This window comes from Pseudomonas sp. MD195_PC81_125 (genome assembly GCF_014060985.1).
In the GTDB taxonomy this organism is placed as follows: Bacteria; Pseudomonadota; Gammaproteobacteria; order Pseudomonadales; family Pseudomonadaceae; genus Aquipseudomonas; species Aquipseudomonas parakoreensis.
The window spans coordinates 1-41032 of record NZ_JABULD010000097.1; the positions used below are offsets into that span (position 1 = coordinate 1).

At 61.6% G+C, this 41032-nt stretch carries 30 protein-coding genes, 3 pseudogenes and 1 riboswitch; of the genes and pseudogenes, 17 read left to right on the top strand and 16 right to left on the bottom strand.

The features are described from left to right. The 3 genes and pseudogenes from HT737_RS32570 to HT737_RS04120 all read right to left on the bottom strand — a co-directional run. A pseudogene (locus tag HT737_RS32570) lies at positions 1-9230 on the bottom strand (filamentous hemagglutinin N-terminal domain-containing protein); the annotation flags it as partial. A 24-nt stretch (positions 9231-9254) separates the two neighbouring features. Then, positions 9255-10961 (bottom strand): ShlB/FhaC/HecB family hemolysin secretion/activation protein, encoded by a 1707-nt coding sequence (locus HT737_RS04115; protein WP_182401536.1) that lies wholly within the window; start codon positions 10959-10961, stop codon positions 9255-9257. A gap of 154 nt (positions 10962-11115) precedes the next feature. Continuing rightward, positions 11116-11565 carry a helix-turn-helix domain-containing protein gene (locus HT737_RS04120; protein ID WP_121184992.1) on the bottom strand — a complete coding sequence of 150 codons (450 nt, stop codon included), beginning with the start codon at positions 11563-11565 and terminating at the stop codon, positions 11116-11118. A gap of 171 nt (positions 11566-11736) precedes the next feature. Between HT737_RS04120 and HT737_RS04125 the strand changes: the two genes are divergently transcribed. Next, positions 11737-12555 carry an alpha/beta fold hydrolase gene (locus tag HT737_RS04125; protein WP_182401538.1) on the top strand — a complete coding sequence of 273 codons (819 nt, stop codon included), beginning with the start codon at positions 11737-11739 and terminating at the stop codon, positions 12553-12555. A 28-nt stretch (positions 12556-12583) separates the two neighbouring features. On the opposite strand, the gene HT737_RS04130 is transcribed toward HT737_RS04125, so the two are convergent. From HT737_RS04130 to HT737_RS04150, 5 genes are read right to left on the bottom strand one after another with little or no spacing between them, the layout of a single operon-like run. Continuing rightward, a complete protein-coding gene (locus HT737_RS04130) occupies positions 12584-14611 on the bottom strand; it encodes an LTA synthase family protein (protein WP_182401540.1) in 2028 nt (675 codons plus the stop codon). Between the two features lie 22 nt (positions 14612-14633). Beyond that, the gene (locus tag HT737_RS04135) at positions 14634-15245 is read right to left on the bottom strand and encodes a hypothetical protein (RefSeq protein WP_182401542.1); all 612 of its coding nucleotides are present in this window, start codon (positions 15243-15245) and stop codon (positions 14634-14636) included. Next, positions 15245-16540 carry a sialidase family protein gene (locus HT737_RS04140; protein WP_182401544.1) on the bottom strand — a complete coding sequence of 432 codons (1296 nt, stop codon included), beginning with the start codon at positions 16538-16540 and terminating at the stop codon, positions 15245-15247. Before HT737_RS04140 ends, HT737_RS04135 begins: the two co-directional genes overlap by 1 nt. A gap of 51 nt (positions 16541-16591) precedes the next feature. Further along, entirely contained in the window at positions 16592-17137 is a 546-nt protein-coding gene (locus HT737_RS04145) for a cytochrome b/b6 domain-containing protein (RefSeq protein ID WP_182401546.1), read from the bottom strand. Next, positions 17137-17403, bottom strand: coding sequence for a PepSY domain-containing protein (locus HT737_RS04150; RefSeq protein WP_007960465.1), 267 nt, complete (start codon positions 17401-17403; stop codon positions 17137-17139). Before HT737_RS04150 ends, HT737_RS04145 begins: the two co-directional genes overlap by 1 nt. Before the next feature lie 170 nt (positions 17404-17573). On the opposite strand from HT737_RS04150, the gene HT737_RS04155 reads away from it, so the two are divergent. The 3 genes and pseudogenes from HT737_RS04155 to mntP all read left to right on the top strand — a co-directional run bounded on the left by HT737_RS04155 (position 17574) and on the right by mntP (position 20438). Next, entirely contained in the window at positions 17574-18236 is a 663-nt protein-coding gene (locus HT737_RS04155) for a response regulator (protein ID WP_182401548.1), read from the top strand. After that, positions 18233-19609, top strand: a complete 1377-nt coding sequence (locus HT737_RS04160) for an ATP-binding protein (RefSeq protein WP_182401550.1) — start codon at positions 18233-18235, stop codon at positions 19607-19609. The genes HT737_RS04155 and HT737_RS04160 overlap by 4 nt, the downstream gene beginning before the upstream one ends. A gap of 85 nt (positions 19610-19694) precedes the next feature. Beyond that, a riboswitch (yybP-ykoY riboswitch) is annotated at positions 19695-19867 on the top strand. A gap of 6 nt (positions 19868-19873) precedes the next feature. After that, positions 19874-20438: pseudogene (gene mntP / locus HT737_RS04165) on the top strand (manganese efflux pump MntP). A 1-nt stretch (position 20439) separates the two neighbouring features. Here mntP and HT737_RS04170 read toward each other — a convergent pair. The 3 genes and pseudogenes from HT737_RS04170 to HT737_RS04180 all read right to left on the bottom strand — a co-directional run bounded on the left by HT737_RS04170 (position 20440) and on the right by HT737_RS04180 (position 24419). Next, positions 20440-21153, bottom strand: coding sequence for a DUF72 domain-containing protein (locus tag HT737_RS04170; protein WP_182401552.1), 714 nt, complete (start codon positions 21151-21153; stop codon positions 20440-20442). A gap of 347 nt (positions 21154-21500) precedes the next feature. Beyond that, positions 21501-23290, bottom strand: a pseudogene (locus tag HT737_RS04175) (thiamine pyrophosphate-requiring protein). Between the two features lie 235 nt (positions 23291-23525). Then, positions 23526-24419 carry a LysR substrate-binding domain-containing protein gene (locus tag HT737_RS04180; RefSeq protein ID WP_182401554.1) on the bottom strand — a complete coding sequence of 298 codons (894 nt, stop codon included), beginning with the start codon at positions 24417-24419 and terminating at the stop codon, positions 23526-23528. 177 nt (positions 24420-24596) lie between these two features. On the opposite strand from HT737_RS04180, the gene HT737_RS04185 reads away from it, so the two are divergent. The 5 genes from HT737_RS04185 to HT737_RS04205 all read left to right on the top strand — a co-directional run bounded on the left by HT737_RS04185 (position 24597) and on the right by HT737_RS04205 (position 28079). After that, positions 24597-25217 carry a LysE family translocator gene (locus HT737_RS04185; protein WP_182401556.1) on the top strand — a complete coding sequence of 207 codons (621 nt, stop codon included), beginning with the start codon at positions 24597-24599 and terminating at the stop codon, positions 25215-25217. A 73-nt stretch (positions 25218-25290) separates the two neighbouring features. After that, a complete protein-coding gene (gene yghU, locus HT737_RS04190; protein WP_121184980.1) occupies positions 25291-26130 on the top strand; it encodes a glutathione-dependent disulfide-bond oxidoreductase in 840 nt (279 codons plus the stop codon). A gap of 231 nt (positions 26131-26361) precedes the next feature. Continuing rightward, positions 26362-26730, top strand: coding sequence for a hypothetical protein (locus HT737_RS04195; protein ID WP_182401558.1), 369 nt, complete (start codon positions 26362-26364; stop codon positions 26728-26730). A gap of 66 nt (positions 26731-26796) precedes the next feature. Further along, positions 26797-27648: an AraC family transcriptional regulator gene (locus HT737_RS04200; protein ID WP_131670230.1), complete on the top strand. Its 852-nt coding sequence runs from the start codon at positions 26797-26799 to the stop codon at positions 27646-27648. A gap of 44 nt (positions 27649-27692) precedes the next feature. Beyond that, complete coding sequence (locus HT737_RS04205; RefSeq protein ID WP_182401560.1) at positions 27693-28079, top strand: cupin domain-containing protein; 387 nt, start codon at positions 27693-27695, stop codon at positions 28077-28079. 49 nt (positions 28080-28128) lie between these two features. Here HT737_RS04205 and HT737_RS04210 read toward each other — a convergent pair whose 3' ends face one another. Next, positions 28129-28857, bottom strand: a complete 729-nt coding sequence (locus tag HT737_RS04210; RefSeq protein WP_182401562.1) for a type 1 glutamine amidotransferase — start codon at positions 28855-28857, stop codon at positions 28129-28131. A gap of 121 nt (positions 28858-28978) precedes the next feature. Further along, a complete protein-coding gene (locus HT737_RS04215) occupies positions 28979-30175 on the bottom strand; it encodes an MFS transporter (RefSeq protein ID WP_182401564.1) in 1197 nt (398 codons plus the stop codon). Between the two features lie 242 nt (positions 30176-30417). Between HT737_RS04215 and HT737_RS04220 the strand changes: the two genes are divergently transcribed. The 5 genes from HT737_RS04220 (at position 30418) to HT737_RS04240 (ending at position 36531) form a co-directional block, all read left to right on the top strand. Beyond that, a complete protein-coding gene (locus tag HT737_RS04220) occupies positions 30418-31350 on the top strand; it encodes an AraC family transcriptional regulator (protein ID WP_182401566.1) in 933 nt (310 codons plus the stop codon). A gap of 87 nt (positions 31351-31437) precedes the next feature. Then, positions 31438-31893, top strand: a complete 456-nt coding sequence (locus HT737_RS04225) for a (2Fe-2S)-binding protein (RefSeq protein ID WP_027613020.1) — start codon at positions 31438-31440, stop codon at positions 31891-31893. Further along, positions 31893-34145: a xanthine dehydrogenase family protein molybdopterin-binding subunit gene (locus HT737_RS04230; RefSeq protein ID WP_182401568.1), complete on the top strand. Its 2253-nt coding sequence runs from the start codon at positions 31893-31895 to the stop codon at positions 34143-34145. The genes HT737_RS04225 and HT737_RS04230 overlap by 1 nt, the downstream gene beginning before the upstream one ends. Before the next feature lie 17 nt (positions 34146-34162). After that, positions 34163-35515 (top strand): cytochrome c, encoded by a 1353-nt coding sequence (locus tag HT737_RS04235; protein WP_095666837.1) that lies wholly within the window; start codon positions 34163-34165, stop codon positions 35513-35515. Positions 35516-35526: 11 nt separating this feature from the next. Further along, complete coding sequence (locus HT737_RS04240; protein ID WP_182401570.1) at positions 35527-36531, top strand: XdhC family protein; 1005 nt, start codon at positions 35527-35529, stop codon at positions 36529-36531. A 45-nt stretch (positions 36532-36576) separates the two neighbouring features. Here the strand turns inward: HT737_RS04240 and HT737_RS04245 are convergent, their stop codons facing one another. The 3 genes from HT737_RS04245 to HT737_RS04255 all read right to left on the bottom strand — a co-directional run bounded on the left by HT737_RS04245 (position 36577) and on the right by HT737_RS04255 (position 38821). Further along, positions 36577-37530 (bottom strand): helix-turn-helix domain-containing GNAT family N-acetyltransferase, encoded by a 954-nt coding sequence (locus tag HT737_RS04245; protein WP_182401572.1) that lies wholly within the window; start codon positions 37528-37530, stop codon positions 36577-36579. Between the two features lie 217 nt (positions 37531-37747). After that, a complete protein-coding gene (locus tag HT737_RS04250) occupies positions 37748-38065 on the bottom strand; it encodes a hypothetical protein (RefSeq protein ID WP_182401578.1) in 318 nt (105 codons plus the stop codon). Between the two features lie 111 nt (positions 38066-38176). Further along, positions 38177-38821 (bottom strand): hypothetical protein, encoded by a 645-nt coding sequence (locus HT737_RS04255; protein WP_047294877.1) that lies wholly within the window; start codon positions 38819-38821, stop codon positions 38177-38179. A gap of 169 nt (positions 38822-38990) precedes the next feature. On the opposite strand from HT737_RS04255, the gene HT737_RS04260 reads away from it, so the two are divergent. From HT737_RS04260 to HT737_RS04270, 3 genes are all read left to right on the top strand, one after another. Then, positions 38991-39239: a hypothetical protein gene (locus HT737_RS04260; RefSeq protein ID WP_047294879.1), complete on the top strand. Its 249-nt coding sequence runs from the start codon at positions 38991-38993 to the stop codon at positions 39237-39239. Positions 39240-39343: 104 nt separating this feature from the next. Next, positions 39344-40501, top strand: a complete 1158-nt coding sequence (locus HT737_RS04265) for a GGDEF domain-containing protein (RefSeq protein WP_047294881.1) — start codon at positions 39344-39346, stop codon at positions 40499-40501. A gap of 8 nt (positions 40502-40509) precedes the next feature. Further along, entirely contained in the window at positions 40510-41004 is a 495-nt protein-coding gene (locus HT737_RS04270) for a PaaI family thioesterase (protein WP_182401574.1), read from the top strand. Positions 41005-41032 lie beyond the last annotated feature (28 nt).

A 41032-nucleotide genomic window follows, 5' to 3' on the forward strand; every position in this document is an offset into this window, starting at 1 on the left:
TCAGATCCCGTCCAACATCAATTGTTGCTCCGAGCTGGGTGATGGTTTCATTAGTATTGCGGTATTTGATATCTGAACTACGCTCTGCGACGGCCAATATGTTGATATCACGGGTGGCATCGATGTACATATCGCCTCCGCTTTTCAACACGCCTCCCGAGTTGGAGAAATCACGACCTGCCGATATTGTCAGTTCATTAGCAGACTCGATTCTTGCAGCTGAATCAGCAAAATCGCGATGTTTAGTATTTCCCTCGGTATCTATGCCCGTTACTGTGCGTTCGTTGATAACGTCCCCATCAATTGCAATCAGGTTCACATCGCGCCCGGTAATGATCCCGCCGGACTTGTTGACGATATTGTTGGTCGCCAACAGATCCAGTCGGTTGCCCGCCTCAATCACGCCGCTGTTGACCAGATCCTTGCCCGCCGTCGCCGACAGATTATTCGTCGCCTTCAACGTCCCGACGTTATCCAGATTCTCACCGGCAATCAGCGTCACATCATTACCGGCAATCAGCGCACCGGTCGGGCCGAGGCGACCATTGGCCTGCGCCAGATAAACCACCGGCACCAGCACTTTCTCACCGTTCACTTCGTGCTCTTCGAGCCAGACGATGTCGTGGGTCAGCGCGGCCACTTGCTGCGAGGTGAGGCCGACGCCTACCGACAGGTTGAGGGCGTCCTTGCTGGCGATGGCGTTGTTCATCAGGTACTTGAACATGCCCTCGTTGGAGGTCTGGCCGTCGATGAACGCCTGGCCGGTGCGGGCGGTGACGGCTTGCTGGATCAGGCGCTGTTCGTAGAGGCCGTCGCCGAGGCGCTTGGCGCTCTGGTCGGGGTCGTAGCCGAGTTTTTCCAGCAGGTAGTCGGAGCTCATGAACGACTTGAGGTCGGTCAGCACTGGGTTGGTTTCGATCAGGTATTTGTGCGCGTTGGACGGCGCCTTGGTGTCCGGCAGACCGGTGACGCGGGTCACCGGACGGGTGTCGATCGACTCCCTGGCGTCGTTGCCGCGGTCTTTCATGCCCGGGCCGGCGGGTTTCACCGGCACGTTGACGTCGACCGTGCTGGCCACGGCCTGCACGACACTCGGGGTGCGGTGGAACGTATCCACTGCGCGCGTACTGTCGGAGACTGCGGGCGGTGCATCAATGAAAAGATTGCGCGGGCCGCCGCTGCTTCCGGCTACTACGTGTGCTCGGTAGTGACGGTTTGCCCACCTACGGTCCAGGTTGGCGCCGGGCCGGTCGCGGCGACTGGCGCGGTATCAGCGGCGCCCTGCCCGCTCAAGCGGAACAGACCATTCTCCCCGGTTGGCAGGGAGAAGCCTGGTAGGGATAGCGGGTTGACCTGCTGTTGGGCGAGGTCCGGCGGCAGTTGGCTGTTGATCCGGATAACGGTGGTGCCGGTGTTGCCGACGTTGGTGTTGCCAACTTTATTGGTACCGCCGGTAGAGCCGTAATCCTCGTGGATCACGCTGTTCTGCAGTTCCTTGGTAGCGGTGATCGAGACATTGCCGCCGGCCTGAATGACCGCGTTGCGACCCGCGACTGGACTGGTGCCGTCAGTGGCGACTTCTTTGTCAGAGGTCAGTGTGAAGCCCTGCAGTCTGGTCGGCATGTCGACCAGGTTGTTCGGATCATATTGCGATTGCGGACTGGTGTTACCCCAGGCATAACCGGACAGGGTGAGGTCGCCCACCGACTTGTTTGTCACCGAGTCCTTGATCACGACCACCCGGGTCAGACCACCGTCGTGACCAGGTTCTCGACCCGATCCCGATGTGACGACACCCTGGGCAAAGTTCCCGGTTCCGTCGATGTAATAGACGTTCGGAAAATCAGGGTTATTGCGCTGGTTGTACGCCACCACCTCAGGCATGAAGACATTGAACGAGCCTGAGTCGATCGCGCCGGTACGGAAGATTCGGGTGCGTTCGATGCTGCCACTCACCGCACCGACGTTCCGCATATTGTTGGCGTTGATGGTGATGTTGCCAGAAGCGCTGAGCGTACTTTTGCTGTTGAGGAATTCACCGCCGTTGAAGATGAAATCGCCACCGGCTGTCAGCAATGACGATGCCGTGGTGTCATTGTCCTGCCCACCTTCGAAGACTTCGTGAGCAATCAGATTGACGTCGTAGGTGCCCCCTGAACAATCGCCGCACTGAACGCCGATGAAGCCGGAAACCAGCTTACGATTCAGGGCGAAGCTCTGCGTACCGTCGTCTCCCGAGGTGCGGTTGGCGAAGTTGGCTGCGTCAATCTTGAAGGTCTTGCCGCTCTCCATCGAACCCGACAGGTTCGACACCTGACTGGCCTGTGCGGTCCCGTAACCCTTGATGGTCACATTCCCCAACCCGTAGAAATCACCGTTCTGGTTGGTCAGATTGCCCACACTGAGCGTCATGTCGTTGCCGCTGAAAATCAGCCCGCGATCATTGAGCAACGAAGGCGTGTTGATGTTCAGGTTCTGCGCCGCCCCGAGGGTGCCGTAGTTGGTCACACTACCGGCATTGACGGTCAGGTCTTCACTGGAAGTGATGCGTCCGGCGTTGACGAGGGCCCCGCCCACACTGATGGTCGAGGTCGCACCCGCGGCGAAGCTGCCGTTCGCGCCGATGTTCATCTGTGCAGCAGAGAGGTAGGTCCCACGCTGGCTCGACAGTCGGCCATTGCCGCTGTAGCCGCCGCTCAACTGCATGTCGATCAAGCCATCACTGGCGATCAAGCCGTCGTTGGTCCAGTTGCCGCCTCGCACCTGCAACACATCCGAGGCCAGCAATTTGCCGTTGGCACTCTGGCTGAACTGCCGGACATTGACATTCAAGGTTCCGGCCTGAATCACGCTGGAGTTGTTCCAGGTATCGGCATTGAGTTCCAGCAGCCCACCAGTGGTGATGCTGCCACCCGCACCGATCACATTGGCCGTGGCGATTTCGAACTTGCCGCGGCCGACGTGGTTGAGTTGCCCGCCGTCATTGAGGAAGTTGCCAACGTTGAAGGTCATGTCGGTGTTTGCGGTTTCCAGCACGCCGTTGCGGTTGTCGAGTTGGCCGCCGATCTGCAAATCGGTCTTGCCCCAGTTGCCCAGCGAACGCAGACGACCATTCTGGTTGTTGACGCTGGCCGCTTTGACGGTGAGTTGCGTGTTGCTTTCAATGACACCCGCAACGTTGTTCAGTGCGCCGCTGAGGCCGAAGTCGATGCGCTCGCCGGCGATCTGCCCGGCGCCGTTGTCCAGGCTGGTGCCGCTGACGCTCACCAGACCTTTGGCATAAAGCACACCGATGTGGTTATCGAATCCCGCTGTGGTGATGTTCGCATCTGTCGCTTGCGCGGAGATGCGTCCGCCGTTGTTGTCCAGCCCCGCCAATGCCGTCAGCTTCAGACCTTGCGCCTGAATGATGCCGCCCTGGCGGTTGTTGTTGAGGTCGTAGCCATTACGCAGCACACCCACCGTCCGCGCTTCGAGTGCGCCTTTGATGCTGGACAGGATGCCGCCGCGGTTATCGATGTTGGCGGCGTTGACGCTCACATCACCGTTTTGCGCGATGACTTTGCCGCTCTGGTTGTCGAGATTGCCGCTGACATCGAGGGTCAGGGCGTTTGCACTTTGCAACGCGCCTTTGCCATTGTTCAGGCTCGCCGCCTTCAGTTGCAGAGCTGCGTTCTGACTGTAGATCAAGCCGTCAGCATTGTTGCGCACCGCGCCGCTGGCGGTGATTTGCAGCAGATCATTGGCGGCGATGGTGCCCTTGTTGCTGTTGTCCAGTGAGCCGGTCGATAGCTCCAGGTTCTTCTGGCTGGCGAGTTGACCGTTCTGGTTACTCAGGTCGGTCACGCCTTTGATCTGCACCGGGCCTGCACCGGCCAATCGGCCGCCGTTGTTGTCGAGGTCGCCGCTGAGGTTGAGGGTGATCGCGTCGTTACTGGCGATCTGGCCGCCACTGTTGTCCAGTCGCGAAACCGTGGCGTTGATCGCCTGCTGCGCATTGATCGCGCCGTCGACGTTGGTCAGCGCCATGCTCAGCAGATCCAGCGCACCGTCGCTGGCGATCAAGCCGCCCTGACTGTTATTGAGCGCGCCGTTCAGCGTCAGGCTCTGCCCTGCTCCGCTGCTCAGAATGCCTTTGTTGCTGTTATCGAGGCTGCCGGCCTTGACGGTCAGGCTGCCCTCGGCAACCAGTGCACCGGCGCCACTGTTGAGCAACGCGTCCTGGAGCTCGACCGCGACATCACCGAATTTGCTCGAGAGTGTGCCGCTGTCGCGGTTGTCGAGACTGTTGCCGCTGACGCTCAACCCTTTCCAGCCGGACAGCAAGCCCTTCTGGTTGGTCAGTGTGGTGCCGCGCAGCAAGAGTTTTTCGCCGCTGATCAACTTGCCGGCGTTGTTGTTCACGGCACGAGCGATGACGTCGAAACTCAGGTTGCTGGAGATCTCACCGCGCTGGTTGTTCAGGTCGCGCAGGCGCTTGAGGGTCAACGGACCCTTGGCGGTGAGCAGGCCGTTCTGGTTGTCGAGGTCGCCATTGGCCAGGTCCAGCGTGACGGCCTGGTCGCCCAACAGGCGGCCGCCGTTCTGGGTCAACGAAGCCAGGCTCAGATCGATGTCACCCGCGGCGGAGACTTCACCGCCATTGCTGGAGTCCAGACTGGTCGCGGTCAGTTTCAGATCGCCCTTGCTGTTAATCAAACCACTGTCACGGTTGTTCAGCGCCATCGCATTGAGCGTGACCGCGCTGACACCCAGTAGCGTGCCGCTCTGGTTGTTCAGATCGGCACTGCCGATGTTCAGCGCCTGCGCAGCACTGATCAGGCCGCTGGCATCGTTGCGCAACAGGCCATCGACCGTGAGTTCAAGATCGCCACGGCTGACCAGGCTGCCACCGCTGTTGTTCAGGCTGCCCGCCCGCACATCGATCGACGCCGCGCCGATCAGGCCTTTGACGTTGTCCAGCGCGTTGGCGATGCGCAGGGTCAGGCCCTGATTGCTCAAGAGTTTGCCGTTGCTGTTGTCCAGGCTCTGCGCGGTAAGGGCGAACGCTTCAGTGCTGGAGATCGTGCCGCCCTGGTTGTTGACACCGTTGAGTTGCTTGAGCAGCAGAGTGCCGGGGCGCGCTGATCACGCCGTTGATGTTGTTCAACTGGCCGTGGTTCAGGTCCAGGCTCAGGCGCGTGTTGCTGAGCAGCTTGCCGCCCTGTTGATCGAAGCCTGTCACCGACGCGGTCAGTGCGCCCTGGCTGCCGATACTGCCGGCATCGCTGTTGGTGATCTGGCCGGCGACGAGATCGAGCGTGTCGGCGCTGCTCAGCAAACCGCTGCTGTTATCGAAGTCACCGGTCGTGACCGTGACCGCGTCTTTGCCGCTGAGGGTGCCCTTCTGCCGGTTATCCAGACCGGTACTTTTGAGCACGAGGAGGCCATCGGTGACGATCCGCCCGCCTTGGTTATCGACCTTGCCAGTGCTGTCGAGGGTGAGATCTGCAGCGCTGGACAGGCTGCCGCCAGTGTTGCTCAGTTGCGCGGAAGTGAAGGTCAGCGCGCCTTCGCTGCTGACTTTACCGAGGTGATTGGTGAAGTCGCCGCTGAGGTTCAGCAGCGTGTCCTGCTGGCTGAGCAACTCACCGCCGCTGTTGTCCAGCGTATGGCCTTGGAGCTTCAGCAGCGTGCCCGTATCGATCAGGCCTTTGTTGCGGTTGAGCAACTGATCGACCGTAAGCGTCAGTGCCTTGCTGGTGAAAACCTTGCCGCCATCGCTGTTATCGAGTCTTTTACCGGTCAGCAGCAGATCGCTGTTGGTGGTGATTTCACCGCCACGGTTGTCCAGTTCATCGACCGTCAGGGTCATGGCCTTGGTCGAACCGAGCAAGCCACCGTGGCGATTGTCGAGGGTCTCGGCGCTGAGGTTGAGCACACCGGTGGCGATCAGTTGAGCGTCCTGGTTGTTCAGGCTTTTTACCTGAATGGACGCATCGGACTTGCCGGCAATGCTGCCCTGCTGGTTGACCAGCGTATCGGCGGTCAGCATCAGTTCACCATCGGCAATGAGAGTGCCGGACTGGTTGTTCAAGGTCTTGTTGGTGGTCAGCACCAGTGGGCCGCGACTGCTGATCAAGCCATCCTGGTTGTCGAGGCTCACGGAATGGCTATCGAGTGCCGCCGCAGAAATCACGCCTTTGAGGTTATTCAGCGCTGCCGCAATGCGCAGCGTCAGCCCTTGCTGGCTGATCAACTTGCCGTTGCTGTTGTCCAGGTCATTGGCCGCGAGGGTGAATGCTTGCTGGCTGGAGATTTCGCCGCTGTGGTTGTTCACGCCATTGAGGTTTTTCAGCAGCAGCGTGCCGGGCGCGTTGATCAAACCGTTCTGGTTGTTCAACTGACCGTTGTTCAGATCAAGGGTCAGGTCTGCCTTGCTGAACAGCTCGCCATCCTGCTGATCCAGCCCGGTGACCGATACGTTCAACGCTTGCTGGCTGGCAATCCGGCCAGTGGCGTTGTTGACCTGAGCGGCCTTGAGCGTCAGAGACGCTTCACTGGTGAGTTTGCCGCCCAGGCTGTTGTCGAAGTCGCCGGTATCGACATGACTGGCGCCTTTGGCACTGATCAAACCTTTCTGGCTGTTATCGAGACTGGCGCTGGTCAGGGTCAACGTGTTGTCGGTGCCGATCGAACCCGCCCGATTGAGTACCAGGCCACGGCTGGTTACCGACAAGACGCCGGCTGTGCTCAGGCTACCGGCACTGTTGTCGAATCGGCCGAGATTGGCCGTCAGCGTGCCCTCGCTGCTGATAGTGCCCTGCGCGTTGATCAGGGCATCGTCGAGGGTAATCACCAGGCCGTTGAGGCTGTTGAGGCGACCGCCGCTGTTATCCAGGCTGCTGCCAGTAAGCGTGGTTGCGCCCTTGGCGCTGATCAGGCCTTTATTCAGGTTGATCAGTTCCGCCACGGCGAGGCCCAGATCGGTGCCGGCCAGCAGCTTGCCGCTGTCGCTGTTGTCCAGGCGCTGGCCTTTGATGTTCAGCAGCAGACTGCTGGAGATTTCGCCGTTACGGTTGTCGATGTCGTCGACAGTCAGGGTCAGCACTTTTGTGGTGCCGACCAGACCGCCATTGCGGTTGTCGAGCGTCTTGCCGGTCAGGCTCAGATTGCCCTGAGCGACCAGCGCACCACCCTGCTGTTGCAGCAACCCGATGGCCGCAGTCAGATCGCCTTGGCTGGAGATCCGACCTGCGGCGTTTTGCACTTCGCCCGCGTTGAGGCTGACCGGACCGACCGCACTGATGAGTCCGCCGCTGTTGTCCAGACGTGTACCGGCGTAAGCGATACCGGACTTGCCGGTGATCTGGCCCTTGTCGCGGCTGTCCAGGCGATCGACGTTGAGCGTCAGTTGCTGATCAGCCTGGATCACGCCGGCACGGTTGTCCGCGGTATCGCTGCGCAGTGCCAGGGTGGTTTTACCGATGAGTTTGCCGTCGCGGTTGTCGAGGCTGCCGGCTTGCGCATCGATGGCGCCCTTGGCGGTGATCTCGCCTTTGTTGCGGTTGTCGAGTGCGCCGCGCAGACGCACGGTCAGGCTACCGTCGCTGACGAGCACACCGCCATCGCGGTTATCCAGGCTGGCCGCCTGCAGACTCACCCACTGGCCGGAGCCGAGCACGCCATCACGGTTGTCCAGCGCGCCGCTGAGGTCGATATTCAGCCCCAGATCGCCGAGGATCTGACCGCTGCGGTTGTTCACCGTTGCCGCGTTGAGCCGGGTGACGCCGCTGCTGGAAAACTCGCCGTTGCTGTTGTCCAGTTGACCGAAACTACCGGTCAGATTGCCCGAGCTATGGATCACCCCTTGAGTGTTGAATAGCTGATTGGCGGTGACGTTCAGCGTCGCATTACCGAGCACGCGGCCGCTGTTGCGGTTGTCCAGCGTGCCCGCCGTGATCGCCGTGGTTTGTCCGCTGAGCGTACCGCCCTGGTTGTTCAGGGTTTGCGCGGTGCTGACGGTGAGATTGCGGCTCGCCACCAGACTCTTGCCGCTGTTGTCGAGGTACTGCGCATTCAGGCTCAGATCACCGTTGGCGTTGCGACTGCCGTCGGCGTTGACCCCGGCCTCAATGACGCCGGCGTTGGTCAGTTGACCGCCGGCACTAAGGGCGATGCTGTCGCGGGCGGCGAGTGTCTGGCGGTTGATCAGGTTGCCCTGCGTCTGCACATTCAACGCGGTACCGGCATACACCGGCCCGCGCGCATCGAGACTGGCCGCCTTGACGTTGACCGCACCGGTCGCCGAGGTATCAACCAGGCTCAATTGACCATTGGCATCAAGCTGAATATCGCCACCGCTGGCGATCAGTTTGCCGTCGAGCTTCACCCCGACCCCGGCCTCGGTGCCGACCAGTTTGATCGCCCCGGCGTACATCCCGCCGAGTGCCGATGAGTCGATTGCCAGTTGCGGTTTGGCGCTGCCATCATCGGCGCGGGCCGTGGCGTTCAAGGTCTGCGCGTTGACGTCGTTGCGCCCGGCAACAATCGTCAGGTTCTGCGCCTGGATTTCGGCGTTGATCTTCGCGCTGCGGGTGATGATTTCGAAACGGTCGACGTTGTTGGCGTTGAGGCCGGCGCCTTCGATCGCTACAGCGCCTTGATCAACCTGAAAACGATCCAGCCGCCCCGCGCCATCCAGCACCGGTTTGCCGGTGCTCAGCGTCACGCGCGGTGCATTGATGAAGCCGCAACCGTTGCAAGTGATGCCATACGGATTGGCGACAATCACTCGCGCCGACTGCCCCGCCACTTCGGTGTAACCGCGCAACTGGCTCGGGTTGCCGCTGATGACTTCGTTGAGAATCGCTTGCGCCGAGCCACTGTTTTTTCAGGTTCGGGTTGCCGATGATGTGCCCGGCCAACTGGGTGTTCGAGGTCTGCGCCGAGCCGTTGTTGAGGATGACGCCCTGCGCACCGACGTTGTAATCGTGAAACTGGTTGTGCGACAGCCCGCTGCCGTTGGGCGTGGCAATGTTGATGATCGGCACGCCATTGCCGGCCCGATCCAGCGAGGTGTTCGGGTTGGCCACGACAATGCCGTCGGCCTGCGCCCACATCGGCTGCCAGAACATGACGTTCGCCAGCAGGAACGCCAGCCCGCGTTTGGGCATGCCTAGGAACAACTCACGGTTTTTTACGGCCGCAGAAGGCTGGCCTGCAAGGAAGGCGAACTGGCGAACATCCATGTCGATGGTCTCGAAGAATTTGAATTAGATGAAAAAGTCGAGGCGGAAATAAATCGGCGCTTCACGCTCGGTCAGCACATCCGGGCGTTCGAGGGAATGGGCAAAGGTCACGCTGGCAGCCACGTGTTGACCACGGGCGAACAGTTCCAGCGAGTTGCTCGACATGCGTCCGTGCTGATCGCCGTTGTAGCGGTCGCCGCGAATCACGCCCTGGTCGTAGCCGAGGCTGGTACCGTATTCAGCGAACACCGGGCGCAGCCACTCGGCGCTGACCGGACGGCTCCAGCGCAGGTCGTTGCGCCAGTAACCGCCGCTGTCGCCAGACAGCGACTGATCCTTGTAGCCACGGATCGACGACAGTCCACCGAGGCTGGTGCGCTGCGGACTGAACAGCACATCCTCGCTGCGCTGGCCGGTCATCAGGCTGCTGAAGCTGAAGGATTCGCCCCACAGCTTGAGCGGTTGCAGGTAGCTCAGGGTCGCGGTGTATTTGCGGTAGCGTGCGTCGGGCTCGCCGGGGCCTGGATCGTGGCTGCCCTGCGCATCGAACGCGCCGATGCCTTCCTGCATGCCGGCGTCGAAGTTGACGAAGGCGCTGCCGATGCGGCGACCGTGGTTGAAGCCGAACTGCGCTTCGCTGATGCGGTTGCTGCTCAGCTTGAGCTTGCTGTCTTCGATGAAGTTGTTGGTGCGCAGGTAGGACAGGCCGGCACTGAGCGAGGTCTTGCTCACCGAGTCGCGATGGATCACCCGCTCGGCGCGCAGCTGATGGTTTTCGCTGTCGCCGGTCTGCTTGAAGTTGTAGCCGTTGGCGGCGATCTGCGAGCGGTAGTCGCTCTGGCTGTAGGTGTAGCTGAAGTTCCACCAGCCCCACGGCAGGTTGTAATTGAGCATGGCGTTACTGGAGGTGTGCTGGTGGTCGGTCATCGCATCGTGACCGCCGCGCAGGCTCAACTGATCGGCCAGGCCCAGCGGGCTGTCCCAATCGAAGGTCGTGCCCCACTGCTGTTCGCCGGTGCTGCGCTGGCCGTCGTTGCTGCGCGACAGTCCGGCACGCCATGGCTTCTGCGGGTTATTGGTGACCAGCACTTCACTGCCGCCGACGTTCTTGCCCGGCGCCAGCTCCATCTTGGCCTGATTGGACGGCAGGCGATTGAGCTGATCGACCATCTGCTCGATCTCGCGCAGGTTGACCAGTTCGCCGGACTTGCCGGGAAAGGCCATCGCCAGTTCGCGCTGCGAAAGCTGGCTGTTCTCGGCGCCCTTCATGCCTTCGAGTTTGCCTTCGACCACCAGCACTTTCAGATGCCCGCCGGACAGATCCTGCTGCGGCAGGTAGGCGCGGCTGGTGACCAAGCCTTTCTCGATGTAATGGTCGGTGATGACTTTCAGCAGCTCGTTGAGCTGGGGTACACCAAGGCACTGGTCGATGTAGGGCTTGAGCAGACGGGTTTTGTCGCTGTCGGACAGACTGTCGGCGCCCTTGAGCTCGATGTCCTTGATCGGGAAACAACGGGTGTCGGTGGGCGCCGCTGGTTGCGCTGGACCTGCCTCTTTGCCGGGCAGATTTTTCAGGTCTTCAAGACGCCGCTGCTGCTCTTCGAGCAGGCGATTTTGGCGATCGCGGATCAGGTCGGTCTCACCGGGGGTCGGTGCAGCGAAAGCCATTTGAAGCGGAGACAGGCACAGCAAAGCTACGCACAACCTCGCCACGAGGGCGGGTGGATACATGTTCGATCCCTCGAGACGGAATGACATCAAAATAGTGGCGCGATATTAGATGGCCATCATTTTGACGTCAAACAAACATTTCGACCGTTTGTCGGGTTTGTAACGGGGATTGAACAATCGACGCGGCTGAGGTTTTCCGGGGGTAATCCCTGGTTCAGTGCGCAACGCCCAACTTCGTCGCCACGTCCTGAGGTGCCAGCAGGCGGCCATCCGCTGAACGCAATTCCAGCTTCCTGATCGGCTGCCGCTGCTGCGCGTCAACCATCACCGAACCCGCCTCCCCCGGCGCATACAGGTGTTCGCCGCCCCACTGCGACAGCGCAACGATCACCGTCTGCAAGGCCTTGCCGCGTTCGGTCAGCACGTATTCCTTATAGGCACCGCCATCGGCGGCCGGCACGGTTTGCAGGATCCCCTGCTCAACCAAGGCCTTGAGCCGGGCGCTGAGCATGTTCTTGGCGATGTCCAGATTCTTCTGAAAATCACTGAAGCGGCGGATGCCCTCCAGCGCATCGCGGATGATCAGCAGCGACCACCAGTCGCCGATCAGATCCAGCGTACGGGCGACCGGGCAGGCGTTGCCGTGCAGGCTTTTGCGCTTCACAGGGTGTTTCTCCGTCAAATCCAGCGTGTGGTTGCATTTTACAACTGTGTTCGCGGAAAAGAACCACGCCGCCAGCGCAGCACCTGCATACAAGTGGCCACGGTCGATTGCGCGGATAGTGAATCCTGCTTTACAGCCCCTCCCCAACGCGTACTCAAGCAAGGAGTTTCCATGAGCACATTCACTACCGATGACGGCACACAGATCTATTTCAAGGACTGGGGCAGCGGCAAGCCCGTGCTGTTCAGCCATGGCTGGCCGCTGGATGCCGACATGTGGGAATACCAGATGGAATACCTGAGCAGTCGCGGCTACCGCACGATTGCCTTTGACCGCCGTGGTTTCGGGCGCTCCGATCAACCGTGGAACGGCTATGACTACGACACCTTTGCCGACGACATCGCGCAACTGATCAAACACCTCGACCTGCGCGATGTGACGCTGGTCGGCTTCTCAATGGGTGGCGGCGACGTCAGTCGCTACATGGCCCGCCATGGCAGCGAGCGCGTTGCCGGGCTGGTGCTGCTCGGGGCGGTGACGCCGCTGTTCGGCAAGAAGGCCGATTACCCGCAGGGCGTCGACGCCTCGGTGTTCGACGGGATCAAGGCCGGCCTGCTCAAGGATCGCGCGCAGTTCATCGCGGACTTCGCCGCGCCATTCTACGGCACCAATCAGGGCCAGAAAGTCTCCGATGGCGTGCTCACGCAAACCCTGAACATCGCCCTGCTCGCCTCGCTCAAAGGCACCGTGGATTGCGTCACCGCGTTTTCGCAAACCGACTTCCGCCCGGACATGGCGAAGATCGACGTGCCGACCCTGGTGATCCACGGTGACGGCGATCAGATCGTGCCGTTCGAAACCACCGGCAAACAGGCCGCCGCGCAGATCAAGGGCGCCGAGTTGAAAGTCTACGCCGGCGCGCCCCATGGTTTTGCCGTGACCCACGCCCAGGCGCTGAACGAAGACCTGCTGAGCTTTCTGAACCGCTAAACGCCTCGCTGACCGGGCCCCCACCCGGTCAGCGCACGTTGCGATACAGCATCAGCCGCGCGCTCTCGTGTAGCCCCCGCGTCAGTTCCACCAGGCGCTGGAATTCCCCGGGATTTTGCCCGGCGACGTTGTCCAGCGGCGTGTTCGACGCCAGGTCATGCAGGGTCGGCGAGCTGCCGTCATGCTGCATCTGCAGGAGGAAATCCTTGGTCACCCCGCCAATCACCGGAAACGTGCCCTCGCGCAGTACCAGCGGCACCACGCGCTCACCTTCCGGCGCCGGTTGTTGGACATCGCGGCCCATCGCACCATTGCTGAACGGCACGCCAGCCATCCCCGCCACCGTCGGCAGCAGATCCGTCAGCCCTACGGCTTCCTCGATGACCTTTGGCGCCAGCAGCCCCGGCGCATGAATCAGCATCGGCACATGATTGCTTTCCAGGCCCAGTTGCTCGAACGCCGGCGGCATGTGCGGGATCTGGCTGATGCGCGTGTTGTGGTCGCCGAAGAACACAAAAATCGTGTTGTCGTAATAGCCGCCGGCCTTGGCCAGCTCCATCAACTTGCCGATATTGAAATCCAGCAGGCGCACCGCGTTGTACTGCTCGACGCTGCGCGAACCGGCGGCCTGCACCTGTTCCAGCGACAGGTTGCTGACCTGGAAGCCGTCGTTGTCCTTGGGAATGGTGAACGGCCGATGGTTACCCGAGGTTTGCACGTAAGCGAAGAACGGTCGGTCCTTCGGCAAGTCGCGCAGGATGCGGTCGCTCTCCTTGAACAGATCCAGATCGGAAATCCCCCACACGTCCACCAGCGGCGAACGCCAGTCACTTTCCTGATACAGGCGTACGCCGTCGAGGCTCTGCTGGATCAGCGCATTGATATTGGCCCAGCCGGCGTTGCCGCCGATCATGTAGAGCTTCTGGTAATCGGTGAACGCATTGATCAACGTGTGCTGGCGGGTGATCAGCGGATGGCGGGTGGCGGTCTCGCGGCGGGTCACGTCGGGAACGCCGGTGATGCTCGCCCACACGGTTTTCGCGGTGCCGGTGACCGGCACATAGAAGTGCTTGAAGAACCAGCTTTGGCTCGCCAGTTGATCGAGGTTTGGCGTCGGGTTCAACGGATTGCCGTAGGCGCCGACGGCGCTGGTGCCCAGCGATTCGAGCATGACGAACATCACGTTCGGCGTGCCCTGCAGCCGATACGGCTGCACGCCTTGCTGACGTTCGAACGTCAGGCTTTGCGGGTCCGGTCGATCCACGCCCAGATAGCGGGCAATCAGCGGATAGTGCTCGCGCACCTGCGCCTCATCGAATTGCGCCTGGCCGGTTTTCAGCGTGTCGTAGAGGAACAACACCGGGTTCAGACCGACTGCGGCGATCTGCGCGTTACCGGAAAAGAACGCATCACTCCAGCGCAGCGGCACCGGGTTTTCCAGGTTGAGATTGTCGACCCGACCGAGCAGCGCCAGCAGCACCACGACCACGCCCAGCCCGGTGCCGAATGCCAGCGACGGACGCCGGATAACCTTGGCTTCACGGGCCAGTGTCAGCCGTTCCAGCTTCAAAAGTCCGTAGAAGCAGACGCCCAGCACCGCCAGCCAGCCGAGCGCGATCCACAGCACCGGATAGGTTTCCCAAACCATCTGTTGCGAGATCTGCGCGTCGTCCAGATAACGCAGCACCGTGGCGTTGATCCGCACGCCAAGATAGGCGTAATGACCGAAATCGATGATGTACAACAGGCCGATCACGCCGAGCGCCAGCAGCCAGTAAACCCGTGCGACCCAGCGCAACCACGGCAACCGCGTGAGGTTCCAGCGCGGCAGCCAGGCCAGCAACGCCAGGGGCAGGATCAGCAACACGGCCAGGCGCAAGTCGAAGCGCAAACCGATACCGAGGGTTTCGCCCAGTGTCGGGTTATCGACGAACTCACTGGGCGCGATCCCGGAGAAACCCAGCACGAACACCAGCCTGAGCAGGGCAAACAACAAGAACGCCAAACCTGCCGCACCCACGCCGTAGCGCAGGCGTCGCGATTGCAACCAGCCCATCATTGACCTCAGTGTCGTTGGTTCAAATAGAAGATGTCGTGCTTGCCGGTGCGGCTCGCAGCAGACGCCAGACCTCGCGGATGCACAGCGCCGCAGCGGTGACCAGGCAATAACCCAGCAGCAGCGGATCGATCAGGTAGTCCCAATAGTTTTCCGAAGCCTTGAGACGCAAGGCGAACGCCAGCGTGCCCAGCGCGAGCATCGACACGGCCAGCGTATTGCGTAGCCACAACAGCGTCAGTGCCAGCAGGCCGATACAGACGATCATCGGCCGTGGGTTGAAGCCCCAGCGGTACGGATCGAAATAGGTCAGGCCCATCGTCGCCGGGTACAACAGCGCGGCCAGCACGGTAAACAACACCAGCACCTGCACCCGTGCCGACAACGTCTGCCGCTCGACCACGCCCAATCGGACCAGACTGGCCCAGCCGAGCAACACCAGCGTGGTAATCGCCAGATCATCGGTGACACTGCGCACGTACGCCGCTAACGGCAGATCGTTGACTGGCACAAAGCTGACCAGCGCCAGCAGCGGCAACAGCCACGGACGCCAGCGTCGCGTGCAGTGCAACGAGCCGAGCAGGACAAAACCCAGCAGGATGAATGTCAAATGGGCTTGCCAGAGCAACAGCATCACAGGCGCTCCTCGAGCCACGCTTCATTGAAGCTGACATGTTTGATGAAGGTGTTATTCCACGAATACACCAGGTGATAGAGGCCATCGCTGCCGCGACTGAAGTACGGATACTCGTACTCGAAATCACAGCCCTGCGGCTTGCACACCCGGTAATCCAGATTGCTCAGAAAGCGCTGTTCCAGCGGCAAGCGCCGGGCACCACTGGAAGCACGAAAACCTTCGCCGATGATCGCTTTGTAGGCTTCGGGGGCGAACGGCTGGCCGAGCGGATCGGGCGACTGATCGAGTTCGATCACGTTGCGCCAGTTGCTCAGGTTGGCATCGGTGCCGTAGAGGCTGAGCTTGAAGCGCCCGTCCTGCAGATCATTGAGCGCCACCAGCAAACCGTTGTCGTCGGTACCCACGGCCGCCAGCGATGAATTGGGGTTGGCCGGCTCCAGCGGATACGGCTCGCTCCAGGTCTGCCCGGCATCCTCGGTGCGGCTGGCCAGCACCCGATGATGGGTGTCGCCGGCATAACGCAGCATGGCCACGGCACGTTGTCCGTCCAGCGGCACAATGGTCGGCTGCAACGAATGCTTGCCACGGCTGATGCGGAATTTGTCGATCACCGCGCCGTCTGCGCTCAGGTACAGGTACTCGGCGAATTTGCCCATGAACTCGTGATACACCGGCAGGCCGATCGAACCGTCGGCATGGAACACCGGCGCAGCGCGCACCAGCGTGCTGATATTGAAGAACGGTGAAGTGATCAGCTGTCGCGGCGCCGACCAGTTGCGCCCGAAGTCATCCGAGACCATCACATTGATCGCACTGGTGGCCCAGCCGCCCACGGACACCGAGACATAGAACATCCACAACCGTTGATCCGGCGCGAGGGCGATCACCGGATTGCCCAGTTTGCGGATGTAGCGGCGGGTGCCGTCGCGGGTCGATTCGCGGGTGGCCAACACCTGCTCGGCGCCCCACTCCGCGGTGTTGGCGTCGTAACGGGCGGTACGGATCTGTACATCGGCAGCGCCCTCGCGGGAACCGGCGAACCACACCGCCATCAGGTCACCGCCCGGCAGCGCGGTCACCGACGACGAGTGCACGAAATCATTCAATTGCGAGGAGACGAAGCGGCTGCTGTACAGCGGCTCTGGTGCCTGCAGCGAAGCATCCACCGGCGGCGCGGCCACGGCAAATGGCGCCAGCACATGAGCCGGATGACTGCGCCAGGCGCCCCAGAAAACCAGGCTCACGGCCAGTCCGCCGAGAATAAATTTCAAGCGATCGGGAAGCGCACGCATAGTGGACTCACGGCAAAAACAGGATGGAGGGCAATCGGCAAAACATCCTTGTCAGCGCGGCGGATCGTCCGGCAAACGGCGACGGCGTCCGGTGAGCATCGACAACGGCAAGTTGTCGCGAACCAGAAAACTCTCGTACAACGCGGCGGCGATGTGCAGACACACCAGCACCAGCAAGGTGTCGGTGGCGAATTCGTGTACCTGCAACGGCCAGTCGGCGCCCCACAGGGCGTCGATCTCTTCCATGGCCCAGCCGCTCATACCGGCGGTGAACATCGCCAGCAACATCGACAGCATCACCAGTGCGCCAATCGGTGAATGCCCGAGGCGATGCTCGGGCCGTCCGGCAATCAGTGAGCGCGCATGAGCGATCAACCGCGTCGGTGTCGGCCAGAAATCCGCCCAACGCGCACTGTGCGGTCCGACGAATCCCCAGACCAGCCGCACCAGCAGCCAGCCCATGGCGTAATAGCCGAGCCAGATGTGCCAGGCGTCACCGGCTTCATTGAAGAAGTAATTGGCAACGAAGACGCCCGCGATGGACAGATGAAACAGCCGCACCACGGGATCCCACAGGCGCACGGACGCGCTCGGCATCAGCCCTTGATCTCGGTTTTCACCGCTTTGCCGCTGACCGGGTCGTGGTAGATCTCGACCTTGCGCTTGTCCTTGTCAAAGCCGTAGATCTCGTAGCAGTTGCCGTCGGTGACCTTGAACTTGCTGATCTCGTAGCCCTGAGCCTTGAGCTGCTCCTGAAAGGCTTTCTGGTCTTGCCATTGCGAGCGTTCGGCGGTGGTGCATTGCGGGCCGGCGACGGCCAACGGGCTGGCAACGATGAGGGACAACAGCAGAAGTTTGCGCATGGAAACACTCTCGCTCGATGAGGAAGGCCTCACTGTGCAAAAGCAACCTTAGTCGAAGCTTAGTTGGCAATGAGTCGTTACATCTTTCCCGTCGGGTCAGCTGCCACAGCCGCCTGCACAGCGGCATGATGCCGCCGGTCAATCGCCGTGTTTGCTCAAGAGAATCCGTTATGCGTCTATTGCTGGTCGAAGATGATCGCGCCCTCGGTCAAGGCATTCGCGTTGCCCTCGGCAGCGAAGGCTACACCCTCGACTGGTTGCAGGACGGGGTCAGCGCCCTGCACGCCCTGCGCAGTGAAAGTTTCGACTTGTTGTTGCTCGACCTCGGCCTGCCACGGCTCGACGGTCTGGCGCTGCTGCAACGCTTGCGTGGCGAACAACAGGACTTGCCGGTGCTGATCCTCACCGCCCGCGACGGCACTGCCGAACGCATTGCCGGACTGGATGCCGGCGCCGACGACTACCTGATCAAACCCTTCGACGTCGATGAATTGAAGGCGCGCATTCGCGCCCTGCTGCGCCGCAGTCAGGGCCGTGCGCAGCCGGTGCTTGAGCATGCGGGCGTGTGTCTCGATCCGGTCACGCAGCAGGTCAGCTGGCACGGCACTGACGTGGTGGTGACGCCGATGGAATATCAACTGCTGCATCAACTGATGGCTCGCCCGGGCAAGGTCGTCACCCGCGAACGCCTGTCGCGAGCGCTGTACGGCTGGCAGGACCGGGTCGAAAGCAACACCCTCGAAGTGCTGATCCACAACCTGCGCAAAAAACTCTCGAGCGAATTGATCCGCACCGTGCGCGGTGTCGGCTATGTGCTGGAGCTCAAACCATGATTTCCATCCGTGCGCGGATTCTGGTGCCGGTGCTGATTCTGGTATTGATCGGCGACCTGCTGATCAGTTGGCTGGTGCTGCGCGACAGTCACCATGAAATCGAAGAAGTCTACGATGCCCAGCTGGCACAAAGCGCGCGCCTTCTGCAAGGCGTGCTGGCCCAGCGCGCACCCGGCGACAACGACTGGAGCCGGCTCTATCAGGCCTTCGATGAAGCCATGAGCCGGGTCGGCGACGGCGAGGCCGCGCACCCTTACGAAACCCGTCTGACTTTTCAGGTCTGGCGCAGCGACGGGCAATTGCTGGTGCGCTCGGCCGAAGCGCCGGAACTTGCTGCACCGCCCACTACTCTCGGCTCGCATGACCTGATGGAGAATGGCCGCGACTGGTGCGCGTTTCTGCTCAAGGATTCACAACAAGGGCTGCTGATCTGGGTCGGCGAGCGCGACGACATCCGTCAGGACCTGATCGAGCGCATCGTCGGCCACACGTTATGGCCGAGTCTGATCGGCGTACCGCTGCTGGCCGCGCTGATCTGGCTGACCATCGGTTGGGGCCTGCAACCGCTGCGGGCGATGGCGCAGAGCATACGCGGACGAGATACCGAAACCCTGAAACCGCTGCACCTCAGCCCCCTGCCGCATGATCTGGAGCCGATGCAGACCGCGCTCAATCGCCTGTTGCAGCAGATCGACAATCTGCTGGCGCGGGAGCGACGCTTCATTGCCGACGCTGCCCATGAGCTGCGCACACCGCTGGCGATCCTGCGGATCCACGCGCAAAACGCGCAACTGGCGGCGACCCCGCAACAACGCGAAGAGGCACTGGAATATCTGGTCAGCGCAGTGGATCGGGCGACGCGCATCGCCAGTCAATTGCTGACCATGGCGCGCATCGAACCGCACCTGGCCAATCCCGACACCCGCACTGTGGATCTGACCGAACTGGTGCGCGAAGAGCTCGCCGAACTGGCACCGCTGGCCATGGAGAAGGACGTCGAACTGATCCTCGACAGCGACCACCACTGCCCGGTCGACACCGACCCGGTGGCCCTCGCCATTGCCTTGCAGAATCTGGTGACCAACGCGCTGAACTTCGCCCCGCCGGGCAGCGAGGTACGAGTCCAGGTGCAACCACAGGCGGGCGGCGCGGTGTACATCAGCGTCGAGGACGCCGGTCCCGGTATCAACGAGCAGGAATACGCACGACTGTTCGAGCGTTTCTACAGCCACGGCCACGGCAACGGCGCCGGGCTGGGGCTGGCGATCGTGCAGATGATCGTCAGCAAGATCGGCAGCACGTTGCAGCTGTACAACCGGCCGCAGGGCGGGTTGTGCGCGCAGTTGCGGATCAATGATTCCCCGAGCCAATAACATCACCCGGACCCGGCACGACCATTGCGTCAATCGATCGCCTCAATGCTTTTGACAAAATTTTCATGTTTGCCCCCATAAGATCCGCAGCCTCGTTGGGGAGTAGCCTGTTTCCGAGTCGCTCGGAAGCGTTCGTATCAACATTCTCGGCAACCTGCCGTGGTACGAACACCTTTTGGTTGGTGAGACCGACGACACATCCATGCCTGAAGTCGGGCGTGTGGTTGTGTCGTTGACTCATAGCCCGACTGGAAGTGTGCCCCCGTGAATCCTGTTTCCCTCATATTCCTTGCTTTGGCCATGTCCACGGATGCGTTCGCCGCAGCCATCGGCAAAGGCTCCAGCCTGCACAAACCACGTCTGACCGAAGCGCTGCGCACCGGCCTGATCTTCGGCGTGATCGAAGCCATCACCCCGATCATCGGCTGGCTGATCGGCCAGGCTGCCACCCGCTGGGTCGCCGAATGGGACCACTGGATCGCCTTCACCCTGCTGCTGATCCTCGGCCTGCACATGATCTACAACGGCCTGAAACACGAAGACGAGGAAGAAGAAAAAACCTGGTCAACATTCGTTCCTGATTCTCGCGGTCACCGCGTTTGCCACCAGCATTGACGCGCTCGCGGTCGGCGTCGGTCTGGCGTTTGTCGACGTGAATATCTGGGTGGCGGCAGCGGCCATCGGCCTGGCGACCATGACCATGGTGACTATCGGCGTGATGCTCGGCCGGGTGCTCGGTGCGGTCGTCGGCAAGCGTGCGGAAATGGTTGGTGGCGTGGTGCTGATGATCGTCGGCGCGACCATTCTGTATGAACACTTGTCAGCCTGATTCAAGCCCGGCTCAGCGCCGCCAGCGTCATCGCGTTGCCCAACGCGGCGCCGCTGGCGGTGTTGTCGAAGATGCACCAGACGCTGGCCCCATCAGCAGCGCAAAGCTGCATGTCCTGCGCAAATTGCTGCAGATAAGGCATCTCATAAGCACTGTGATAAATCCGTGGCGCGCCATGCAGGCGCCAATAGTGCACACCCGCCCAGCCCTGCGCCGAGCCATCGGTACTGATCCGCGACGGATCGACCATGGCCTGGGCAATCCGATACGCCTGCAACAGCGGCGCCGCCACCACCCATGACTCATGCCGTGGCTCAAGCACCACGGCACCGGCGAAGCGTTGGCGCAACGCCACGAAAAACGCCTCTGCGCTTGTCGGTTCAAAGGCCAGCGACGGTGGCAGTTGCACCAGCAAGCATCCCAGCCGATCGGCCAGACCCTCGCACTGCCCGAGAAACTCGTCCAGCGCTTGATCACAGTCCCGCAGACGCCATTCATGAGTGATCTGCTTTGGCACTTTCACTGAAAAGCGAAAGCCCGGCGGCACCGAATCCGCCCAGCGCGCATAGGTCTGACGCCGATGCGGACGATAAAACGAGCTGTTGATTTCCACGCAGTCAAACCGCGCCGCGTAACGCTGCAGATGCGTACCCTCGGCCGGAAACTGCGGCCAATACTCGCGCCCCAGACTCCAGCCCGCGCAACCGATGAACATCAAAAAAGCACCTTCGCTGCTTCACCCATGAAAATCTCCACGGTCCTCGTTCACAGATTTCAGGCACAACGAAATACCTGTGGGAGCTGGCTTGCCAGCGAAGGCGTCGACACCTCCACAATCGCTGCACCTGACACAACGCTTTCGCGAGCAAGCTCGCTCCCACAGGGTTCTGCGGCGCTCACAGATTTGGGACACGACGAAATACCTGTGGGAGCTGGCTTGCCAGCGAAGGCGTCGACACCTCCACAATCGCTGCACCTGACACAACGCTTTCGCGAGCAAGCTCGCTCCCACAGGGTTCTGCGGCGCTCACAGATTTGGGACACGACGAAGCGCCTGCACGATTATTTTTTGCCGGGGAGGACGCTGGCCAGCACCTGCTTGGCGGCTTGCACGATCACGCCCGCCTCGTCCGGGTCGCCCTTGAGCAGGGTCGTGGCAAATTTCTTCGCCTGTTCGAGTTTGATGTGCGGCGGCAATGGCGGCACGTTGGGGTCGGTCTTGAACTCGATCAGCACCGGCACGTCCGAGGCCAGTGCCTGCTCCCAGGCAGCGGCGACGTCTTCTTCGCGGTCGACGAAAATCCCTTTCAGGCCGATGGAAATGGCGAACAGGTGATACGGCACATCGGGAATGCTCTGCGAGGCTTCGAACTTAGGATCGCCCTCCATCACCCGCTGCTCCCAGGTGACCTGATTCAGATCCTCGTTGTTGAACACCGCGCAGATCCATTTCGGGCTGCTCCATTGGCGCCAGTATTTGGCAACGGTGATCAGTTCGGCCATGTTGTTCATCTGCATCGCACCGTCACCCACCAGCGCAATCACCGCGCGCTCGGGGTGCGCGAACTTGGCCGCGATCGCATACGGCACGGCAGCGCCCATCGAGGCCAGGCCACCGGACAGCGAACACTGCATGCCGCGGCGAATCTTCAGGTCACGCGCGTACCAGTTGGCGCAGGAGCCCGAGTCGCTGGTGATGATCGCCTGCTCCGGCAGGCGCGGTGACAGTTCATACACCACCCGCTGCGGATTGATCGGATCAGCTTTGGCCATCGCACGCTTTTCCAGGGTTTTCTCCCAACTGCCGCGCCAGCCCTCGATCTTTTTGCGCCACTTGTGCGAGGTCTTCTGTTCGAGCAACGGCAGCAGCGCGCCAAGGGTTTCGGCGGAGTCACCGACCAGATTGACCTCCATCGGATAACGCAGGCTGAGCATGTCTGGCTGCAGGTCAATCTGCACGCCGCGCGCCTGACCTTCCTTGGGCAGAAATTCGGCATAGGGAAAACCCGAGCCGATCATCAACAAGGTGTCGCATTCACTCATCATCTTGTAGCTCGGCTCGGTGCCCAGCAGGCCGATACTGCCGGTGACCCACGGCAAGTCGTCCGGCAGCGCGGCCTTGCCGAGTAACGCCTTGGCGACGCCAGCACCGAGTTTTTTCCGCGATGGCGATCACTTCATCCGTCGCTTGCAACGCGCCAGCGCCGACCAGAATCGCGACTTTTTTCACCGCTGTTCAAAACGTCGGCGGCGCGCTGCAGATCCGCCTCGTAGGGCAGCACTTTCGGCTTGGTGTATCCGACGCCGGAATGCGCAGTGCCGTGTGCCCGCGCCGGTGGCTCGTACGCAAGATCCTGCAAATCATTGGGCAGAATGATCGCCGTCACCCGCCGCTCGCCAACCGCCGTACGCACGGCACGATCGAGCAGATGACGCACCTGCGACGGCGCCGAGGCCTGCTGCACAAAGGCCCCGGCCACGTCCTTGAACATCGAGACCAGATCCAGCTCCTGCTGGTAATGACTGCCGAGCGCCGTCCGCGCCTGCTGACCGACTATCGCCAGCACCGGCTGGTGATCCATGCGCGCGTCGTACAGACCGGTGATCAGGTGCGAAGCGCCGGGCCCCGACGTGGCGATGCACACACCCAGTTCGCCAGTGAATTTAGCGTGGGCCGACGCCATGAACGCGGCCATTTCTTCGTGTCGGGCCTGAACGAATTCGATCTTGCCATTGGCTCGGGCGAGCGCGCCGAATACGCCATTGATGCCGTCTCCCGGATAACCAAAAATCCGCGTGACGCCCCATTGGCTGAGCCGCTCAACCAGAAAATCGCCCACTGTCGTCGTCATTTCGTTCCTCGCCTGTCACCGATGCATGAAGCCTGCCCGGCGAGACATCCGCCGGGCGGTACATGGGTCTGGACAGTCGGGACGCGCGCGAAGTTTCGATTGTTTTTACCCGACGGCATTGCCGAACCGATCCCTGTAGGAGCTGCCGAAGGCTGCGATCTTCTGAGGTTGTTTTTGGTGCATGCAGGAACGAGCGGCGATGACGCCTGACCCATTGACTGCAGCCCCTCTGTCGTCAAGGCTTCGGATCATCCACGAGCGGTGGGCTGCACGCGCTCATCTGCCGGGCAATCCACTCGCGAAAAAGCATGACATTGGCGCTCTGTTCGAAGGGTCGCGGTGACAGCAGGCAATAGCTCGAACCGTCCCGCACAAAGTCGAACGGCGCGATCAACTGGCCGGACTTGAGTTCGTCCTGCACCATGAGAAACGACGCCATAGCGACGCCCAGCCCGGCCAGCGCGGCCTGAATGCACAGGTAGAAATGCTCGTAATCGACCCGACTGACACCCGATGCGTCCATGCCGGCCAGTCGCATCCAGTTGTCCCACGCCTGCGGGCGGGTCTTGCTGTGCAGCAGGCAGGCGCCACGCAAATGATCACCGTCAGGTCGACTGGACGGCACGCAGACCGGGCCGATCCACTCTTCACAAAGGGTCACGCCGTGCACGGTTTCGTCCCAATGGAAATCGTCACGGCGGATCGCCAGATCCACCCCTGAACGAGCGAAGTCGATCGGCCCGCCGGCCGTCAGCAGTTGCACCTGCAACTGTGGATGCGCGCTGTGGAAGTCGGGCAGTCGCGGGATCAGCCATTTCATGGCGATGGTCGGCTCGCAGGACACCACCAGCACGTCATCGTGGACTTCGCGTTGCAGGCGATAAACCGTGCTCTGCAACTGCTCGAACATCGGCGCGGTGACATTGAACAGCAAGCGCCCGGCATGGTTGAGAAAGATCGCGCGGTTACGCCGCTCGAACAATTCGACCCCGATCGCCTCCTCCAGCAAACGCACCTGGCGGCTGACTGCGCCGTGGGTGACGTGCAGCAGTTCGGCAGCCTTGACGAAACTCTGGGTCTGGGCGGCGGTGTTGAAGAAACGAAAGGCAGCCAGCGGAGGCAGGTTCATATAGGCGATGATTTCTCACAGATTTTCGCGACTATAAATCGTTTTTTTTTGCCAGTGACAATTCCCCATCATGGCGCCACTCGGAGCCTGCCGCATCCCTCCAAACTTTTGCAAGAATGACTGCGGACAGTGCATCTGTGAAATCAAGTAGCGCAAATGACGTGATGGAGCGTAGGCATGAATGAATTGTTTCTGGTAATCGCCATCACCGTTCTGGCGGTGATCAGCCCGGGTCCGGACTTTGCCATGGTTACCCGCAACAGTTATGCCTACGGACGGCGCAGCGGGTTATTAGCCGCGCTGGGCATCGCTTGTGGCGTGCAGGTTCATGTGTTCTACACGGTGTTCGGGGTGGCGCTGATCATCACCCAATCGCCGCTGCTGTTCTGGATGATGAAACTGCTGGGCGCCGGATACCTGGTCTATCTGGGCATCAAGTCCTTTACCAATCAATCGGTGCTGACATTTGCCGATGCGAACGCTTCGGTACCCCGCGCCTGGAAGGTGTTCTGCTCAGGCTTTCTGACCAATGCACTGAATCCGAAAACCATGATGTTTGTGGTGGCGGCCTACAGCCAGGTGGTGGAGCCTGGCAGTTCGCTGACGGTGAACTTTGCCTATGGCTTGTTCATGTCGGTCATTCATTGGCTGTGGTTCAGTCTGGTTGCACTGTTTTTCTCCACTGAACGGTTACGCCGTCGCCTGCTGGAAAAACAGCGGCTCCTCGACAAGTTCATCGGAATTGCACTGATGGGGCTGGCGGCGTGTTTGATCATTCCGGGGGTTGCGCAGTCTTGAGCTAGAGCGTTTATGCTGTCGTGTCTGATATCCGTCAGGTCATTCTCGGCAAGTTCACCATGAGGCCCATTTCATGAGTAAAGCGCCCTACGCTCCGCCCAAGGTCTGGAAACACGAAGCGCCGTCCGGCGGCCATTTCGCCAGCATCAATCGCCCGATTGCCGGGCCGACGCATGACAAGACATTGCCTGTCGGCAAACATCCGCTGCAGCTGTACTCCCTGGCGACCCCCAATGGCGTGAAGGTGACCATCCTTCTGGAGGAGCTGTTGGCGTTGGGGCATTCCGGGGCCGAATATGACGCCTGGCTGATCCGCATCAACGAGGGCGATCAGTTCTCCAGCGGTTTTGTCGAGATCAATCCGAACTCGAAAATTCCGGCCCTGCTCGACCGCAGCGCACAGCCGCCGATTCGGGTGTTCGAGTCCGGTTCGATCCTGCTGTATCTGGCGGAAAAGTTCGGCGCCTTCCTGCCCAAAGACCCGGCTGGCCGCACGGAAACCCTGAACTGGCTGTTCTGGCAGATGGGCTCTGCGCCTTATCTGGGCGGCGGCTTCGGGCACTTCTATGCGTATGCGCCGGAGAAGCTCGAATACCCGATCAACCGCTTCACCATGGAAACCAAGCGTCAGCTCGATGTGCTCGACCGACGCCTCAAGGAAAGCCGCTACCTGGCCGGCGACAACTACACCATTGCCGACATCGCGGTCTGGCCATGGTACGGCCAACTGGTGCGCAACAATGTGTATTCAGCCGCCGAATTTCTGGCGGCCCACGAATACACCCACGTGCAGCGCTGGGCCGAAGACATCGCCCAACGCCCTGCGGTGAAGCGTGGCCAGCGTGTCAATCGCACCTGGGGTGACGAGGCGAGCCAGGTTGCCGAGCGGCATCAGGCCAGCGATCTGGATTGACGCCACAATCCCACAAAGATTTGTACTGGACAGGGGCATCCCGGTTCACAGCAACCTTTGTGGGAGCGAGCTTGCTCGCGAAGGCGCCAAGTCAGTCAACACTGACATAACAGACCTACCGCTTTCGCGAGCAAGCTCGCTCCCACAGGGAATTCGGGTTGGACTTGAGGATTTGTGAATCCTCAGCAATTACAGTGAGACCACACCACCACTGTCGTCAAAGGATCTGCAATGCCTGCTGGAAAACGAGAACTGGCGCGGATCGAGCGGCGCTTGATTGCCACGCTCACCGACGCATGTGAAGCCGCAAAAGCTGAAATCCAGGGCTTCACCTGGCTGACCCACACCGCTGACCTGAACGCGTTGGCGGCGACCCTGAAAGTAATCTGGGTGTTCGATACTGAGGCCAACAAAAATCTCGCCCTCACACAAGCCAAAGCGCGGATCTTCGAACTGACGGCCACCGCGCTGAGGGAGGCCGATATCGACCTGCCCGCATCAGAGCGAAACGTGTGTTTCGACTCCGAGGAGGCATGCCAACGCACGCACGGTGGCAACTGGCGTGAGCGTCTGGCGCAAAATACGCGAGGGCAACGGTGACACCCTGCTTTCGATCAGCTTGGCTATCATCGCTCGCAGCAGGCTTCTCTCAGAGACAGTGAAACCATGGAACAGTCCAGACCAGATCCAGATTCCGATTGGGTAGTGCGCAGCACACAGCCGGGGCGGATAGAACGTATCGAAGCCCGGTTTGGCGGCCATGGCTACCACCCACATCGGCACGATACTTACTCGATCGGTCGCACTCTCTCTGGCGTGCAAAGCTTTCACTACAAGGGCAGCCTGCGCCACGGCTTACCGGGTAACACCTTGCTCCTGCATCCTGATGAACTGCACGATGGCATGGCCGGGACCGAAGCGGGGTTTCGCTATCGAATGGCCTATATCGATCCGGCTTTGATTCAGCAGGTGTTGAAGGGTGAACCGCTACCCTTCATCGCCGGCGGTCTATCCAGCGACCCGCGCCTGTATCGCGCCAGTGAAGCGTTCGTGCAGGCGATGGATTACTCGCTTGATCCGCTGGAAGAACAGGACGCCCTGTTTGATCTGGCAATGGCCCTGCGCGCCGTGGCCGGCAAACCTCGCGGGCGCAAACTGCTCGATTACCCGGCAGCCGAGCGCGCAAGGGAATTCATCATGGCTCACCTGCACCAGAGCATTACGCTGGAAATGCTGGAGCACGCCAGCGGCCGTGAAAGGTGGAGCCTCTCTCGGGACTTCAGAGTGCTGTTTGGCACCAGCCCCTATCGTTTCGTGACCCTGCGTCGCCTGGATATATTGCGCACGCTGCTGCTTGACCGATTCTCGCTGGTGGATGCCGCACTGGCTGCGGGTTTTCACGACCAAAGTCATATGACCCGGCACTTCACCCGCACTTATGGGGTATCTCCGTCGCGTTGGCTGGAACGCGTCCTGGGGCAAAGGCAACTTGCAGGATCGTACAAGCATCGCCAATAACCCCTCCGCTAGGCTGACGACTTCTGTCTGATAGAGGATTTGTCATGCCACATACCAGCAAAGTACCAGCACTGCAGGCCATCAATCTGGCGCAGAAATCCGCGCTGATCGATCAGCAGTGGAGCCCCCGTGTGGTCGCCGAAATGAATGACTACCAGTTCAAAGTGGTTCGTATCGAAGGTGAGTTCATCTGGCACTCCCACCCGGAAACAGATGAGGCCTTTATTGTGATCGAGGGCACGCTGCGGATCGACCTGCCCCATGGCAGCGTATACGTCGAACCGGGTGAGCTGTACGTCGTGCCGCGCGGGATCGAACATCGAACGGCAGCGGAAGGAGAAGCGCGCCTGATGATGATCGAGCCTCGGGGGGTGCGTAACACCGGGCACGAAGGTGGCGAGCGCACGGCTGACAACGACGTCTGGATCTGAGCAGGAGGCGCCGTGATGCTGCGATGTGACGGCGCCATTGTTTGAGTATCTAGTCGTTGGTTTGCCGCTGATAATGCGCCATCAGCTTGTCGAGGAACTCGAACAGTTTCAGGTTCATCTGCTCATAAGCGTTGGTGCGAAGCGCCGCCGGCTGCTGAACGAAACGACAATCCAGCGCCGCCGCGAGCTCGTCAGGGGACGCGGCAATCAAACGCTCCACGACCTCCGCCGTGAACTCCATGTGGCACTGGAAGCCGTAGACCAGATCGCCGTACTCGACAATCTGGCGCGGACAGCCCTCACTGACGGCGAGGACCTTCGCCTGCGCCGTCAGCCCCGGCATATCGTTGTGCCAATGACCGACGTCGAGCGCATCGCCGAAGTGCGCCACCTTGGCGTTGTTCTTGCCCGCCTCGGTCAAGGTGATCGGAAAATTGCCAATCTCCTTTTCCGGGCTGTGACCATGCGCAGCACCCAGCGCTTCGCCGAGCAATTGCGCCCCCAGGCAAACGCCTACCACTGCCTTGTTCGCGTTAATCGCTCTAACGATCAGGTCGCACTCGGCAGCCGCATCGAAATGCGGACATTCCTCTTTGCTCGTCGCCGGAGATTGCGGGCCGCCCAACACCACCAGCAGGTCGATGTTTTCGACGCTCGCGGGCAAGGCCTCAAACGCATGCACGCGCGAATAACTCGCTTCATGGCCACGTTCGCGTACCCAGTTTTCATAGGCGCCGGGCGATTCGAATGCTTCGTGAACCACGAAATGAACGTTCATTGGAAATCCTTGATGAGAGGCTGGAGGAGTGATGCGCCAAAGACTATATGACACATAGTGTCATTGACAAATCCGTTGCTGGAGCAGAGCTGTCAATTCCACGATCCCTCTCACATTTCTCTCAACCGACCACGTTCGACTCGACAAAATGCACTTGTGCAGCACTGCGCCCCGATAACCAGGCGAGCACCGACGCAATCACTAACACCGCCGCGCTCAGCTCGAAGGTGGCTTTATAACCGCTCAGATCAAACGCCAGGCCACCGACGATGGCCCCTCCGGCGATTGCCAGTTGCACGATGGCCACGAGCAAGCCTCCGCCAGCTTCGGCATCCTCCGGGAGTGTTTGCGCCAGCCATGTCCACCAGCCCACGGGCGCCGCCGTGGCGACCAGCCCCCACAGGCCCAGCAGCACCGCAGTCAGCAGCGGCGATGCGCCAAAGTTGACCAGCGCCAATGCAATGACCGCCATTATCAGCGGGATAACCGTCAGCGTGCGGTACAGGCCAGTGCCGAGGAATCTTTCGATCACAAAGGTCCCGATGAAACCGGCAAGCCCCAGTCCCAGCAACATCAAGGACAGGGTTGCAACGCTGACCCCGGTTACCCCCTCCAGAAAGGGCCGCAGGTAGGTGAACAGCATGAATTGCCCCATGAAAAATACGCTGACGGCGACCATCCCCAAAGCGACCGGCCATTGCTTCATCAGCCGCAGGGCGTTGCCGCTACCGGCCTGACGCTCGAGCTTGAAGGACGGCAGACTGACCAGCAGCCATATGGCCGCCAGCGCGGCGACCGGAACCACACAGAAGAACGCGCCGCGCCAGCCTATCAACGATCCGAGGAAGCTGCCCGCCGGAGCAGCGATTACGGTCGCCAGCGCGTTACCGCCGTTGACAATGGCCAGTGCCCGGGACACTTGATCCGGCTGCACCAGCCGCATCGCGGTCGCCGCCGACAACGACCAGAAACCGCCGATCGCGATGCCGATCAAGGCCCGCCCGAACATGAACGACGAGTAGCCCGGCGCGAACGCGACCACCGTCCCCGAGACGATCATCAGCAAGGTCAGCCCCAACAACAGCTTCTTGCGCTCGACCCGAGCAGCGACCGCTGCAATCACCAGGCTGGTCATCAGGGCGAATGCACCGGACACGGAAATCCCCTGCCCGGCCTGACCTTCGCTGATCTGCAGTTCCGCGGCAATCGGCGTCAGCAGACTGACCGGCATGAATTCTGAAGCGACCAGAGCGAAGGCGGCCAACGACATGGCCAGCACCGCGCTCCAGCCGCGCTGTTCTGTGGAAAGGGAGGTCATGGGAACTACCTGTATGGCGAGAGGCGTCCGGGCGATGGCCCCGACGAACTGTTTTCACGGTGCGAGGATCGCGTTGTCGAATCGCGTCTCTCCCGTAATGGTTTGACACATTCTCCCGGTCGATCCACCTCCGCCCTAGTGCATTCCTCTTGAATGCTTGCCTGATCCTCTGAGGTTGCGGGGTGGTGTATAGGAAACGCCTGTGCAGCGGATTAGAGTTCGATCAACAGGAGTTGTCCGACATGATCCCTACCCCGTTGCGCCCCGCATCACCTTTGGCGTTGAACATTGACTCGCGCGTGAGCGTGCCGGGTGACGTCGCCACGTCGATACCCGGCCTGTCGCTGTTTCGTCGCGATCAGCCGGCGCCACCGGCCGTGTGCATGATCGAGCCGAGCCTGATTCTGGTGGGCCGCGGGGAAAAGCGCTTGTGGGTTGGCGGTGAGGGTTACCGCTATGACCCTTCGCGATTTCTGGTCACTTCACTGGATCTGCCTGCCAATTCCGAAGTGCTGGCGGCCAGCCCCGAACAGCCCTGTGTCGGGCTGGTGCTGAAACTGGATGTCGGCATGCTCGCCGAGATCCTCAGCAAAGGTGGCTTGCCTGCGAAACGGCAGCCGTCGATGAACGCGGGCGCTGGCATTGGCAACCTGTCGTCCGCGCTGGAAGGCGCGCTTGAGCGCCTGCTGGCCTTGCTCGACGAGCCTGAGGCGATTCCGGTGCTGGCGCCGCTGGTGCTGCGGGAAATCCACTATCGGTTGCTCCATACCGATCAAGGCGCGCGGCTGCGGCAGATCACGGCCGTCGATGGCCAGGGTTATCGCATCGCCAAAGCCATCGACTGGCTCAAGGTCAACTACAGCACAGCGCTGCGCATCGATGAGTTGGCGGCGCGGGTGCAGATGAGCGCGCCGACCTTTCACCACCACTTCCGCCAGCTCACCGGCATGAGCCCGCTGCAGTACCAGAAATGGCTGCGACTGAACGAAGCCCGTCGGCTGATGTTGATGGAGCGTCTGGACGTTTCGCGAGCGGCGTTTGCGGTCGGCTATGAAAGTCCTTCGCAGTTCAGCCGCGAATACGCACGTCTGTATGGCACCGCACCCAGTCGTGACATCGCGCTGCTGCGTGGCGAACCCTTCGCCGCAGAAGCGCTGGGTAACGCGGCCAGTTGAGCAAGAACACGCTTTACCGGTGAGGCGCCACGCCGCGTTTCACCGCTTATAAAAATGCACGTCAACCGATGATCGAGCGGGTGAACCATGGAACTACGAATCAACCAGAAAACCTATCAGGTCGATGCCGACGCCGATACGCCCCTGCTGTGGGTGATCCGCGATGACCTGGGCATGACCGGCACCAAATACGGCTGTGGACTGGCGCAGTGCGGCGCCTGCTCCGTGCTGGTGGACGGCAACGTGGTGCGCTCGTGCGTCACGCCGGTGGCCGGTGTGGTCGGTCGCGAGGTCACCACCATTGAGGCGATCGAGGCCGATGATGTCGGCAAACGGGTGGTCTCGACCTGGGTTGATCTGCAGGTCGCCCAGTGCGGCTACTGCCAGTCCGGCCAGGTAATGGCCGCCACGGCGCTGCTCAAGCAAAACCCCAAACCGAGTGACGCGCAGATCGAGGCGGCGATGGTCAACCTGTGCCGCTGCGGCACGTACAACGCCATTCATGCCGCCGTACATGAGCTGGCCGGCAAGGGAGACGCCTGATGAACGTGCGTATCGATCCGTCCCAGGAAGCGTCAGCACTGGCGCTGCACGAACCGATCAACGTGTCGCGCAGACGTTTCCTGGCCGGCACCGCCGTCGGCGCACTGGTGCTCGGCTTCGGCCTGCCGCTGGGCACGACTCGGGTGCAAGCCGCAGTGGCGGCCGCAACTGCCGAGCGTGGCACGCAGGTGCCGGCGTTTCTGGAAATCCGCCCGGACAACCGCGTGCGCCTGCTCTGCCCGTTCATGGAAGGCGGACAAGGTACGTTCACCGCGATGGCGCAGATTGTCGGTGAAGAGCTGGATGCCGACCCCGCGACCTTCCTGGTCGAAGCCGCGCCGCCCGGCGAAGCCTATGTGGTGATGGAAAACGGCATGCGCATCACCGGCGGCAGCATGTCAGTGCGCATGAGTTACCCGGTGATGCGCCGCCTCGGCGCCCTCGCCCGCGCCATGCTGCTGCAGGCCGGTGCGCAGAAACTTGGGGTGCCGGTCAGCGAACTGAGCACTGAACCCGGCAAAGTCATGCACGCCAAATCGGGTCGCTCGCTGGCCTACGGTGAACTGGCCGAACACGCCATGGATCTGCCGGTGCCCGATCCGGCCTCGGTGCAACTGCGTGATCCGAGCCAGTTCCGCTGGATCGGCAAACCGGTGAAGCGCGTCGATGCCTACGACAAGTCCACCGGCAAGGCGCTGTACAGCATCGATCTGAAAGTCGATGACATGCTCCACGCCGCCGTTCAACATGCGCCGCGTTTGGGCATGACCGTAGGCAACTTGCGCAACGAAGAGCAGGTCAAGGCGATGAAAGGCGTGCATTCCGTGCATCGTCTGCCGGGTGCCGTGGCCGTGGTCGCCGAGCGTTGGTGGCACGCCAAACGTGCGGTGGAAGCGATCCAGGTCGACTGGCAAGAGCCAACCGCCGACAGCAAAGTACGGCCGATGCCCGCAAACTTTTCCAGTGATGCCTGGCTCAAGCGCCTGGCTGACGACAAAGGCCCGGCCAGGGATGATGAAAATGAGGGCGACGTGGCTGCCGTTCTGGCCAGCGCCAAAACCCGGATTGACGCCACTTACCACAACCAGTACCTGAACCACGGCCAGTTGGAGCCGCCGTCGGCGCTGGCCCGCTTAAATCCCGACGGTTCGCTGGAGGTCTGGCTGCCGAATCAGGCGCCGGACATGTTCCGGGCCGACATCGCCAAACGCACCGGACTGGACCCGTCGCGCATCACCTTGCATTCGCCATTGCTGGGCGGCTTCTTCGGTCGGCATTTCCTCTACGACGCCGCCAGCCCCTATCCGCAGGCGATCGAGTTATCCAAGGCGGTTGGCCGCCCGGTCAAACTGATCTGGAGCCGCGAGGAAGAGTTCCTGCGTGACGTGCTGCGTCCTGTAGCCGCGGTGAATTTCCGCGCCGCGCTGGACAACGACGGCTGGCCGCTGGCAATCGAAGCGATCAGCGCCACCGAAGGACCGACCGAGGCGCTGGCCGGCAAACAGGGTGAGAAGCTCGACCCGACGGCGCTTGAAGGCATGTCGGGCAAGTCCTATGCAATCCCCAACAAGCGCATCGCGCAGATCTACGCCAAAGGCCCGGCGATGCTCGGTTACTGGCGTTCGGTGGGCAACTCGCTCAACGACTTCTTCTATGAGTCGTTCCTTGACGAACTGGCTGACAAGGGCGGCAAGGATCCGTTCGAATTGCGCCTGCACCTGCTGCGCGACAACCAACGGCTGACCACGTTGCTGCACGCAGTGGGCGAGCTGTCGGGTGGCTGGAAGCGTGGGCCGTTTACCGCGGCGGACGGCAGCAAACGTGCGCGAGGCGTGGCGATGGCGTCGCCGTTCGGTACCCAGACGGCGGTGATCGCCGAGGTCTCCATCGAGCACGGTCAGGTCAAGGTGCACGACATCTGGCAGGCAATCGACCCCGGCAGCATCGTCAATCCGGCGATTGTCGAAGCGCAGGTCAACGGCGCGGTGGCGCTGGGCCTGTCGCAGACCCTGGTGGAGGAAGCCGTGTGGATTGATGGCAAACCGCGTGCGCGCAACTACGACTTGTATCCGATCCTGCCGCCCGCGCGGATGGCCCGGGTCCACGTGCGTGTGGTCGAGAGCGGGGAAAAAATGGGCGGCATCGGTGAACCACCGTTGCCCGCTGTCGCGCCCGCCGTCGCCAATGCGGTGGCAACGCTGACCGGGCAACGGGTGCGCAGCCTGCCCATGAGCCGCCACACCTTCACTTGATCAGCGCCGGAGCGTCCATGAACAACAGCCGATTCGCAAGAACCGCAGGCTGGCTGGCAGTGCCGTGCCTGGTCGCGGCAGGCCTGCTGGCCTGGTATGTCACCCGCGAGCCTGTCTCGCGCCTTGAAAACAACCACACCGCCGTGGCCGACATCGACCCGGCGCTGGTGGCTCGTGGCGAATATGTAGCCCGGCTCAGCGATTGCGTGGCGTGCCACAGCGTGCCGGGCGGTGCGCCGTTCGCTGGCGGCCTGGAAATGGCCACGCCACTGGGCGCGATCCACGCGACCAACATCACCCCGGAGCCGGAAACCGGTATTGGTCGCTACAGCCTGGCGGACTTTGACCGTGCAGTACGCCACGGCGTGGCACCCGACAGCCGTCGCCTGTACCCGGCGATGCCCTACCCGTCCTACGCCAAGCTCAGTGACGACGACGTGCGAGCGCTGTACGCGTTTTTCATGAAAGGCGTGGCACCGGTCAAGCAGGCGAATATCCCGAGTGCGATTCCTTTTCCGTTGAACCTGCGCTGGCCGATTGCGTTGTGGAACGGTGTGTTTGCCGAAACCGAGCCTTACGTGGCCAAACCGGCGCAGGATGCCGTGTGGAATCGCGGCGCTTATCTCGTGCAAGGCGCCGGGCACTGCGGCAGTTGCCATACGCCACGCGGTCTGGCGTTCAACGAGAAGGCTCTGGATGAGTCCGCCACGCCGTACCTCGCTGGCGCCTTGCTCGATGGCTGGTATGCGCCAAGTCTGCGTGATGATCACAACACCGGCCTGGGCCGTTGGAGCGAGCCGGAGATCGTGCAGTTCCTCAAGACCGGGCGCAACAAACACGCGGTGGTTTACGGCTCGATGACCGAGGCGTTCAACAACTCCACGCAGTTCATGAGCGATGACGATCTGACCGCGATCGCCCGCTATCTCAAGTCATTGCCGGGGGATCGTCAGCGCGACGGCCAGCCGTGGCAGTACCAAGCGGCTTCGGCGACGGAACGTCTGGACGCGCCCGGTGCCCATACCTACGTCACGCGCTGTGCTTCGTGCCACGGCCTCGACGGCAAGGGCCAGTCGGAATGGATGCCGCCGCTGGCCGGCGCCACCTCGGCACTGGCCAAGGAAAGTGCTTCGGCGATCAACATCACCCTCAACGGTTCGCAGCGGGTGGTGGCGGCCGGAGTGCCGGACGCCTATCGCATGCCGGCCTTCCGTGAGCAGTTGTCGGATCAAGAGATCGCCGAAGTGCTGACCTTCATGCGCAGCACCTGGGGCAATCAGGGCGGTGCCATTGAAGCGCAGGCCGTCAACAAGCTGCGTGAACGTACCGATCCGGCCAGCAGCAGCCCGATCATCCTGCAAATGCGTTAGAGGAACGTTTGATGGAAAGCATCGACTTGCTGGTCCTGCGCACCGCGCGGGACTGGCTCGCCGCCGGCGAGCAGGTGTTGCTCGCCACGGTGGCGCGCACATGGGGCTCTTCGCCGCGCCCGACAGGGTCGATGATGGCTTTGCGTAACGACGGGCGCGTGGTGGGCAGCGTGTCCGGTGGCTGCATTGAGGACGATCTGATCCAGCGTTACACCACCGCGCAGGGCGGCAGCGGACTCAAGGACAGTGCACCCCAGGTGGTGCGCTACGGCGTCAGCGCCGACGAGGCGCATCGTTTCGGTTTGCCCTGTGGCGGCACGCTTGAGCTGATTCTTGAGTTCAATCCCTCATGGCAGGTGCTGGACCAACTGCTGCAGCAACTGGATGCCGGGCAACTGGTACGCCGCTGCCTGGCACTGGATGGCGGTCGCGTCACGCTGGAAACTACGGCAACTCCTGAGCAATTCAGTTTCGACGGCCAACGGATGCTCAATACCCTCGGGCCGGGGTATCGCCTGCTGATGATCGGCGCCGGCGCGCTGGCCGAGTACCTGGCGACCATGGCCCTGTTCAACGGCTTCAAGGTCGCGGTGTGCGACCCGCGTGCCGAATACATCGACACCTGGGCGGTGGACGGTGTGGAGCGCATCATCGGCATGCCGGACGACGTGGTGCGCGACTTCGCGGTCGATCTGCGCACCTGCATCGTCGCCTTGAGCCATGATCCGCGACTCGACGATCTGGCATTGCTCGAAGCCCTGCACAGCCCGGCGTTTTACATCGGCGCCATCGGTTCGCGGCGCAACAGCCAACTGCGCCGCGAACGGCTGATCGAGCATTTTGGTGAGACCCAGACATCACTCGAACGGCTGCACGGGCCAATCGGCATTTACATTGGCAGCAAGACACCGGCGGAAATTGCCGTCAGCGTGATGGCCGAGATCCTGGCCGCGAAGAATGGCGCCAGTCTGCCGAAGGCGTTTTCGATTGCCAGCGCCAAGGCGCAGGAAGCCTGACTGGCGGACACATACAGCGCCTGGGTGATGACACTGATACAACCGTCACCGTGAGGCGGCTGTTCGGGTGAACTGCTGTTCCGTCACCACACTGCCCCACTGGCTGCCCTGCTCTTCCATGGTCAGTTCGAACCCGGCCGCTTCGTACAGTCGGCGCGCGGCGTCGAGGCCTTTGAAGGTCCACAGCTGAATCGCGTCAAAGCCGTGCTGATCGCAAAACTCCACCGCCGCCCTCAGCAGTTGCCGGCCGACGCCACTGCCGCGGCAGCCGTCGTCGAGGATGAACCAGCGCAAATGCGCCTGATTGTTACCCAGATCCTGCCCGTCGATTGCGATGGAGCCGACAATGCGCTCATCAAGCATCGCCACCCAGATCTGGTTGCAGGGCTGATCGAGGCGCCCGACAAACTCCGCCGTTTCACTGGCGACGCGGCTTTCGAAGATCGCGCCGAAACCGGAATGCCGCGAATAATAATCCGCATGCATTTGCGCCACGCGGCCAATCAGCCCGGGGCGATAGCCGGCGCTGATGTGCAGGTTCGGTGTGAGTGGCCGGTCAGCGCCCAGACGGATGCTTTTGAGCGCATGGGCGTAAGTTGCAAGGCCCTGCGCCACGCTCTGTTGTTGCGACGGATTGAGCGTGTTCAGTGCGTTGCTGACCTGCGCCCGGCCGTAGGCATGAATGTCGGCGACGGTCTGCCGGCCCTGCGCGGTCAGTTGCAACAGCTTGACCCGGGCGTCCTCGGCGGCACGCTCCTCGATCTCCCCGGCCTTGATCAGTTTGCCGACCATGCGGCTGACACTGGATTTTTCCAGGCCAAGGCTTTGCGCCAGTTGTGCAGCGCTGACGCCGTCCCCGGCCTCGATTTCCAGCAATGCGTGCACGCCGGAGGCTGAATAGTCGGTCGCCGCCAGGGTGGCGCGCAGGAAACCGAACTCACGCACCATCGTGCGCGACGCTGTACGGATTTCTTCGATCAAGGCTGTAGGGATACTCATGACACATCACCACTGAAATTTAGTTGTACCATACAACCATATTCCCCTTTGCCGACGCAAGCAGCCGACCACGCAGGGCAAGCGTCAGCGTGCCGACATCAAAACCGCAGCAAACGTCAGGCAAAAAAAGCCCCGCAACCGAATGAGGTGCGGGGCAAAGTATTGGTTGGTTGCGGCCAACCAAAGGAGCTCGGTCAGAACGGTGTGCGCGGCCGGGTCAGATGCAATCCTGGGCAGCGCGTTCAAAACTGGAAGGCAGGAAATTGGAAGCCAGCAAATGGCGCTCGTAGATGAACACCTTGCCGCCGTTGCCGGCCTTGTAGGCTTCCAGCACGTTGTCTGCCGACACCTTGCTCGGCACCACGATCCGGTAGCTGCGCTGGGTCTGCGAGACGGTCGGGTTCAGCGCACTGCTCTGCAGCTTGGGCACCACGCAATCGGCGTATTGCGCCGGGGTCTTGCGGGTCTGCAAGGTCAGCGTCGGGTCGTTCGGTGCGGAGGAGCAACCGGCGAGCAGCAAGGAGGCAACCGCCAGGGTCGGGGCAAAAAAAAGTACGCATTGGTGTAATCCTGAAAATAAAAGTCCGGTTCATCCGGCAACGGTTCAGCGTCACGGCGCCACCGCTGCCCTTTTGGTTTTGAGTGTTCAGCTGGAAGCCACCAGCGCCTTGAGCGAGGCATCGAACTGCTTCAAGGCATTGAGTTGCAGATCACGTTGTTGCTCGATCTGTGCGGCAATCTCCTGCGCCGCTTTGTCGTGTACCCAGACCGACGGAATCTGTTTCTCCACCGAGCCCTCGGCCTTGCCGATGTATTGCAGGTCGGCATCGTAGAAACGCGCGATGAAATGCGCCTCGTACAGGCTGTTTTGCTGGGTCAGCAAGCGGTTGAAGGTGTCGAGTTTCACCACAATGTCCGGGTGTGCCTGAATCAGCGCATCAAGGCTGTCGTAAACCGTCACCGACGAAAAATGACGCTGCAGCGAGCTGAGCAACCAATCGATGGCCAGTTCCGGGTCGGAGCTGCTGACAAAGGCTGCACGAATTCGCGAATCCAGCGCATCCTTGGCGCCGTGCAACGCCATGTCGTGGTAGCGCGACAGGTATTGCAGGTTTTCCCGGGTGTTTTCGCTGTACAGCACACCCACGGTCTGTGAATGTTGCAATGTCGCGCTGCTGCCGGCGATTGGCTGAAGATGACACGCACAGGCGTCGTCGGCGTAAGACGGTGCCGTGGCTACCATACCGCTCATCAGCAGAGCGGTCAGTGCCAGTCGGGTCAGTGTCTTCATCGCGCAATTTCCTTGAGCTGCGTTTTCAATGAAGGCAATTTTCCGCCTATTGCTTGCAAAGCTGAACTTGCGTTTCGTGATGGTCACTATTACTTCTAGCGATAGTTACCGACGATAAGTTTGATCCATGCTCATCTCTAATGACTAAAACAACAGTGAGGACGCCGCTTTGAGAACCTTTGACCTGATCCGCGACGCGGTTTTGCCCGACTTTCGCGAGCGCGTGGCGGAATACCTGGTGCAGTACGAAAACGTGTTGCTGGACAAGGACATCACCGATGTGCAGCTCAAACGCGATACGGCCAATCAGTTGCGTGGCTATCTGCGCGGGCTGAACACCACACGGGTGCTGGGTATGGCTTATTGGGAAGAACTGGATCGGCGGGTCGTCGACACCTGGCTCGCGCCACAGTCATGACGGCGAACGCCCGGCCATGACATCCGCGTGCGGAGCCTGCCAAAACGGCCCCGAACGCTTACAATCGCCGGCCCTACCGACCTTCTGACAGGCCTCCCCCGGAAATGCCGCTCGACCCACTGACGATGCTGACCATTTCGATCGCTCTCGCAGCCGCCGCCGCGCTGTATCTGGCGGTCGAGTGGCGCAGCATTCGTGAGCCTTCGCTGCTGTTCTGGAGCGCCGGTTTCGCCACCATCACCATCGGTTCCACCCTGGCCCTGCTGCGCAGCAACGGTTTTCTGCTGATCGGCATCTGGTTCGCCAACGGCTTGCTGGTGACCGCGCACTTTCTGTTTTTGCTGGGGGTGGCGCGCTTCACGCAGATCCGTCTGTCCCCGGCCTGGTACCTGATTTTCGTCAGCTGGCTGGTCATGCTGTTGTTGCCGGACGGGCCGTTGTGGTCGAAAGTCATGCTGGCCGCCAACTCGCTGCTGGTGGCCGCCTCGACGCTCAAGGCCAGTCTGCTGCTGCGCCCTCATGGCAGCTCGCTGAGCGTCGGCGCGGTGCAACTGCGCTACGTGTTGCTCGGTCACGGGCTGTTCTATGTGGCCAAGGCCCTGACCGTGATGATACCGGGCACGCTGATCGATCTGGCGGCGTTCCGGGGTGAAATCATTCAGATTTCGCTGGTCGAAGGCGCAATGGCGATCATGCTGATTGCGCTGTCGATGACCGGCACCGAACGCTACCGGCGCGAGGAACAGATCGCCCGACTGGCCGCCCGTGATCCGCTGACCGCTCTCTACAACCGCCGCGCTCTCGATGTGCGCGCGCCGCGCTTGCTGCAGGACGTCTCCCCGGCGCATCCGGGCGCCCTGCTGCTGATCGACATCGACAACTTCAAATCGGTCAACGATCAGTACGGTCACAGCGCCGGCGACCGTTTGCTGGTGGCCTTGAGTGAAATGATCCGCGCCGAGACTTCCGATGAGACGCTCGCCGCCCGTTTGGGCGGCGACGAGTTCGTGATTTTGCTGAGCAACGCGCCCAGTGATCACGTCGTCAGACTGGGCGACGCCCTGCGCGATCAGTTCCACCGCAGCGCCGCCCAGGCATTCCCGACACCAGAGCCGGTGACGTTGAGCATCGGCGCCACCCTGTTCAACCAGCCGCCGGCCAGTCTCGCGGCATTGATCGAACAAGGCGACGCCGCGCTCTATGAATCCAAGCGCGGTGGGCGCAACCGCCTGCGCCTGACCGGAATCACTCCTTCAGGATGACCAGCCCCATGACCCGTTCCGAAACGTCCCTGCAAGACCTCGCCGCCCCCGCTGGCGTCTGCTACGGCTGCGGCGGCCGCAACCCGCATGGGCTGCACGTCAAAAGCTTCTGGCACGAGGACGGCGTGCATGTGATGGCCGAACACCTGCCGGACGACAAATACTGCGGCTGGCCGGATCTGGTGTACGGCGGGTTGCTGGCGATGCTGGTCGACTGCCATTCCAACTGGACCGCGATGGCTTACCACTACCGCGCCGAACAGCGTGCCCCGGGCAGCCTGCCGCGCATCGACTGCGTCACCGGCAACCTCGGCCTCAAGTTCATCAAACCCACACCGATGGGCATCACCCTGACCTTGCGCGCCAGGGTCGAAGGCGATGTCGGGCGCAAAACCCGGGTGATCTGCGAGGTGTACGCCGGGGAAGTACTGACGGCGGTGGGTGATTCGGTGTTCGTGCGGGTCGATACCGGGCAACTGGCGGACGCGGCACACGGTCGCTGACTTCCCCCGCTCCCCTGTAGGAGCTGCC

Excerpts from the sequence above, each read along its gene's own strand:
- HT737_RS04225 (WP_027613020.1), top strand. The coding sequence starts at position 31,438 with ATGGAACTACGAATCAACCAGAAAACCTATCAGGTCGATGCCGACGCC.
- HT737_RS04235 (WP_095666837.1), top strand. The coding sequence starts at position 34,163 with ATGAACAACAGCCGATTCGCAAGAACCGCAGGCTGGCTGGCAGTGCCG.
- HT737_RS04155 (WP_182401548.1), top strand. The coding sequence starts at position 17,574 with ATGCGTCTATTGCTGGTCGAAGATGATCGCGCCCTCGGTCAAGGCATT.
- HT737_RS04195 (WP_182401558.1), top strand. The coding sequence starts at position 26,362 with ATGCCTGCTGGAAAACGAGAACTGGCGCGGATCGAGCGGCGCTTGATT.
- HT737_RS04205 (WP_182401560.1), top strand. The coding sequence starts at position 27,693 with ATGCCACATACCAGCAAAGTACCAGCACTGCAGGCCATCAATCTGGCG.
- HT737_RS04145 (WP_182401546.1), bottom strand. The coding sequence starts at position 17,137 with ATGCCGAGCGCGTCCGTGCGCCTGTGGGATCCCGTGGTGCGGCTGTTT.
- HT737_RS04200 (WP_131670230.1), top strand. The coding sequence starts at position 26,797 with ATGGAACAGTCCAGACCAGATCCAGATTCCGATTGGGTAGTGCGCAGC.
- HT737_RS04230 (WP_182401568.1), top strand. The coding sequence starts at position 31,893 with ATGAACGTGCGTATCGATCCGTCCCAGGAAGCGTCAGCACTGGCGCTG.
- HT737_RS04180 (WP_182401554.1), bottom strand. The coding sequence starts at position 24,419 with ATGAACCTGCCTCCGCTGGCTGCCTTTCGTTTCTTCAACACCGCCGCC.
- HT737_RS04245 (WP_182401572.1), bottom strand. The coding sequence starts at position 37,530 with ATGAGTATCCCTACAGCCTTGATCGAAGAAATCCGTACAGCGTCGCGC.
- HT737_RS04220 (WP_182401566.1), top strand. The coding sequence starts at position 30,418 with ATGATCCCTACCCCGTTGCGCCCCGCATCACCTTTGGCGTTGAACATT.
- HT737_RS04135 (WP_182401542.1), bottom strand. The coding sequence starts at position 15,245 with ATGCTGTTGCTCTGGCAAGCCCATTTGACATTCATCCTGCTGGGTTTT.
- HT737_RS04125 (WP_182401538.1), top strand. The coding sequence starts at position 11,737 with ATGAGCACATTCACTACCGATGACGGCACACAGATCTATTTCAAGGAC.
- HT737_RS04115 (WP_182401536.1), bottom strand. The coding sequence starts at position 10,961 with ATGTATCCACCCGCCCTCGTGGCGAGGTTGTGCGTAGCTTTGCTGTGC.
- HT737_RS04150 (WP_007960465.1), bottom strand. The coding sequence starts at position 17,403 with ATGCGCAAACTTCTGCTGTTGTCCCTCATCGTTGCCAGCCCGTTGGCC.
- HT737_RS04215 (WP_182401564.1), bottom strand. The coding sequence starts at position 30,175 with ATGACCTCCCTTTCCACAGAACAGCGCGGCTGGAGCGCGGTGCTGGCC.
- yghU (WP_121184980.1), top strand. The coding sequence starts at position 25,291 with ATGAGTAAAGCGCCCTACGCTCCGCCCAAGGTCTGGAAACACGAAGCG.
- HT737_RS04255 (WP_047294877.1), bottom strand. The coding sequence starts at position 38,821 with ATGAAGACACTGACCCGACTGGCACTGACCGCTCTGCTGATGAGCGGT.
- HT737_RS04160 (WP_182401550.1), top strand. The coding sequence starts at position 18,233 with ATGATTTCCATCCGTGCGCGGATTCTGGTGCCGGTGCTGATTCTGGTA.
- HT737_RS04170 (WP_182401552.1), bottom strand. The coding sequence starts at position 21,153 with ATGTTCATCGGTTGCGCGGGCTGGAGTCTGGGGCGCGAGTATTGGCCG.
- HT737_RS04140 (WP_182401544.1), bottom strand. The coding sequence starts at position 16,540 with ATGCGTGCGCTTCCCGATCGCTTGAAATTTATTCTCGGCGGACTGGCC.
- HT737_RS04240 (WP_182401570.1), top strand. The coding sequence starts at position 35,527 with ATGGAAAGCATCGACTTGCTGGTCCTGCGCACCGCGCGGGACTGGCTC.
- HT737_RS04185 (WP_182401556.1), top strand. The coding sequence starts at position 24,597 with ATGAATGAATTGTTTCTGGTAATCGCCATCACCGTTCTGGCGGTGATC.
- HT737_RS04130 (WP_182401540.1), bottom strand. The coding sequence starts at position 14,611 with ATGGGCTGGTTGCAATCGCGACGCCTGCGCTACGGCGTGGGTGCGGCA.
- HT737_RS04270 (WP_182401574.1), top strand. The coding sequence starts at position 40,510 with ATGACCCGTTCCGAAACGTCCCTGCAAGACCTCGCCGCCCCCGCTGGC.
- HT737_RS04265 (WP_047294881.1), top strand. The coding sequence starts at position 39,344 with ATGCCGCTCGACCCACTGACGATGCTGACCATTTCGATCGCTCTCGCA.
- HT737_RS04210 (WP_182401562.1), bottom strand. The coding sequence starts at position 28,857 with ATGAACGTTCATTTCGTGGTTCACGAAGCATTCGAATCGCCCGGCGCC.